The sequence below is a fragment of the Stenotrophomonas sp. PI_27 genome, assembly GCF_027854495.1.
Lineage (GTDB): Bacteria > Pseudomonadota > Gammaproteobacteria > Xanthomonadales > Xanthomonadaceae > Stenotrophomonas > Stenotrophomonas pavanii.
The window spans coordinates 108,451-165,423 of the sequence record NZ_JAJNOF010000006.1 but is presented as its reverse complement, the minus strand read 5'-3'; the positions used below and the strand labels follow the sequence as shown (position 1 = coordinate 165,423).

The 56,973-nt window shown below is 66.7% G+C and carries 46 protein-coding genes, 11 tRNA genes and 1 other RNA gene (2 of these 58 cut by a window edge); 15 read left to right on the top strand and 43 right to left on the bottom strand.

Features of this window, described 5'->3' with window-relative positions:
• The 4 genes from LRM18_RS10200 to LRM18_RS10185 form a co-directional block, all read right to left on the bottom strand.
• Positions 1–331: the 5' portion of a serine/threonine protein phosphatase gene (locus LRM18_RS10200; RefSeq protein ID WP_049471060.1), read on the bottom strand. Its footprint begins 452 nt before the window's first position; only the first 331 of its 783 coding nucleotides appear in the window; the start codon lies at positions 329–331; its stop codon lies off the left edge, out of view.
• Positions 332–408: 77 nt separating this feature from the next.
• On the bottom strand, positions 409–1,386 hold the full coding sequence (locus tag LRM18_RS10195; protein ID WP_053462315.1) for a beta-ketoacyl-ACP synthase III: 978 nt from the start codon (positions 1,384–1,386) through the stop codon (positions 409–411).
• 91 nt (positions 1,387–1,477) lie between these two features.
• Positions 1,478–1,672, bottom strand: coding sequence for a 50S ribosomal protein L32 (gene rpmF, locus LRM18_RS10190; protein WP_005408308.1), 195 nt, complete (start codon positions 1,670–1,672; stop codon positions 1,478–1,480).
• 107 nt (positions 1,673–1,779) lie between these two features.
• Entirely contained in the window at positions 1,780–2,289 is a 510-nt protein-coding gene (locus LRM18_RS10185) for a YceD family protein (RefSeq protein WP_049471056.1), read from the bottom strand.
• A 113-nt stretch (positions 2,290–2,402) separates the two neighbouring features.
• On the opposite strand from LRM18_RS10185, the gene LRM18_RS10180 reads away from it, so the two are divergent.
• Positions 2,403–2,972 carry a Maf family nucleotide pyrophosphatase gene (locus LRM18_RS10180; protein ID WP_270954153.1) on the top strand — a complete coding sequence of 190 codons (570 nt, stop codon included), beginning with the start codon at positions 2,403–2,405 and terminating at the stop codon, positions 2,970–2,972.
• Positions 2,973–3,059: 87 nt separating this feature from the next.
• On the opposite strand, the gene LRM18_RS10175 is transcribed toward LRM18_RS10180, so the two are convergent.
• Entirely contained in the window at positions 3,060–4,895 is a 1,836-nt protein-coding gene (locus LRM18_RS10175) for a glycosyltransferase family 39 protein (RefSeq protein WP_053504914.1), read from the bottom strand.
• 42 nt (positions 4,896–4,937) lie between these two features.
• Here LRM18_RS10175 and LRM18_RS10170 point away from each other — a divergent pair, with 42 nt between their 5' ends.
• Genes LRM18_RS10170 through LRM18_RS10155 form a run of 4 tightly spaced genes read left to right on the top strand, consistent with a single transcriptional unit; the run spans position 4,938 to position 9,304 of the window.
• A complete protein-coding gene (locus tag LRM18_RS10170) occupies positions 4,938–5,891 on the top strand; it encodes an AAA family ATPase (protein WP_074726385.1) in 954 nt (317 codons plus the stop codon).
• A gap of 23 nt (positions 5,892–5,914) precedes the next feature.
• Complete coding sequence (locus LRM18_RS10165; RefSeq protein WP_057495151.1) at positions 5,915–6,838, top strand: DUF58 domain-containing protein; 924 nt, start codon at positions 5,915–5,917, stop codon at positions 6,836–6,838.
• On the top strand, positions 6,831–8,780 hold the full coding sequence (locus tag LRM18_RS10160; RefSeq protein WP_270954150.1) for a DUF3488 and transglutaminase-like domain-containing protein: 1,950 nt from the start codon (positions 6,831–6,833) through the stop codon (positions 8,778–8,780). The genes LRM18_RS10165 and LRM18_RS10160 overlap by 8 nt, the downstream gene beginning before the upstream one ends.
• Positions 8,777–9,304: a Slp family lipoprotein gene (locus LRM18_RS10155; protein WP_014036182.1), complete on the top strand. Its 528-nt coding sequence runs from the start codon at positions 8,777–8,779 to the stop codon at positions 9,302–9,304. The genes LRM18_RS10160 and LRM18_RS10155 overlap by 4 nt, the downstream gene beginning before the upstream one ends.
• A 109-nt stretch (positions 9,305–9,413) precedes the next feature.
• Here the strand turns inward: LRM18_RS10155 and LRM18_RS10150 are convergent, their stop codons facing one another.
• From LRM18_RS10150 to dnaX, 4 genes are all read right to left on the bottom strand, one after another.
• Positions 9,414–9,773 carry a histidine triad nucleotide-binding protein gene (locus LRM18_RS10150; RefSeq protein WP_005408300.1) on the bottom strand — a complete coding sequence of 120 codons (360 nt, stop codon included), beginning with the start codon at positions 9,771–9,773 and terminating at the stop codon, positions 9,414–9,416.
• Between the two features lie 58 nt (positions 9,774–9,831).
• On the bottom strand, positions 9,832–10,431 hold the full coding sequence (gene recR / locus LRM18_RS10145; RefSeq protein WP_005415496.1) for a recombination mediator RecR: 600 nt from the start codon (positions 10,429–10,431) through the stop codon (positions 9,832–9,834).
• An 82-nt stretch (positions 10,432–10,513) separates the two neighbouring features.
• A complete protein-coding gene (locus tag LRM18_RS10140; RefSeq protein WP_019659509.1) occupies positions 10,514–10,834 on the bottom strand; it encodes a YbaB/EbfC family nucleoid-associated protein in 321 nt (106 codons plus the stop codon).
• Positions 10,835–10,840: 6 nt separating this feature from the next.
• A complete protein-coding gene (gene dnaX, locus LRM18_RS10135; RefSeq protein WP_064239614.1) occupies positions 10,841–12,850 on the bottom strand; it encodes a DNA polymerase III subunit gamma/tau in 2,010 nt (669 codons plus the stop codon).
• Positions 12,851–13,011: 161 nt separating this feature from the next.
• Here dnaX and LRM18_RS10130 point away from each other — a divergent pair.
• Positions 13,012–13,104: transfer RNA gene (locus LRM18_RS10130), tRNA-Ser, on the top strand.
• 140 nt (positions 13,105–13,244) lie between these two features.
• On the opposite strand, the gene LRM18_RS10125 is transcribed toward LRM18_RS10130, so the two are convergent.
• Complete coding sequence (locus LRM18_RS10125) at positions 13,245–13,619, bottom strand: DUF3592 domain-containing protein (protein WP_053462301.1); 375 nt, start codon at positions 13,617–13,619, stop codon at positions 13,245–13,247.
• 351 nt (positions 13,620–13,970) lie between these two features.
• Here LRM18_RS10125 and LRM18_RS10120 point away from each other — a divergent pair, with 351 nt between their 5' ends.
• Positions 13,971–14,414: a GNAT family N-acetyltransferase gene (locus LRM18_RS10120; protein ID WP_053505564.1), complete on the top strand. Its 444-nt coding sequence runs from the start codon at positions 13,971–13,973 to the stop codon at positions 14,412–14,414.
• Between the two features lie 55 nt (positions 14,415–14,469).
• On the opposite strand, the gene LRM18_RS10115 is transcribed toward LRM18_RS10120, so the two are convergent.
• Together LRM18_RS10115 and sugE are read right to left on the bottom strand one after the other, a co-directional pair.
• On the bottom strand, positions 14,470–25,362 hold the full coding sequence (locus LRM18_RS10115; RefSeq protein ID WP_270954131.1) for an autotransporter-associated beta strand repeat-containing protein: 10,893 nt from the start codon (positions 25,360–25,362) through the stop codon (positions 14,470–14,472).
• 359 nt (positions 25,363–25,721) lie between these two features.
• Positions 25,722–26,039: a quaternary ammonium compound efflux SMR transporter SugE gene (gene sugE / locus LRM18_RS10110; protein WP_049466375.1), complete on the bottom strand. Its 318-nt coding sequence runs from the start codon at positions 26,037–26,039 to the stop codon at positions 25,722–25,724.
• Between the two features lie 300 nt (positions 26,040–26,339).
• Here sugE and ffs point away from each other — a divergent pair.
• Positions 26,340–26,436: signal recognition particle sRNA small type (gene ffs, locus LRM18_RS10105), an RNA gene on the top strand.
• A gap of 281 nt (positions 26,437–26,717) precedes the next feature.
• Here ffs and LRM18_RS10100 read toward each other — a convergent pair.
• The gene (locus LRM18_RS10100) at positions 26,718–27,485 is read right to left on the bottom strand and encodes an MBL fold metallo-hydrolase (RefSeq protein WP_270954129.1); all 768 of its coding nucleotides are present in this window, start codon (positions 27,483–27,485) and stop codon (positions 26,718–26,720) included.
• On the bottom strand, positions 27,485–28,234 hold the full coding sequence (locus LRM18_RS10095; protein WP_032958195.1) for a 3-deoxy-D-manno-octulosonic acid kinase: 750 nt from the start codon (positions 28,232–28,234) through the stop codon (positions 27,485–27,487). Before LRM18_RS10095 ends, LRM18_RS10100 begins: the two co-directional genes overlap by 1 nt.
• Positions 28,235–28,254: 20 nt before the next feature.
• Between LRM18_RS10095 and LRM18_RS10090 the strand changes: the two genes are divergently transcribed.
• Positions 28,255–29,301 carry a glycosyltransferase family 9 protein gene (locus LRM18_RS10090; RefSeq protein WP_049466380.1) on the top strand — a complete coding sequence of 349 codons (1,047 nt, stop codon included), beginning with the start codon at positions 28,255–28,257 and terminating at the stop codon, positions 29,299–29,301.
• Positions 29,302–29,319: 18 nt separating this feature from the next.
• Here the strand turns inward: LRM18_RS10090 and LRM18_RS10085 are convergent, their stop codons facing one another.
• Together LRM18_RS10085 and LRM18_RS10080 are read right to left on the bottom strand one after the other, a co-directional pair.
• Positions 29,320–29,724 carry a DUF6165 family protein gene (locus tag LRM18_RS10085; protein WP_053462297.1) on the bottom strand — a complete coding sequence of 135 codons (405 nt, stop codon included), beginning with the start codon at positions 29,722–29,724 and terminating at the stop codon, positions 29,320–29,322.
• Between the two features lie 179 nt (positions 29,725–29,903).
• A tRNA-Ser gene (locus tag LRM18_RS10080) sits at positions 29,904–29,994 on the bottom strand.
• A 164-nt stretch (positions 29,995–30,158) separates the two neighbouring features.
• Between LRM18_RS10080 and LRM18_RS10075 the strand changes: the two genes are divergently transcribed.
• A complete protein-coding gene (locus LRM18_RS10075) occupies positions 30,159–30,863 on the top strand; it encodes a PP2C family serine/threonine-protein phosphatase (RefSeq protein WP_053506497.1) in 705 nt (234 codons plus the stop codon).
• A 114-nt stretch (positions 30,864–30,977) separates the two neighbouring features.
• On the opposite strand, the gene dnaQ is transcribed toward LRM18_RS10075, so the two are convergent.
• The 3 genes from dnaQ to LRM18_RS10060 are packed head-to-tail and all read right to left on the bottom strand — an operon-like array spanning position 30,978 to position 32,823.
• Positions 30,978–31,709: a DNA polymerase III subunit epsilon gene (dnaQ, locus tag LRM18_RS10070; RefSeq protein WP_049466387.1), complete on the bottom strand. Its 732-nt coding sequence runs from the start codon at positions 31,707–31,709 to the stop codon at positions 30,978–30,980.
• A 4-nt stretch (positions 31,710–31,713) separates the two neighbouring features.
• Positions 31,714–32,166 (bottom strand): ribonuclease HI, encoded by a 453-nt coding sequence (gene rnhA / locus LRM18_RS10065; RefSeq protein WP_005408275.1) that lies wholly within the window; start codon positions 32,164–32,166, stop codon positions 31,714–31,716.
• A 12-nt stretch (positions 32,167–32,178) separates the two neighbouring features.
• Positions 32,179–32,823, bottom strand: a complete 645-nt coding sequence (locus LRM18_RS10060; protein WP_053462283.1) for a methyltransferase domain-containing protein — start codon at positions 32,821–32,823, stop codon at positions 32,179–32,181.
• An 11-nt stretch (positions 32,824–32,834) separates the two neighbouring features.
• Here LRM18_RS10060 and gloB point away from each other — a divergent pair, with 11 nt between their 5' ends.
• Both gloB and LRM18_RS10050 read left to right on the top strand, forming a co-directional pair.
• Positions 32,835–33,599: a hydroxyacylglutathione hydrolase gene (gloB, locus tag LRM18_RS10055; protein ID WP_270954118.1), complete on the top strand. Its 765-nt coding sequence runs from the start codon at positions 32,835–32,837 to the stop codon at positions 33,597–33,599.
• Complete coding sequence (locus LRM18_RS10050) at positions 33,596–34,798, top strand: lytic transglycosylase domain-containing protein (protein WP_049466395.1); 1,203 nt, start codon at positions 33,596–33,598, stop codon at positions 34,796–34,798. The genes gloB and LRM18_RS10050 overlap by 4 nt, the downstream gene beginning before the upstream one ends.
• A 181-nt stretch (positions 34,799–34,979) precedes the next feature.
• On the opposite strand, the gene LRM18_RS10045 is transcribed toward LRM18_RS10050, so the two are convergent.
• The 17 genes from LRM18_RS10045 to LRM18_RS09965 form a co-directional block, all read right to left on the bottom strand.
• Positions 34,980–36,935 carry a peptidyl-prolyl cis-trans isomerase gene (locus LRM18_RS10045; RefSeq protein ID WP_103283131.1) on the bottom strand — a complete coding sequence of 652 codons (1,956 nt, stop codon included), beginning with the start codon at positions 36,933–36,935 and terminating at the stop codon, positions 34,980–34,982.
• Between the two features lie 182 nt (positions 36,936–37,117).
• A tRNA-Asp gene (locus LRM18_RS10040) sits at positions 37,118–37,194 on the bottom strand.
• A 106-nt stretch (positions 37,195–37,300) separates the two neighbouring features.
• Positions 37,301–37,377: transfer RNA gene (locus LRM18_RS10035), tRNA-Asp, on the bottom strand.
• 87 nt (positions 37,378–37,464) lie between these two features.
• Positions 37,465–37,541, bottom strand: a tRNA-Asp gene (locus LRM18_RS10030).
• An 83-nt stretch (positions 37,542–37,624) separates the two neighbouring features.
• Positions 37,625–37,701, bottom strand: a tRNA-Asp gene (locus tag LRM18_RS10025).
• Positions 37,702–37,727: 26 nt separating this feature from the next.
• A tRNA-Val gene (locus tag LRM18_RS10020) sits at positions 37,728–37,802 on the bottom strand.
• Positions 37,803–37,813: 11 nt separating this feature from the next.
• Positions 37,814–38,086 (bottom strand): HU family DNA-binding protein, encoded by a 273-nt coding sequence (locus LRM18_RS10015; protein WP_005408270.1) that lies wholly within the window; start codon positions 38,084–38,086, stop codon positions 37,814–37,816.
• A 218-nt stretch (positions 38,087–38,304) separates the two neighbouring features.
• Positions 38,305–40,752, bottom strand: coding sequence for an endopeptidase La (gene lon / locus LRM18_RS10010; protein WP_270954107.1), 2,448 nt, complete (start codon positions 40,750–40,752; stop codon positions 38,305–38,307).
• A gap of 142 nt (positions 40,753–40,894) precedes the next feature.
• Positions 40,895–42,184: an ATP-dependent Clp protease ATP-binding subunit ClpX gene (gene clpX, locus LRM18_RS10005; protein WP_270954105.1), complete on the bottom strand. Its 1,290-nt coding sequence runs from the start codon at positions 42,182–42,184 to the stop codon at positions 40,895–40,897.
• 126 nt (positions 42,185–42,310) lie between these two features.
• A complete protein-coding gene (gene clpP, locus LRM18_RS10000; RefSeq protein ID WP_019659528.1) occupies positions 42,311–42,937 on the bottom strand; it encodes an ATP-dependent Clp endopeptidase proteolytic subunit ClpP in 627 nt (208 codons plus the stop codon).
• Between the two features lie 74 nt (positions 42,938–43,011).
• Positions 43,012–44,307, bottom strand: a complete 1,296-nt coding sequence (gene tig / locus LRM18_RS09995) for a trigger factor (RefSeq protein ID WP_032961818.1) — start codon at positions 44,305–44,307, stop codon at positions 43,012–43,014.
• A gap of 189 nt (positions 44,308–44,496) precedes the next feature.
• Positions 44,497–44,581 (bottom strand) — tRNA-Leu (locus LRM18_RS09990).
• Between the two features lie 179 nt (positions 44,582–44,760).
• Positions 44,761–44,836, bottom strand: a tRNA-Lys gene (locus tag LRM18_RS09985).
• A 198-nt stretch (positions 44,837–45,034) separates the two neighbouring features.
• Positions 45,035–45,110 (bottom strand) — tRNA-Lys (locus LRM18_RS09980).
• Positions 45,111–45,189: 79 nt separating this feature from the next.
• Positions 45,190–45,266: transfer RNA gene (locus tag LRM18_RS09975), tRNA-His, on the bottom strand.
• Positions 45,267–45,459: 193 nt separating this feature from the next.
• Positions 45,460–46,197, bottom strand: a complete 738-nt coding sequence (locus tag LRM18_RS09970; protein WP_270954099.1) for a BPL-N domain-containing protein — start codon at positions 46,195–46,197, stop codon at positions 45,460–45,462.
• Between the two features lie 304 nt (positions 46,198–46,501).
• A complete protein-coding gene (locus LRM18_RS09965; protein WP_270954097.1) occupies positions 46,502–47,005 on the bottom strand; it encodes a hypothetical protein in 504 nt (167 codons plus the stop codon).
• Positions 47,006–47,274: 269 nt separating this feature from the next.
• On the opposite strand from LRM18_RS09965, the gene LRM18_RS09960 reads away from it, so the two are divergent.
• Positions 47,275–47,760: a hypothetical protein gene (locus LRM18_RS09960; protein ID WP_270954095.1), complete on the top strand. Its 486-nt coding sequence runs from the start codon at positions 47,275–47,277 to the stop codon at positions 47,758–47,760.
• 46 nt (positions 47,761–47,806) lie between these two features.
• Here LRM18_RS09960 and LRM18_RS09955 read toward each other — a convergent pair whose 3' ends face one another.
• Entirely contained in the window at positions 47,807–47,971 is a 165-nt protein-coding gene (locus LRM18_RS09955; protein ID WP_270954093.1) for a hypothetical protein, read from the bottom strand.
• A 412-nt stretch (positions 47,972–48,383) separates the two neighbouring features.
• Positions 48,384–48,998, bottom strand: coding sequence for a hypothetical protein (locus tag LRM18_RS09950; protein WP_270954091.1), 615 nt, complete (start codon positions 48,996–48,998; stop codon positions 48,384–48,386).
• A 62-nt stretch (positions 48,999–49,060) separates the two neighbouring features.
• Here LRM18_RS09950 and LRM18_RS09945 point away from each other — a divergent pair, with 62 nt between their 5' ends.
• Entirely contained in the window at positions 49,061–49,330 is a 270-nt protein-coding gene (locus LRM18_RS09945; protein WP_270954089.1) for a hypothetical protein, read from the top strand.
• Positions 49,331–49,505: 175 nt separating this feature from the next.
• Here LRM18_RS09945 and LRM18_RS09940 read toward each other — a convergent pair whose 3' ends face one another.
• Entirely contained in the window at positions 49,506–50,042 is a 537-nt protein-coding gene (locus tag LRM18_RS09940; protein WP_270954087.1) for a hypothetical protein, read from the bottom strand.
• Positions 50,043–50,120: 78 nt separating this feature from the next.
• On the opposite strand from LRM18_RS09940, the gene LRM18_RS09935 reads away from it, so the two are divergent.
• Positions 50,121–50,786 carry an SOS response-associated peptidase gene (locus LRM18_RS09935; RefSeq protein ID WP_270954085.1) on the top strand — a complete coding sequence of 222 codons (666 nt, stop codon included), beginning with the start codon at positions 50,121–50,123 and terminating at the stop codon, positions 50,784–50,786.
• Here LRM18_RS09935 and LRM18_RS09930 read toward each other — a convergent pair.
• The 4 genes from LRM18_RS09930 to LRM18_RS09915 form a co-directional block, all read right to left on the bottom strand.
• Positions 50,783–50,914 carry a hypothetical protein gene (locus LRM18_RS09930; RefSeq protein ID WP_270954083.1) on the bottom strand — a complete coding sequence of 44 codons (132 nt, stop codon included), beginning with the start codon at positions 50,912–50,914 and terminating at the stop codon, positions 50,783–50,785. The genes LRM18_RS09935 and LRM18_RS09930 overlap by 4 nt on opposite strands.
• 21 nt (positions 50,915–50,935) lie before the next feature.
• Positions 50,936–52,189: a hypothetical protein gene (locus LRM18_RS09925; RefSeq protein WP_270954082.1), complete on the bottom strand. Its 1,254-nt coding sequence runs from the start codon at positions 52,187–52,189 to the stop codon at positions 50,936–50,938.
• A gap of 69 nt (positions 52,190–52,258) precedes the next feature.
• Positions 52,259–55,072 (bottom strand): hypothetical protein, encoded by a 2,814-nt coding sequence (locus tag LRM18_RS09920; protein ID WP_270954080.1) that lies wholly within the window; start codon positions 55,070–55,072, stop codon positions 52,259–52,261.
• Between the two features lie 30 nt (positions 55,073–55,102).
• A protein-coding gene (locus tag LRM18_RS09915; protein WP_270954078.1) for a tape measure protein crosses the window boundary here: on the bottom strand, positions 55,103–56,973 show its end. 2,710 nt of this gene lie beyond the right edge of the window; the window shows 1,871 of its 4,581 coding nt (coding positions 2,711–4,581); its start codon lies off the right edge, out of view; its stop codon occupies positions 55,103–55,105.

The following is a 56,973-nucleotide window of genomic DNA, read 5'->3' as shown; positions in this document are numbered from 1 at the left end:
GCATCGCCGCCATCACCAGCCGATCGCGGCCGGCCTCATCGGCTTCACGCAGGCAGGTATTGAACGAGCTGCCGTTGTCGCCGATCACCAGCGCAGCGTGGCCGGTGCCCAGCACGTCGGGCACGTTCACGCCCTGTGCCTGCAGTTCCCCCAGGCGCCGGGCTTCGGTTTCGCGTGCCGCATCGCCGCCGCGATGCGGTGGCGGGCGCAGCGCATCCAGATGGAAACGGCGCGCAACAAAATTGAGCAGGCCCAGGGCCATTGCCCGGCTTCCCTTGCCGTACTGCTTCAGCCAGGCACGTTGCCCTTCGATGACGATGGGCTCAACCATGACAGGTCCTCCTTAAACGCGTTACGGCCCCGGAGGGGCCGTAACGACAAGACTTCACATTGTCGTAACTTGCACTATCAATAGCGCAGCAGGGCCGAACCCCACGTGAAGCCGCCGCCGAAGGCCTCCAGCAGCAGCAGCTGGCCACGCTCGACCTTGCCCGAACGCACCGCGGCGTCCAGCGCCAGCGGCACCGAGCCGGAGGAAGTGTTGCCGTGCTTGTCGACGGTCACCACGACCTGGTCCATCGACATCTCCAGCCGCTTGGCGGTGGCTTCGATGATGCGCAGGTTGGCCTGGTGCGGGATCAGCCAGTCCAGGTCGGACTTGTCCAGGCCGTTGGCAGCCAGGGTCTCGTCCACGACCGAGTCCAGCGCCTTGACGGCGTACTTGAACACGTCGTTGCCCTTCATGTTGATGGTGCCACCGCCGTTGGCGCCGTCCTTGAAGCCGGTCGAAACGCCGACCGGGTTCCACAGCAGTTCCTTCTTGCTGCCATCGGCATGCAGGTGGGTGCTGAGGATGCCGGTCTCTTCGTCGGCCTTCAGCACGACAGCGCCGGCGCCATCACCGAACAGCACGCAGGTGGTGCGATCGTTCCAGTCGACCATGCGGGTCAGCGTTTCGGTGCCGATCACCAGCACATGCTTGCAGTCGCCGGAGCGGATGAACTTGTCGGCCACGCCCAGCGCGAACACGAAGCCGGAACAGGCCGCATTGACGTCGAAGGCAGGGCACCCCGCCACACCGAGCTTGGCCTGGATCAGGCACGCGGTGGACGGAAAAATGAGGTCAGGCGTGGTCGTACCGACCACGATCATGTCGAGCTGCGAGGCATCGATGCCTGCGGCTTCCAGCGCGCGCAGGGCGGCGTTGTAGCCGAGGTCGCTGGTGGTTTCGCCTTCGGCCGCGATGTGCCGTTCACGAATGCCGGTGCGCGACTGGATCCACTCGTCCGAGGTTTCGACCATTTTTTCCAGGTCGGCGTTAGTCAGGACTTTTTCCGGCAAATAGCTGCCGGTGCCCGCGATCCTCGAGTAGATCCGCTTGCTCATCATGTTTCCTGTTGCGCGGGCCGCCGATCACCGGCACGCCCGGGAAAGAAGGCAAAGGCCGCTGCCCGGAGGCAGCGGCCTTCCCGGCACATCAATCTTCTTCGACGGCCGAGGTCTTGGTCTGGATGACCTTCTTGCCGCGGTAGAAACCATCGGCAGTGATGTGGTGACGCAGATGCACTTCGCCGGTGGTCGGGTCGGTCGACAGCTGCTTGGCGCTCAGGGCGTCATGCGAACGGCGCTGGCCGCGGCGGGACGGGGTAACACGGGATTTCTGCACAGCCATGGGATTGCTCCAAACTCGGTTCGTTTTGCTTCGTCGTATCGTCGCGCAGGACGCCAGCGCCCAGCACACTTTCGCTTTCGCCGCAGCCGCCGACGACAATCCGGCTGCTATTGTTTCTTCAGTGCCGCCAACGCCGCGAACGGGTTGGCCTTCTTCGTTTCTTCTTCGCTCGGTGCCCAGTCCTTGTCGACTGCTTCACCGTCGGGCGACAGCGGCACCACAGGCACCGCCAGCACCAGCTCGTCCTCGACCAGGTCCAGCGGACGCAGCTGGCCGTCTTCCGGCACCAGCAACGCCTCGTATTCCTCCGGCAGGGACGATTCCTCGTCCTCGTCGCGGATCAGGCCAAGCCTCTGGGTCACCTTCACCGGCAACAGGAATCGCTGCATGCTGCGCTGACAGGTCAGCGGCAACGCGGTGTCGATGGTCAGTTCCACATAGGATACCCGCAAGACGTCGTCGCGACCGAATTCAAGCGAGTAGACACACTCGCCGTCGGTATCTGCGACCAACCCTTGCAGGCGGGTCAATTCAGCCAGGGGCACCTGACCGTCGAAGCGCCTTCGCGCTACAACCATCCGCCAGGCATCCAGCGTTTCGGGCACGTTCGCGGACATAAGCCGCTGAATACTAAGGATCGCGGTGTCTGCTGTCAAATGCCTGCCCTGCAGGACTTGCCGCGGGCGGCGCAGGCGGGCCAGACTGCCGCGCCCTGCCCCGGTATTGTCACATGCCACTGGTCCTGGCCTCCACCTCCCGCTACCGCCGCGAACTGCTGCAACGGCTGGGCCTGCCCTTCGACTGCGCACGCCCGGACGTGGATGAAACCCCGTTGAACGGCGAAGCTCCGCTGGCGCTGGCCACGCGCCTGGCGGCCGCCAAGGCCGCCGATGTGGCCGCCCACCATCCGGGCGCCTGGGTGATCGGCTCGGACCAGGTGGCCGACCTGAACGGCCAGCCGCTGGGCAAGCCGGGCACGGCCGAGGCCGCCTGTGCGCAGCTGGCGGCGATGTCCGGGCAAACCGTGCGCTTTCACACGGCAATCAGTCTCAGGCGCGATGGAGAATCCTTCGCCGCAGTGGATCTGACCGAAGTACGCTTCCGCGCGCTGGACCCGCTGGAGATCGCCCGCTATGTCGCCGCCGAGCAACCACTGGACTGCGCCGGCAGCTTCAAGTGCGAGGGCCTGGGCATCAGCCTGTTCGAGGCGATCGACAACCGCGACCCGACCGCGCTGGTCGGCCTGCCGCTGATCGCGCTGTGCAGGCTGCTGCGCAGGGCCGGATTCGCGGTGCCGTGAACGGTAGAGCCGAGCCCAGGCTCGGCTGTTTTTTCGAGGCTACCTGCCATCTCGAGCATCGGCACGGCTCGACAGGACCAGAGGACCTCAGCGCACCTCGAACGGCTGCTCCTGCCACGCCTCCACGCTGCCATCGCGCCCGTACAGGCGCAGGCCGAGCCAATGCCGCCCCGGTGCCAGCGTGGCGGTATCCAGCGAGGCATCAAAGCCCACCGACGGATGCTGCGGGTCGGTACTGCCCGGCCAGGCGGGGCGGACGTCGAACACGCGCCCGTAGCGCGCATCACCGATCGGGCGGCCGTCAACCAGCACTTCGACGCGTGCCAGGCCGACGCCATCCTTGAAGGCCCAGCCCTTGATCGCCAGCGTTCCGGAAACCGTCTGACCATTGGACGGCGCATCCAGCCACGCCATCGCCGGCGTCACGCACGGCCCCGGTGCACGCTGCGCCGGCAGCCGGAACAACAGGAACCGCTGGAAGCCATGGTCGCTGCTGACCACGCGCGGCGCGGGCAACGGCCCGACCTGCTCGCAGATGGTGTGATAGCGCGCCAGCAGATCGCGGTAGCGCTGGTCGCTGGGTGACAGCACCAGCAACATCGGCGTATTGCGCGGGCCTTCGTGCAGCAGGTTCCACTGCGCCAGCTGCGCGGTTCGCCCATGCTTGTCATTGAGCGGATGCGGCAACACCTGGATATCACCGTCGCCCAGCTGGAAGCCCAGTTCGGCACCGACCTTGAAGTTGCCCGCCAGGACACGCGTGCCGGGCGGCATCTGGCGCAGCTCGTCGCGCACCGCCACGGCCAGCGGTTGCCAGCCGGCGAAGTTGCGCGGGTAGTACTTGCTGCCCGCCATCTGCTCGCGCAGCGCCGGCGTGGACGCCATCAGGTAGTAGCCGAAGGCCAGCACGGTACCCGCCGCCGCCAGCCACCAGCCGGTACGGCGCAGCCAGCGCGGCCAGCCATTGAGCACCACCGGCACCGCCACCAGCAGTGCCAGATAGCCCGGCAGCGGCCAGTGGAAACTGATGCGTTCGACATCGGTGAAGAAACCCAGCAGGAAAATGCCCGCCGTCGATACACCGCCCACCAGGCCGAAGTAGCGCCACTGCACCCGCGCGCCGCCGCCGCTGCGGGTGCCGGCCAGCGCGACCTTCCACATCGCGATGCACAGGATCGGCGTGACCAGCATCGGCTGGATCACCAGGAACCACAGTCCCTCCCACTCGAACGCCCACGGGTGGCGCTCCACCACCTGGAACTTCAGGCCGGCATCATGGTTGTCCGCGTTCCAGGCCAGCAGCGGCAGCCAGGCCAATACGCCCACCGCCAGCGCCACCCATACGCGCGGATCGGCCAGCATGCGACGCCCCTGCGGCAACGCCAGCAGCGCGATGAACCCGACGCCGATGACACCGATGAAGCGGTAGTGGCTGAGCGCACCGATCAGCAGGCCCAGCGCCAGCTTCATCGCCGATGATGCATCCACGCTGTGCAGCAGGCGTGCGCCGGCGTGCAGGCAGATCACTGCGGCCAGCGCCATTGGCACGTCCGGCACCGCCAGCAGGCCCAGCGTGGCCGACAGCGGCATCAGCAGGGTCAGGCTGCCCGCCTGCCACCCGGCAACGTTGCCGAACCAGCGTGTGGCGATGCGCACCACCAGCAACGGCAACAGCGCACCGATGGCCAGGAACGGCAATCGCAATGCGAGTACGTGATGACCGCCGATCTCCACACCCAGGCGTGCCAGCCAGGCGGTCAGCCCCGGCAGATCGGAATAGGCAGCGGCCAGATGCTGGCCTTCCTGCCAGTAGAACGCTTCGTCGACGAACAGCGGCAGGCGCGCAGCCACCACCAGCTTGGCCGCTGTGACCAGCGTCCACAACCAGAGAAATATCGTCCGCGCGCGCTGTTCGCCTTGCATTGCTCTATGGATAATCGAATGGATTCCAGACCTGAGACGATCATGCCAGCCTCGTCCCCCAATCCCAGCATGCTAACCGATCAACTGCGCCAGGCCCTGCGGGAGGCACAGGATCAGGTGAACGCACTGGTGCTGGGCAAGGTGCCGGAAGTCAGGCTGGCCTTTGTCGCCCTGCTTTCCGGCGGCCACCTGCTCATCGAGGATCTGCCTGGCCTGGGCAAGACCACGCTCGCGCATGCGCTGGCCAGCAGCCTCGGCCTCAGCTTCCAGCGCGTGCAGTTCACCTCCGACCTGTTGCCGGCCGATGTGCTTGGCGTATCGGTGTACGAGGCCGGCAGCCGCCAGTTCCAGTTCCACCCCGGCCCGGTGTTCACCCACGTGCTGCTGGCCGATGAGATCAACCGCGCACCGCCGCGCACGCAGAGCGCGTTGCTGGAGGCGATGGCCGAGCAGCAGGTCACCCTGGACGGACAGACGCATCCGCTGCCCGATCCGTTCTTCGTCATCGCCACGCAGAACCCGGTCGACCTGTCCGGCACCTTCCCGTTGCCGGATTCGCAGCTGGACCGTTTCCTGCTGCGCCTGGCAATGGGCTACCCGAGCGCGCAGGCCGAGCGCGAACTGCTGCGTGGCAGCGATCGCCGCGACCTGATCGCGCGCGCGGTGCCGAAGCTGGACGACACCCAGGTGCGTGCGTTGCGTGAAGCGGTTGGCCAGGTGCACGCCAGCGACGCGCTGGTCGACTACGTGCAGGCGCTGCTGACCCGCAGCCGCCAGCATGCCGGGGTCCGCGTGGGCCTGTCGCCGCGTGCCGGGCTGGCCCTGCTGCGCGCCGCCAGGGCGCACGCGCTGCTGCTCGGCCGCGGGCACGTGGTTCCCGAGGACGTGCAGACCCTGTTCGTGGCGGTGGCCGGCCATCGCCTGGTGGCCGAGGCCGAATCCAGTTCCGGGCCGGCACTGGCGCGCGCGATCCTGCAGACCGTCGCGGTGGACTGAAGGTGGCCACTCGCTGGGCACGCATGCAGCTGCTGGCACGCCCACGCAGGCCCGAAGCCCTGCCGCAGCGACTGGATCGCCATCGCATCTATGTACTGCCGACGCGCTTCGGCCTGTTCGTCGCCACCCTGCTGTCAGCGATGCTGCTGGGCGCACTGAACTACAACAACAACCCGGCCCTGCTGCTGGCGCTGCTGTTGGCCGCAGCGGCGATCGCCAGCGCCATCGCCGCGCACCTGCAGCTGTCCGGCCTGCAGATCGATGCAATCTCCGCCGAACCGGTACCGGCCGGGCAGCCGCTGCGCCTGCGCGTGGACCTTTCGCTGCGCGACCCGCGCGCGCGCCATGGGCTGCACCTGCAGCTGGGCGCGAGCGAGGCCTGGGTCGCACTGCCTGCACACGGTCGCGGCGAAGTGGAACTGGACGTTCCCAGTGAGCGCCGTGGCTGGCTGGAGCTGCCGCGCATCCGCCTGTCGAGCACGCAGCCGCTGGGGCTGGTGCGGGCATGGTCGTGGGTGTGGCCGGAACAGCCGCTGCTGGTCTACCCGCTGGCCGAGGCCCAGGCACCGCCCCTCCCGGAAAGTGGCAGCGATCCCCTGCACACCCGCGCCCACGCCACGGGCGAAGAGCTGCATCAGCTGCGCCCCTATCGTGCCGGCGACGCCCCGCGCAGCATTGCCTGGAAGCACTCGGCACGCCGTGACAGCCTGCTGGTGCGCGAGTACGAGAAGCCGATCGGCATCGAAGTGGTACTGGACTGGCGCACGCTGGCACCGCTGGCGCATGAGGCGCGCATCGCGCGGCTGGCACGCTGGGTCGACATGGCCGAGCGCGAGGGCCGGCGCTACACACTGCTGCTTCCGGCGCATCCGCCACTGGGTCCCGGCCAAGGCGCCAGCCACCACCACCTGTGCCTGCGCGCGCTGGCGCTGATGCCCCATGACTGAGCCTGCCGTCCTGCTTGATCGCAACGCCCGCAGCTGGACCCTGGCCAGCGCTGCGCTCGCGCTGTTGCCGCTGCTGCTGCAGCTGCCACCGGTGCTGGCCCTGGTGATCGCGATCGCCGCCGTACTGACCGCGGCACTCGCGTGGCGGCGGGTGCTGCCGATGCCGGTGCGCCTGCTGCTGGTACTGGCCATGCTGGCAACGATCGTCTGGCAGATGGGCATGGTGCGGCCGGGGCGTGACACCGGCTGTGCACTGCTGGCGGCGATGCTGGCGATCAAATCCAGCGAACTGCGCAACCTGCGCGATGCACGCAGCCTGCTGGGGTTCGCACTGTTCTCGCCGTTCGCGGCCTTCCTGCTCGACCAGGGGCCGCTGACCACGGGGCTGGCGGCGCTGGCCGCCGTTGTCGCGCTGTTGGCCCTGCAGCGCCTGGCCCAGGACGAAGGCCGCAGCCCACGCCAGCCACTGCGTGGACAACTGCGTGGTGTCGGCCGCTTGCTGGGCATCGGCCTGCCGCTGGCACTGGCCTGCTTCTGGCTGTTCCCGCGCTTGTCCACGCCGTTGTGGGGCGTGCCCGAACGGGCGGTGGGCACGCCGGGCCTGGCCGACAGCATGGCACCGGACCAGTGGCTGGACCTGATGGCCGACGACACCCCGGCGCTGCGCGTGCAGTTCTTCGGCGCGGTACCCGAGCCCGCGCAGCGCTATTGGCGCGGCCCGGTGCTGACCTCCTTCGATGGCCACCGCTGGAGCCGCGATCCCGCCGCGGCCCGGCGGTCCGCTCCCGTGGTCCAGGCGGCGGCACCGGGATGGGACTACCAGATCGACTACGAGCCTACCGACCGTCGCCTGCTGGTGGCACTGGACCTGCCCAGCCGCGCACCGGAGGGCAGCAGCTTCGATGCCGACATGAGCCTGCGCAGCGACCGCACGCTGTCCGCGCTCAGCCGCTGGCGGCTGCATTCGGCGCCACCGCAACGGTTCGAGACCGATCTTTCGCCCTATCTGCGCCGCGCCGCGTTGCAGCTTCCGCCGGGCTTCAATCCACGTACCGCCCAGCTCGCACGGCAATGGCGGCAGGAGGCTGGCACCGATGACGAGGCCATCGTCCGTCGCGCGCTGCAGTGGATCACCCGCGATTTCTCCTACACGCTCGATACCCCGGCGGCCGGGCGCGATCCGGTCGACGATTTCCTGTTCAACTACAAGGCCGGCTTCTGCCAGCACTTCAGCTCGGCCTTCGTGGTGCTGATGCGCAACGCCGGCATTCCGGCCCGGGTGGTGACGGGCTTCGCCGGCGGCACCCGCAACCGCATCGGCGACTACTGGGTGGTGAGGCGCATGGATGCCCACGCCTGGGCCGAAGTCTGGCTGCCACAACGCGGCTGGGTGCGGGTCGACCCGACCGCGGCCGTGGCGCCGGAGCGCATCCTGGACACGCTGGACGACCGCCTGCAGGCCGGTACCGATACCCCACTGCAGCAGCGCTGGCTGCAGCTGGGGCAGATGGGCGACTGGCTGCGCCGCGGCTGGAACGACCTGGTGCTGTCCTTCGACGCGCGCCGCCAGCAGCAGCTGCTCAAGCCATTCGGGCTGGATGACCTCGGCCCGGCGCAGCTGGTGGCTGGCCTGGTGGTGGCCGCGCTGCTGGCGCTGGCGTGGATGGCCTGGCTGCTGGCCCGCGGCGAGCGCGAACGCGACCCGCTGCTGCGCGCCTGGCACCGGCTGGGTCGGCGGTATGCGCGCCTCGGGCTGGCTCGCGAGCCCTGCGAGACCGCGCGGGACTGGGCACGGCGGGTGCACGCCCGGCGCCCCGATCCGGCCCTGCTCGCGCTCAGCCAGCGTTTCGCCGACGCGCGCTACGCTGGAACTTGCACCGACCTCGCTTCATTATTGCGGGACCTGCGCAGGCATCGCCCGACTTCCGGAGCCTCCCCATGAACACCAAGTTCCTCCTCACCGCTGTGGCCACGCTGGCCCTGTCGGCCTGCGCCACGGCCCCCAAGCCGCTGCAGGGACAGTTCAGCCTGGTTTCCCCGCGCGACTCGGTCGCCACCCAGCAGGTCGGCACGCCGGTCCGATGGGGCGGCCGCATCATCGAAACCAAGCCCGGCCAGGGCGAGACCTGCTTCCAGATGATCTCGCGCCCGCTCAACGCCAGTGGCCGCCCGAACACCACCTCGTCCGACGCCAGCGATGGCCGCTTCATTGCCTGCCGCGCCGGTTTCTACGACCCGGCCGTGTTTGAAGCGGGCCGCGACGTGACCTTCATCGGCAAGATCGACGGCTACCAGAACACCCGCATCGGCGAGTACGACTATCGCCTGCCCAAGCTGTCGGCCGATGTGATCTACCTGTGGCCGGAACAGCGCCAGGTCGACGTGGTGCCCTACCCTTACGGCCCGTGGGGCCCGGGCCCGTATGGCCCGTACTGGGGTGGTTACGGCCGCTGGGGCTGGTGGTGATCTGATCGCCACCCGCCACGCGTGATCGGAAAAGGCCGCCTTCGGGCGGCCTTTTTTCATCCGTGCATGGCGCGGCTCTGGTGTGGGGCAAGGGTGGAGGCCGGGCGCATCAGCGCCCCGGCGCGCCGAAATGGCCCAGCGGGGCACCCGCCAACAGGTGCATGTGGATGTGGAACACGGTCTGCCCGGCATGCTCGCGGCAGTTCATCACGATGCGGTAGCCGTCCTGCGCGAACCCTTCGCGGCGCGCATATTCGGCGGCAGCCAGGGCAAGCTTGCCGATCAGGTGCGCCTGCGATGGCTGCAGGTCGTCCAGGGTGGGGATGATCTCGTTCTTCGGAATGAACAGGACGTGCACCGGCGCCTGCGGTGCGATGTCCTTGAAACCCAGCACCTCGTCATCCTCATAGACGATGGTGGCCGGGATCTCGCGACGGATGATCTTGCTGAAGAGGGTTTCGTTGCTCATGGTCGGCCTCGGCGGGAGTGTCTTCCGCATTGTAGGCCGGTCGCTGCCCGGCGCCTGCTCAATCGCGGAATTCGCTGCGCGTTCCGAACGCGTGCGACAGCGTGCCGCGGTCAACGTATTCAAGCTCGCCGCCCAGCGGCAGGCCCTGTGCCAGCCGGCTGGGCTGCACCTTGCGCGCGCGCGCCAGCTGCGCAAGGTAGTGCGCGGTGGCTTCGCCTTCGACGGTGGCACTGGTGGCGATGATCAGCTCCTGCACCTCACCTTCGGCCAGCCGTTGTTCCAGCTGCTCCAGGCCCAGCTCGCGCGGGCCGACGCCGTCGAGCGGCGACAGCCGCCCCTGCAGCACGAAGTAGACACCGCGGAAGCCGGTGGCGTTTTCGATGGCCAGGCGGTCGGCCGGCGATTCGACCACGCACAGCTGGCTGCGCTCGCGGCTGCTGTTGGCGCAGGTCGGGCACAGCTCGGTTTCGCTGAAGTCGCGGCACTGCGCGCAGTGGCCGATGCGCTCCACCGCCAGGGCCAGCGTCTCGGCCAGGCGCTGGCCACCTTCGCGCTCGCGTTCGAGCAGGTGGTACGCCATGCGCTGTGCGGTCTTCTGGCCTACGCCAGGCAGCACCCGCAGCGCGTCGATCAATTGTTCAAGCAGGGGTGCGGACACGGCGGCGTGCTTTCATGGCGTCGAGCAAGCTCGACGGCTACAGATTCCGTGGCACCCGCTTGCACGGGTGCCACGCTGGCAATCAGAACGGCAGCTTCATGCCCGGCGGCAGCTGCATGCCGGCGGTGGCCGAACCCATCTTCGACTTCGACTCGGCGTCGATCTTGTTCGAGGCATCGTTGAAGGCGGCGGCGATCAGGTCTTCCAGCATCTCCGGGTCGCTGGTCAGCGACGGGTCGATGCGCACCTTGCGGCATTCCTTGGCACCGGTCAGGGTCACGCTGACCATGCCGCCGCCGGCGCTGCCGGTCACTTCGATCCGGGCGATTTCTTCCTGGGCCTTCTGCAGGTTTTCCTGCATCTTCTGGGCCTGCTGCATCAGTTGGGCGATGTTTCCGCGCATGGTGTCTTACTCGTCAAAAGAACGGATGGAATCGGAAACAACCCGCGCGCCGTGCTGTTGGATCAGCACCTGCACTTCCGGGTCGTCCATGAAAACGGCCTCTGCCACCTGCTGCCGCTCGCCACGCTGGCGGTCGGCCCGCTGATGCAGGGTCTCGGCCGGAACGTGTTCGGTTTCCACGGTCTCGACCACGATCTTCGGCGCCTGGCCGAGGGCCTTCTGCAGCATCTCGCCGAGGGCAGCCAGCGCGCGCTCCGAGCGCAGGTATTCAAATCCGGGCGAAAGGCCCAGTTTCAAGGTCCCGTGCTGGCAGCTGATGAACGCGGCGTTGGCAGCCAGCTGCCGCGAGGGGCCGCTGAGGCCACTGTTGGCCACCAGGTCCAGCCAGTCTTCGGCAGTGGCCAGCTCGCTGACACCGTCCGGCGGCGCGGCATCGCGCGCCGGGGCCGGTTCGACCGGCGCAATGGCAATGCCTTCGGCGCGGAACGGACGCTCCGGCCGCGCAGGCTCGCCAGCGACCGCGGCGGGAGCCGGAGGCTCATGCCAGGGCGCGACCATGGCGGCGTCCGGGCCCGCCATCTCCGCGGCCAGCGCCTCATCACGCGCCTCCGCGTCCTGGGTGGCCCACGGTGGCAGGTCGTCGCTTGCCGCCTCCGCCTTCACTGGCGGCGGCGACTCGGGTTCCTCCACCGGAACCGGCTCGGGCTCTGGCGTCGGATCCGGCTCCGGCTGCGGGGCCGGCTCCGGTTCGGGATCAGGTTCGCGCGGCACGGCCTGTACCGGAGCGGCCACCTGCGCTGCCACAGCCGGGCTGGCTGAAGCGGCGGCAGCGGCCGGCGTCGCTTCGTGGCTACCGGCACCGCCGCCGCCACCGGCAGCGTTGCCACCCGCCGTGCCGCCCACCGCACCGTCGATCGCCTTCGGCACCGGCGGTACCGCTGCGGCCGGACGGAACGCCAGCATGCGCAGCACCGCCATCTCGAAGCCCGCGCGCGGGCTCGGTGCCAGCGGCAGGTCGCGACGGCCGTTCAGGGCCATCTGGTACCAGAGCTGGACCACTTCCGGGCGCAGGCGCTCGGCGAATGCCGCCACATCCAGGCCTTCCGCAACAGCGGCGCCCGGCACCAGCTGCTGCACCTGGATGCGGTGCAGCCCTTCGGCCAGCGCTTCCAGCACGCCACTCCAGTCCGGCGAGAACTCGGCCAGCGCCGCGACCACCTGCAGCAGCCGCGGGCCATCGCCGGCGGCCAGCGCATCCAGCATCGCCGCCACCTGGGTGCGGTCAACGGTGCCCAGCATGGTGCGTACCACGTCCTCGCGCAGCGCGCCGCCGGCATAGGCGATCGCCTGGTCCAGCAGCGACAGGCCATCGCGCAGGCTGCCGTCAGCAGCCTTGGCCAGCTGCACGATGGCACTGCCGTCGGCCTCGATCGCTTCGGCCGCCAGGATGCGGGTCATCTGGCCCTGGATCTGGTCTTCATCCAGGCGCTTGAGGTTGAACTGCAGGCAGCGGCTGAGCACGGTGACCGGCAGCTTCTGCGGATCGGTGGTGGCCAGCAGGAACTTGACGTGCTCCGGTGGCTCTTCCAGCGTCTTCAGCAGCGCGTTGAACGCCGCCTTGGACAGCATGTGCACTTCGTCGATCAAATAGACCTTGTACTTGCCGCGCGAGGGCATGTACTGCGCGTTCTCGATCACCTCGCGCACGTCGTCCACGCCGGTGTTGGACGCGGCGTCGATTTCCAGCAGGTCGATGTAGCGGCCGGCGTCGATATCCAGGCAGGCTGCACACTGGCCGCAGGGGTCGGCGCTGGTGCCCTGCTCGCAGTTCAGCGACTTGGCGAAGATGCGCGCGATGGTGGTCTTGCCCACGCCGCGGGTGCCGGTGAACAGGAACGCGTGGTGGACCCGGCCGCTGTCCAGCGCATTGCTGAGCGCACGGACCACGTGTTCCTGGCCCACCAGCTCGGCAAAACGCTTCGGACGCCACTTGCGGGCAAGGACGAGATAGGACATCAGGCCACCGTTTTCCATCGGATGTTCCATTGTGCCATGCCTGTCCAGCCCCCTCGCCAACATCGCCCCCGGAGGTGTTGCCTGGCCAGGGTGCTTGTGTCCGGCCGCGCCGCCCGCTAGAATCTGCGCCCCTGCTGAGGCGTTTGCCGATGGCAGGATCCGGAGAGGTGTCCGAGTGGTTGAAGGAGCACGCCTGGAAAGTGTGTAAGCGTCTAAACCGCGCTTCGGGGGTTCGAATCCCCCTCTCTCCGCCAGATAAATGAAGAAGCCGCCCCCTGGGCGGCTTTTTTATTGGGCTGGCGGGAAGCGCCGCAGGTACTACCGGACTGAACAGGCCCTGCCGCCGCGGCCGGTCCAACGGCCCGCCCGCCGACGGCGCGCGATCCGCCGCGAGTCATCTGCGCCGGAGCAGTCCGCGCACGCAGGCGCCGACGAACGCCAGCCCCAGCAGCACCCACACGACCGTCATTCCCCACAGCGCACCGAACGTATCCAGGACCGGCTCCAGCCGCGGTTGCGCCGGGTCGTACAGCACGCGTACCGGCTGCCCGGGCTCATAGCCGAAGATCATGCCGCCCTGCGGGTACGAGACGCGTTGACCGGTCGCGGTGGTGAACGCGACCTGCGGATGCGATCCGCCGGCGTTCAGGCGCTCGACCTGGCCATCAACGGCCTGCGCGACCTGCAGGAACTCAAGGCGATGCGTCACCTCGAAGGCGGCCACGGCAAGGATCAACAGACCCACCGCGCCAAACAGCAGGCCGCGCATGATCGGGGCAGGCCGGAAAAAAAGAAGGGTCGGGCATCGCTGGGCAGCTCCGTTGCAGGCGGGAACACGAATGGGGCCGGCGGATCCTGCCGCGCGGTCAGTCCCACGTGTCGACAGCATAGCCCAGAAGCCATCGCGCCCCACTGCACGCCAACGCGACCGGATGCGCCTCGCCATTGTCCGCCACCGACGCACCCGCCTGGTACAGGCGCCTGCGTTCCGCACGGTCATTCGAGTGGGGAGACGTCAGCTGTAAAAGCATCGGCATCGCTCCATGTACCCTGGAACGCTTCGCCCCCTCCCAACGCCTGGACGGTTGAAATGCAGCCGGGCGACTCCATGGCATTTCCCATGAACCTCCGCCTCTACCGCCCCGCAGATGCCCGCGCCTGCCTGTCGATGTTCGACAGCAACGTGCCCACCTACTTCGCGCCCGAAGAGCGCAGCGACTTTGAACGCTTCCTGCGCGAACAGGCCGTGGACTGCGCATTCCAGGTCATCGAGCGCGACGGCAGCATCGTGGCCTGTGGCGGCCTGTCGCGACGCGGCGACGGCAGTGCCGGCTTCTGCTGGGGCATGGTGCAGCGCGCGCTGCACCGGCAGGGACTGGGCCGCGAACTGGCGCTGGCACGCCTGCGCCAGGCCGAAGCGGATCCCTCGATCAAGCGCATCACGCTCAGCACCAGCCAGCACACCCAGGGCTTCTATGCTGGCCTGGGCTTCCAGGTGACGCGGATCGTGTCCAATGGCCACGGCGCCGGGATCGACGCCGTGGAGATGGAGCGGAGGGTCTAGCCCTCCGCCCGCCCTGGATCCACGCGAGCCGGGATCCAACGTCGCCGCGCTTTCCTCAGAAGCCCACGCGCAGGTTGATCTGCCCGCCCACATCGCGGCGGCCGTCGCCATGCTGGCCCTGTACGAACATCGACAGCTGGCTGTTGCGGCCAAGGCCGACCGCCACGCCGAGCTGGCTGACCAGCGCATTGCGTGCCATCACCGCACTGTAGACATCGAAGGCATTGCCGCCGACCGCGAAGCGGTTGCGGCTGGCCACATCGGTGTCACCCGAGGCGTGCTGCCAGCCGAGGCCGACGGTCAGCTGCGCCGGGAAGCGCTCGCCGCTGCCCACGTCCCAACGACCGCGCACGCCCACCGTGCTGACATTGAGCGTGTCCTTGCCGCCTTCCAGCACCAGTGCGGCGCTGCCGCCCTGCTCCACCGCACGATCACTGTCGACCCAGTGCCGGGTGAACTGCACATACGGCTGCAGTTGGGTCCTGCCATGGGTCCAGGTCCAGCTGCCCTCCACCTGCGCAATGGTCACGTCCGAATCCTGCCTGCTGTACAGGGTCTGGGCCAGCAGCGGCACCTCACGCGTGGTACGGGTGCGGTAGTCACCGCGCGACACGCTGCCACCGACCGCGAAGCCGTTGTTCCATTGTCCCTGCGCGTACAGGCCGAACGTGTTGCCACGCAGGCGGGACCGCGCGCTGCGATCGTACAGGCGGGTATCCAGGCGCTCATTGCCGGCCGCCGCACCCAGCACCACATGCTCGCCCAGCTGCCAGTCCACGCCCGCCATCACCGCATTGCGGTTGGAGCGGATGTCGGCACCGTTGCCGTCAGCGTCCTGGCGGAACACCTTGCCGCTGCCGGCCAGCCAGGCCGAAGCGCGCTCGCCCCGCACGGTCGGCAGTTCGCTGCCCAGGCGCTGGCGGATGCCCTCCTCCAGGTAGTTGTCATACAGCAGCACCGCGCGGCTGGCCGCATGCACTTCGCCTGACAGCTGGTCGAAGGCGCTGCGCGCAGTGGCCGCGTCGTAGAGCAGCACCGTGTTGTACAGGCCCAGCGCCGGGCCACTCTGCGGCAGGCTGTCCAGCGCTGCGGCAGTGTTGTACTGGTTGCGCGTCGTCGCTGCGGTGGTGAATGCCGCAGTCTGCGCCACGTCGATCTGCAGGTTGGCGGTGTTGGCCGTATAGACCGGCGTGATCGTCAGGAAGGCCGACGGCGAGGTTGCCGCAGCGAACTGCCCGCTCACGCCACCCCCGGCATTGACCACCGTGTACTGCTGGCCCTGCTGGTAGCTGGTGCTCGGCGAGATGGTGTTCACCCGCACCGTACTGCCACCCACATTGGCACTGCCGCCCACCTTCACCGTGTCGCTGCCGGTGGCCCCCAGATCGATGCCCAGCGTGCTGCCCGGCGACAGCGTCAGGTTGCCGCCGACGGTGATCGTTCCGGTGCCATTGCCGGCACCGCCGCCATTGCCCGGGCCATTGCCCGGCGACAGCACGCCACCGCTGGATACGGTCACGCCACCGCCGGTACCGCCGATGGTGCCGGTGCCGGAGAGCGTGGTGCCACTGCCGATGGTCCACTGGCCGCCGATGTTGCCGGTGACGTTCAGGCCACCGCCGGTGACCTGGCCCGTGCCGCTGAATGCAGCACTGTTGCCGCCCAGATTCAGGCTGCCCGGGCCGGCCTGCACGATGCTGCCGCCACCACTGATGCTGCCGCCGAGCGTGGTGGTGCCGCCGGTGTTGATCACCAGGCCACCGTTGTTGGTGATGTTGCCGGTGATCGCACCGCTGGCCTCACCGTTGCCGACCTGCACGGTGCCGCCGGCATTGATGGTGGTACCGCCGGTGTAGGTGTTGTTGCCGGTCAGGACCACGGTGCCGGCACCTGCCTGGGTCAGGCCACCGCTGCCGCTGATCGTGCCGCCCACCGTGGTGTTGCCGCCGACGTTGAACACTAGGCTGCCGTTGTTGGCAACGTTGCCGGTGATCGCACCGCCCGCGCCACCGTTGCCGACCTGCAGCGTGCCGCCAGTGTTGATGGTGGTGCCGCCGGTATAGGTGTTGTTGCCGGTCAGGACCACGGTGCCGGTGCCGGCCTGGGTCAGGCCGCCGCTGCCGCTGATGGCGCCGCCGACGGTGGTGTTGCCACCCACGTTGAACACCAGGCTGCCGTTGTTGACGACACTGCCGCCGATCGCACCGGTCGCACCGCCATTGCCGACCTGCAGGGTGCCACCGGCATTGATGGTGGTCGGGCCGGTATAGGTGTTGTTGCCGGTCAGGGTCAGCGTGCCGCTGCCGGCCTGGGTCAGCCCGCCACTGCCGCTGATGGTGCCGCCCAGCGTGGTGTTGCCGGCCACGTTGGAGAGCAGCGTGCCGTTGTTGGTGACATCACCGATGATCGAACCGGTCGCACCGCCATTGCCCAGCTGCAGCGTACCGCCGGCGTTGATGGTGGTGCCGCCGGTATAGGTGTTGGTCCCGGTCAGCAGCAGCGTGCCGCTGCCGGCCTGGGTCAGGCCGCCGCTGCCACTGAGGGTGCCGCCCAGCGTGGTGTTGCCGGCCACGTTGGAAATCAACGCGCCATTGTTGGTGATATCGCCGGCGATGGCACCGGTCGCGCCGCCGTTGCCCACCTGCAGCGTGCCGCCGGCATTGATGGTGGTCCCGCCGGTGTAGGTGTTGTTGCCCACCAGGGTCAGCACACCGCTGCCGGCCTGGGTCAGGCCACCACTGCCGCTGATCGCGCCGCCGACCGTGGTGTTGCCGCCGACGTTGAACACCAGGCTGCCGTTGTTGGCAACGTTGCCGGTGATCGCGCCGGTCGCACCGCCATTGCCCACCTGCAGGGTGCCACCGGCATTGATGGTGGTGCCGCCGATATAGGTGTTGTTGCCGGTCAGGGTCAGCGTGCCGCTGCCGGCCTGGGTCAGGCCACCACTGCCACTGATGGTGCCACCGAGCGTGGTGTTACCGGCCACGTTGGACACCAGCGCACCGTTGTTGGTGATATCGCCAACGATCGCACCGGTCGCACCACCGTTGCCGATCTGCAGCGTGCCGCCGGCATTGATGGCGGTCCCTCCGGTGTAGGTGTTGTTGCCGGTCAGCACCAGCGTGCCGCTGCCGGCCTGGGTCAGGCTGCCGCTGCCACTCACCACTGCGCCCACGGTGGCCGTCGTGCCCAGGTTGTAGACCAGGCTGCCGTTGTTGGTGATGTCGCCCAGCACCGAACCGCTGCTGCCGCCGTTGCCGATCTGCAGCGTGCTGCCACCGTTGATGGTGGTGCCTCCGGTATAGGTGTTGTCGCCACTCAGGGTCAGCGTGCCGGTACCGCCCTGCACCAGGCCGCCGGTACCACTGAGCACGCCGGCAAAGGTCGTGCTGGCGTTGTTGCCGCCGGTGGTCAGGGTTGCACCGCCCAGCACCACGCTGGAACCGGTCACGCCGGCCAGGCCTCCGATGCTCTGGCTGCCACCGGCGCTGATATCCAGCGTGCCCGCACCGGCCAGGTTGACCGTGCTGGCACCGGACAGGCTGCCGCCGGCCGCAACTGCCAGCGTGCCGCTGTTGATGGTGGTGGTGCCGGTATAGCTGCTGGCACCGCCCAGGGTGACTGTCGCCGCGCCATCCTTCAGCAGGCCACCGGCGCCGCTGATCGGGCCGTTCAAGGTCAGTGCGTTGCTGCCAGCCAGGGTCAGCGTGCCGCTGGCCAGCTGCACGGTGTTGGCCAGGGTCAACGCGCTGGTGCCATCCAGGCTGGCGTCACCGCCTACGGTCAGCGCGCCGGTGCCCAGCGATCCGTCGTTGCCCAGCAGCAGGCCACCGGCGTTGAGGGTCACGCCGCCGGTGAAGACGTTGACGCCGGTCAAGCCCTGGATGCCTGCGCCGTTCTTTACCAGGCCACCGGCCCCTCCGATGGTGCCAGCGAACGTGGTATTGCCCACGCCATTGAGGGTCAGCGTGCTGCCGCCCAGCGCCACGGTCGAACCTGCCACGCCTGCCAGCGAACCGATCGCCTGCGCACCACCCGCGCTGATGTCGAAGGTGGTACCGGCGTTGGCCAGGGTGACCGCACCGGTCGCGGCCAGGCTGCCGCCGGCACCGATCGCCAGCGTGCCGGCGTTGATGGTGGTGCCACCGGTGAAGGTGTTGGTTCCGGTCAACGTCTGCGTCCCCGAACCTTCCTTGATCAGGCCACCGGAGCCGGCCACCGAACCACTGAACGTGCCGTTGGTGGCATCACCGATCGTCAGCGTGTTGGCGCCCAGGTTCACCGTACCGTTGCCGACCAGCGTGCCGAACTGCTGCGTGCCGCTGCCCGCTGACAGATCGAAGGTCGCACCCGAGGCCAGGTTGACGATGCCGCTGGCGTGCAGGCTCGCGCCCGCGCCCAGTGCCAGCGTACCGGCGTTGATGTTGGTGCCACCGGTATAGGTATTGGTGCCGTTCAAGGTCAGCGTTGCGGCGCCCTCCTTGGTCAGGCTGCCAGTGCCGCTCAGGTTGCCGTTGAGGGTGAGGTTGTTGCTGCCAAGGACGGTCAACGCGTTGTTGAGGGTGAAGTTGTTGGCGAGGGTGACCGCTGTGTTCGAATCGAGCGTGGCATTGCCACCCACCGTCACCGCACCGGTGCCCAACGCAGCATTGTTGCCCACCACCAGGCCGCCAGCGTTGAGCGTTACGCCGCCGCTGAAGGTACTGACGCCGTTGAGCGTCTGCACGCCTGCGCCGTTCTTGACCAGGCCGCCGTTGCCACTGATCGCACCGCTGAAGGTGCTGTCCACGGTGCCGCCCAGGGTCAGCGTGCTGCCGCCCAGCGCCACCGTACTGCCGGCGACGCCGGCCAGCGAGCCGATGGCCTGGTTGCCCGCCGAAATGTCGAACGTGCCGGCACCGGCCAGGTTCACCGCGCCGGTCGCGGCGAGGCTGCCACCGGCGCCGGTCGCCAGCGTGCCGCTGTTGATGGTGGTGCCACCGGTGTAGGTGTTGGCGCCGGTCAGGGTCACGGTGGCCGCACCGTCCTTGATCAGTCCGCCCGTGCCGGAGATCACGCCGCCCAGGGTCAGCGCCTGGCTGCCGAGCAGACCGAGGTTGGCGCCGCCGGCAAGCCCGATGTTGTTGGCCAGGCTGACGCCGGTCGATGCATCCAGCGTCGCGTTGCTTCCCACCGTCAGCGCACCGCTGCCGAGCGCAGCGTTGTTGCCGACCACCAATGCGCCGCCATTGAGCGCGACGCCACCGCTGAACAGGTTGGCGCCGCCCAGCGTGAGGCTGCCGGCGCCGTTCTTGACCAGGCCGCCGGTGCCGGAGATCGCGCCATCGAAGATGCTGTTGCCAACGCCGCCCAGGGTCAGCGTCTGCGCCCCCAGGCTCACCGTCGAACCCGCCACGCCGTTCAACGCCCCGATGGTCTGGTTGGCGCCGGCGGCGGAGATATCGAAGCCTGTGCCTGCCGCAGTGAGCGTCACCGCACCGGTCGCGGCCAGACTGCCGCCGGGGCCGATCGCCAGGGTACCGGCGTTGATGAAGGTGCCGCCGGTGTAGGTGTTGGCACCGGTCAGCGTCTCGATGCCGGCACCGACCTTGGTCAGGCCACCGGTGCCTGCGATCGAGCCACTGAAGGTGCCATCGGTGGCACCGCCGACCTCGATCGAGTTGGCGCCGAGATTCACCGTACCGTTGCCGACCAGCGTGCCGAACTGCTGCGTGCCGCTGCCGGCCGACAGGTCCAGCGTGGCGCCGGTGGCAAGATTGACGGTACCGCTCGCGGCCAGGCTGGCACCGGCGCCCAGCGCCAGCGTGCCTGCATTGATGGTGGTACCACCGGTATAGGTGTTGGCGCCGTTCAAGGTCAGCGTCGCGCTGCCATTCTTGGTCAGGCTGCCGGCCCCGGAAAGGACGCCGTTGAGTGTGAGTGCCTGGGTCCCGAGCACGGTCAGCCCGGCATTGAGCGCAATGTTGTTGGCCAGCGTTGCCAGGCCGGTGGTATCCAGCGTGGCAGCACCACCGACGGTCAATGCGCCCGTGCCCAGCGCTGCGTCATTGCCGAGCACCAGTCCGCCTGCATTGAGCGTCACGCCACCACCGAAGGTATTGGCGCCGGACAAGGTCTGTACGCCCGCGCCCACCTTGACCAGGCCACCACCGCCGCTGATCACGCCATCGAACGCGGCGTTGCCGGCCGTACCGAAGGTGAGCGAATTGCCGCCCAGCGTCAGCGTGCTTCCCCCCGCTCCGTTGAGTGCACCGATGGTCTGGTTGCTGCCGGCGCCGGAGATATCGAAGCCAGCGCCGGCGCCCAGCGTGACATCGCCCGCTGCAGCAAGGCTGCCTCCGGTTCCCAGTGCCAGCGTGCCAGCATTGATGGTGGTGCCGCCGGTGTAGGTGTTGGCACCGGACAGGGTCAGCGTGGTGGCACCATTCTTGACCAGGCTGCCGTTGCCGCCGATCACGCCCGAGAGCGTCAGTGCGTTGCTGCCAGGTACGGTCAGCGCGACACCCGAGCCCAGCGTGACCGCATTGCCGAGGGTGACTGCAGCGCCTGCATCCAGCGTGGTGCTGGTAGTCACTGCCAGCGTGCCGGTACCCAGCGCACCATCCGCACCGACGACCAGGCCACCACCGTTCAGGGTCAGGCCGCCACCGAAGGTGTTGGTGTTGTTGAGGGTCAGCAGGCCCGTACCGTTCTTGACCAGGCTGCCATTGCCGGCCACCACGCCACCGAGCGTGACATCGTTGCTGCCGCCCAGCGTCAGCTGCGTGCCCGCACCGAAGTTCACTGCATTGGCCAGGTTCAACGCCACCGTGCTGTCCAGCGTGGTGGTGCCACCGATGCCCAGCGCACCGGTGCCGAGCGCGCTGGCATTGCCGAGGATCAGGCCACCGGCGTTGAGTGCAACTCCGCCACTGAAGGTGTTGGCACCGGACAGCGTCTGCACGCCGGTACCCGTCTTGACCAGGCTGCCAGTGCCACCGATCACACCGGCAAAGCTGCCGTTGCCGGCGCCGCCAAAGGTCAGCGACTGCGCGCCCAGCGCCAGCTGGCTGCCGGCGACGCCGTCGAGTGCGCCGATGGTCTGCGCGGCACCGGCTGCCGAGATGTCCAGCGTCGCACCGGCGCCGGCAAGATCCACCGCACCGGCCGCGGCAAGGCTGCCACCGGCCCCCAGCGCCAGCGTGCCGGCGTTGACGGTGGTGCCACCCCCGAACGTGTTGGCGCCAGACAGCGTGAGGCGCGCCGCGCCATCCTTGATCAGCCCGCCGGCGCCGAACACCGGACCGGTCAGCGTCAGGTCATTGCTGCCCAGCACGGTGAGGTTGGCGCCCGCAGCGAGGCCGAGGGTGTTGCCCACCGAAAGCGCCGCAGTGGCATCCAGCGAAGCGTTGCCGCCCACGTCCAGCTGGCCGGTACCCAGCGCCTGTGCGTTGCCAAGCTGCAGTACGCCCGCGTTGAGCCCGACGCCCCCGCTGAACGTATTGGCGCCGTTCAACGCCAGTGTCGCCGCACCGTTCTTGACCAGCCCGCCGGTGCCGCTGATGACGCCTTCCAGCGACACGTTCTGGCTGCCCAGCAGATCCAGCACCGCACCGGCGCCGAGGTTGACGCTGTTGCCCAGGTCCAGCGCCACCGAACTGTCCAGCGTGGTATTGGCCCCCACCGACAATGCGCCGGTGCCCAGCGCGCCGGCATTGCCCAGCAGCAGGCCGCCGCCGTTGACGGTCAGCCCGCCACCGAAGCTGTTGGCGCCATTGAGGGTCAAGGTGGTGGCACCGTTCTTCACCAGCCTGCCCGCACCGGAGACCACCCCGCCCAGCGTGATCGCCTGCGAACCCGGCAGCGACAACGCGGCGCCTGCACCCAGTGCCACGTTGTTGCCCAGGTTCAGCGGCGCACTGCCGTCGAGCGAGACGTTGCCACCGATGCCCAGCGTCCCGCTGCCGAGTGCGCCGCTGTTGCCCAGCAGCAGGGCGCCAGCGTTCGCGCTCAGTCCACCACTGAAGGTGTTGGTACCGTTCAAGGTCAGTGTCGCCGCGCCGTTCTTGACCAGGCTGCCGGTGCCCGTGATGTTGCCGGCCAGGGCCAGGTTCTGGCTGCCCGGCAGGGTCAGGGCCGCGCCGAGGTTGATCGCATTGCCCAGGTTCAGCGCTGTCGTGGCATCCAGCGAGCCGTTGCCACTGACCGTCAGCGCGCCGCTTCCCAGCGCACCGGCATTGCCCAGCACCAGGCCACCGGCCGCAAGGTCCAGGCCACCACTGAAGGTATTGGCGCCGGTCAGCGTCTGCACGCCGGCGCCCTGCTTGATCAGGCCACCGGTGCCGCCGATCACGCCCGCGAACGTCTGGTTGGTGGCATCACCGAAGGTGAGCGTGCTGCTGCCCAGCGTCACCGTGCTGCCGGCAATACCGGACAGCGCGCCGATGGTCTGGTTGCCGCCGAGCGAGATGTCCAGGTCCGCGCCAACGCCGGTCAGGCTGACCGCACCGCCGGCGGCCAGGCTTCCGCCGCTGCCCACCGCAACCTTGCCGGCATTGATCGCCAGGCCGCCGGTGAAGGTATTCGCGCCACCCAGCGTAAGCGTGGCGGCACCGTTCTTGACCAGGCTGCCGCTGCCGCCAATGACACCGCCCAGCGTCAGTGCGTTCGAGCCCAGCACATTGAGCGAGCCACCCGCGCCCAGCGTGATGCCATTGCCGACCGCAAGCGCCGCGCTGGTGTCAAGCGACACCACGCCACCAACATTCAGCGCACCGGTTCCCAGTGCTCCACCGTTGCCCAGCACCAGGCTGCCGGCATTGAACGCCACGCCGCCGCCGAAGGTATTGGCGCCATTGAGCGTCAGCGACGACGCACCGCTCTTGACCAAGCCACCGGTGCCACCGATCACGCCGTTGAACGTCAACGCCTGGTTGCCAAGCAGATTGAGGCTGGCGCCCGAACCGAGGTTGACCGCGTTGGCCAGTGCAAGCGCTCCCGTGGTTCCATCGAGCGTCACGTTGCCACCGACACTGAGCGCACCGCTGCCCAGCGCAGCAGCATTGCCCAGCAGCAGGCCACCGGCGTTGAGTGCCACGCCGCCACTGAGGTTGTTCACGCCCGACAAGGTCTGCACGCCGGTGCCCAGCTTGACCAGGCCTCCCGTGCCTGCGGCGAACGTGCCGCTGTAGCTGGTATTGCCCAGCCCCGCGAGGGTGAGCGTGCGGCTGCCCAGGTTGACCGAACCGCCGAGGCCCGCCAGCGAACCGATGGTCTGGTTGGCGGCCGCCGACAGGTCCAGGGTGGTACCGACGCCGACCGTGACCGCACCGGTGGGCGACAGGCTGCCGCCCGCGCCCAGCGCCAACGCGCCTCCGGCCAGGTTGAAACTGCCGGTCAGCGCATTGGCGCCGTTCAAGGTGAGCGTGCCGGCGCCGTTCTTGGTCAGGTTGCCGGCACCGGAGATCGAACCATTCAATGACAACGCATTGCTGCCAAGCAGGTTCAGCGAGCCCCCGCCATTGATCACCAGATTGTTGCCCAGGGTGAAGCCCGCCGTCGTATCCAGTGAGGCGCTGCCACCCACGGTCAGGTTGCCGCTGCCCAGTGCACCGGCATTGCCCAGTACCAGGCCGCCGGCATTGAGGTTGACGCCGCCGGAGAACAGGTTTGCGCCGCCGAGAGTAACGATGCCGGTGTTGTTGACCGTCAGCCCGCCAGTACCGGACAGCACGCCCCCCAGGCTGAAGGCATTGGTCCCTGCCAGGGACAGATTGCCCCCAAGGCTGAAAGCGTTGGCCAGGTTAAGACCGGCCGTGGAGGAGGCGATGGCACCGCCGTTGGCGGTGAACAGCCCGGTGCCGAAGGAACCGGCATTGTTGAAATTGACCAGGCCATCATTGAGCGTGGTCGTACCCGCACCCGCCCACGCACCTTGCAGGTTCCAGGTACCGCTGTTGACGGTGAGCTTCTGGAAGTTGAGGTACTGGTTCCAGCCCAGCGTGGTCACCGCGCCGCCGGTGCCGGCCCCCGGGCCGCTGACGACGTTCTGCAGCACCAGCGTGTTGTTGGCCGCACCACTGCCGGTACCGGCGTCGACCGATCCCGCAGCCGCAACCTTTACCCCGGTGACACCGGTAATCACGCCGGCAAGAGCGGTGCCGCCGCCGCTCACAACGCTGGAACCCGACACTGCGGTGAAGGTGTTGCCGCCGGTTGAATCACCCAGGTGAACGCTGCCACTGACCGCCCCCGCATTGAGGAACGTGTTACCGCCAGAAGCCCCCAGGCCGACGCGTCCGTCGATGGTGCCGGTGTTGGTCACAGCGGCGGCTGCACCACCATAGGTCACCACCGTGGTCGCGTCGGAAACGCTGCCTGCACCGATCAACGACGTGCTGATCAGGCCGGCGTTGTTGATGGTGGTGGTGCCGTTGACATTCTGTGCCACCAGCGCCTGTCCACCGAAGCCCAGCAGCGTTGCGATGTTGACGACACCCTTGATCTGTCCGCTGGCGTTGTTGTTGACGACGATCGCGCTGTTGTTGGAAGAAGCATTGCCGACGACCAGGCCGGGCGAGGCGAGGATGATCGAGCTCGGATCGATCGTGCCATTGTTGTTGACCGTCACGTTGTCGCCGGTCAGCGTCGCTGCGTTGCCTCCACCTACGAGCGGCGGCGTACGCAGCAATGCACCTGCGGCGATGTTCAGCGTGAGGCCGTTGGTCGCGTTGGAGTAGTTGTTGATGTTGGTGGTGCTGTCGCAGTTCACGGTTGTGGTGCCCGTGCACGCTGCGAATGCCGATCCGCTGGCCAGTGTGGCGGCCAAAGCCGCCGCCAGCTGGTGTGCCCGCAATCGCGGCACCCGCCCTGCGCTGACCGCGCTTCCGCCGGGATTCTGGGCGACCTCCGAAGCAACCTGCATTACCCCAAGGGCACGATTGAAAACCAGACGGTAAATGCGGTTCATCGGTAAATCTCCATGAAAAGACCGGATGGCACAGCTGGCAGGTTTTTTGGAGACAATGCGGCCCACCCCGGCTCCCCGAACGGGAACAAGGCCTGAAGGCATTAACTCCTGAAAATCTTCACATCTTCACGCGATCGCACCCGGGGACAGGTGCGCCAGCGCGTCCGTCAAGGCGAAAACTCCCCGGTTTCGCCCGACGAATGGCGGCACTGTGCGACCGACGGTGCCAGCGGCATGTGAATCACGCGCGCTATTTTTATGACGTGCGTCAAATAATAGGGGCGGACAAAATGGTTTTGCCGAAAATGCATATTGCTGCATGTGGCGGGGAATCCATTCCCCGCCATGAGTAAATAAATTCAGCTACTGGAGAGTTTCATCAGCACCAGGCCGGAAACGATCAGCACCGCCGCACCGATCCGCATCGGGCTGACCTGCTCGCCCAGAAACACAATGCCCACCACGAACGCACCGACCGCGCCGATGCCGGTCCAGATCGTGTAGGCGGTGCCCAGCGGCAGGCTGCGCATGGCCACCGCCAGCAGCCAGAAGCTGGCGACCATGCCGATGATCGTGACCACGGTGGGGGTGAGCCGGGTGAAGCCTTCGGACTGCTTCATGGATACGGCCCAGACGATTTCCAGCAGGCCGGCAAACAACAGATAGATCCAGGCCATGACGGCCCTCCTCTTGGTAGGGCCAGGCCGTCCTGGTCATTGGTTCCCGATGTGGGGGAGGTCGTTCCTCCTGGCCGGCATTCTAGCAACGGGGGTCGGTGCCGGCCGCTGCCGGCGGCGACGGGTTACAGCCGATTCAGTGCGTGAAGCTGGCATCGACGCACCCGCCTGCGCTAGAATGAGCGCCTGCCATCGGCCAGCCGATGTGCAGTCCGGCTGTGGTCTCCGGCGCATCGCGCGCTGCTTCCCCTGTTCCGTGAACTGGCCGCCTACCGGGCGGCCAACGTCTCTATGGTGGCCCCGTCGGCCCCTCGCGACGCTAGGTCGAAAACCCCGCCAGGGCCGGAAGGCAGCAACGGTATCGATCGACGCGGGCGCCGAGGTCAGCCGGCGGGGCCATCGCCTTTTCTGCACTGGGGTCAGATCCCTTTGCATGGCAAGGGGCTCTGGCCCCGGCTTCGCATTCTTTGCCCGGCATGGCCCCGCGCCAATCTGGCTCGGGCGTGCCTGTTGGAACACCCGGCGCCACAGCGAACTGCGCAGCACGCCGTGCTGCAGCGGCGCATCGAAGTGACAGCAGCTGCGGTAGCGCACCTGGGCCAGCCCCTCGGCCAACAGTGCGCTCCAGCGCCTCCAGTCCAGCGGCCAGCACCGTATCGGCGGGCTGGCCGCTCCTGCTCAGGGCGGATCCTGCGCCAGTACGTGCGGCGCGGTCGGGCTCGCCAGCGGCACGCACTGCCCCGGCTGCGCGACGCGGTGCCCGCGCGCGGCCAGCGCCTGGCCATCGGCCGCGCTGGCGTAGTGGTACAGCATCATCCGCGCCTGCAGGTCGGCGCTGTACTCACGCTCCAGGTCGTCCACGCCGGTATGCGACGGATTGCCGTGCAGGCCGCAGTCGTGGGCGATCAGTTCGTTGTCGTTGGCGAAGCGGGCCAGCATCTCCGGAATCGGCCGGGTGTCGCCGCTCCAGGTCAGCGCGCCCTGCAGGCGCAGGCCGTAGGCGGTCTCCGGCCAGTGGTGGCGCACCGGGAACACCTCCAGGCGCACCCCCTCATGCCAGAACGCCTCACCCACCACGATCAGCTGGAACGCATCCCAGAAGTTCGCACCGCCTTCGGCCAGCACGTTCGGGTAGTCACCGATGCGCTTGTGCAGCAGCGGCACCACCGTGGCGGGCACGTACAGCCGCACCTTGCCGCGCCGGTGCGCATTGAAGAAGGTGTCCACGAACAGGCGCTCGAAACCGGCCACGTGGTCCAGGTGCACGTGGGTGACGAACAGCGCCTGCGGCATCTGCCCGTAGTGCGCCTTGAACGCGGTCAGTCCTTCGCCGCCGCAATCGATGGTCAGCCACGGGCGACCAGCGCGCTCGATCACCGACATCGGCGACCCCAGCTCGACCGCCGACGCATTGCCGACGCCGAGGAAACGCAACGACCAGTCCATCAGGTGCCCCGGTTCCAGGCCATGTCATAGGCGCGGCGCAGCCGCGCGTAGTCCTTCTGCACGTCTTCCACGCTGCGCTCGCCGCGCAGCTTGATCAGCGAGCGCAGCAGGCGCTTGAGGTTGCGCTCGCGCCAGGCGGTGGCCGGGATGCGGATCACCCCGCGATCGAAGTCGATCAGCCAGCCATGGCCACTGCCATCGAACAGGATGTTGTGCGCGTTGAGGTCGGCATGGTCCAGGCCGGCACGGTGGAAGCGGGCGATCAGCCGCCCGGTTTCCTCCCAGGGGGCGCCGCGGCCGGCGACCAGTGCGCGGTCGGCCAGCGAGCGCACGCCCTCGATCCGCTCCATCAGGATCGCCGCCCGGTAGCGCAGGCCCTCGCGCATGTAGAACGCGGCGATCGGCCGTGGCACCGGCAGCTTCTTCTCGCGCAGCGCGCGCATCAGGCGGAATTCGGCGAAGCTGCGGGTCCGGTCCGAGCCGCGCCAGAGATACTGGTCGTGGCTGATACGGGCGGCCATGCCGCCGCGCAGGTAGTGGCGCAGCACGCTGGCCCCGAACGGCGCATCGACGAACCAGGCGCTGCCGCGGCCGCCCTCGCCCACCGGCCGGGCCCTGCTGCCCCAGTGCTGGGGCGAGAACAGGCCGATCTCGGCTTGCCGCAGCCGCTCGCGGTCGAACAGAATGGCCCCGATGCCGCGACCCTCGCGGCATGGCGTCAGCGCTTCATTGGCGTCGAATGCGACCATTTCATTGAGTCTAACAACACATGGCATCAGCGTCCTCCTCCTTGTGCCTCCTGCGCCTGTCCGCACTGGGCGACGTCACCCACGTGGTGCCCCTGGTGCGCACCCTGCAGGCTGCGCGCCCGGACACGCCGATCCACTGGATCATCGACAAGGTCGGCCACAAGCTGCTCGACGGCCTGCCCGGCGTCACCTTCCATGCCTACGACAAGCAGAGCGGCATGGCCGGGGTCAAGGAACTGCGCAGGCAACTGCCGCCGGGGCGCTTCGAAGCGCTGCTGCAGATGCAGGTCGCGTTCCGCGCCAACCTGCTGTCGGCCTTCATTCCGGCCGAGCGCCGCATCGGCTACGACCGCAGCCGTTCGAAGGATCTGCACGGCCTCTTCATCAACGAGCGCATCCCCGACCGCCCCGGCATCCATGTGCTGGATGCCATCGGCAGCTTCTGCGAACCGCTGGGCCTGCGCCAGACCGAGGTCAGCTGGGACCTGGCCGTGCCGCCGTCCGCCTTCGAGTGGGCCGCCGCGCAGTGGCAGGACGATGGCCGCCCGGTACTGATGATCTCGCCCTGCTCCAGCCACGTGCGCCGCAACTGGTACGCCGACCGCTACGCCGCCGTGGCCAACCACGCCGTGCAACGCGGCTGGCAGGTGGTGCTGTGCGGTGGCCGCAGCGAGCTGGAACGCAGCATGGCCGACGCCATCCAGGCCCAGCTGCAGACGCCGGCACTGGATCTGGTCGGCAAGGACACGCTCAAGCAGCTGCCCGCGCTGCTGGCCCGCGCCAACCTGGTGATGACGCCCGACTCCGGCCCGATGCACATCGCCAATGCGATGGGCACCAAGGTGCTGGGCCTGCATGCGGCCAGCAACCCGAACCGTAGTGGCCCGTACTCGGACCGTCGCTACTGCGTGGACCGCTACGACGATGCGGCACGCAAGTACCTGGCCAAGCAGGCCGCCGATCTGAAATGGGGCACCAAGATCGAGTTCGACGATGTGATGGAACTGATCACCGTGGAAGACGGCATCGCCGCCTTCGAACGCTACGTCGCCGACCACCTGGGGTGAGCGGCGAGCGGCGCGGGATTACGCGCGCTGCGCGTAATCCTGGTAGGACTTCTCTTCCACGTACGCCGAACCCAGCGCCAGGTTGATCGCCTTCTTGATGCGCGCGCGTTCGTCGTTGCGCAGGTAGACGCTGCGCGCCAGGTCGACGAAGCCCTGGTCGAACGCCTGCGCCTTCTCCTTCAGGCGGATGTCGTCCTCGATGTCCCACAGCTGTTCGTTGACGGCCTTCAACTCGGCACGCAGCTTGGCGATGTCCTTCACCGCCGCCGGGTGTGCCATCCAGGTCTTCTCCAGCGCCGACAGCTCCCTGCGCACATTGGCCAGCTTGCCCTCGTCGCTGATGCGCTCGGACTTGATCTGCAGGATCGAGATCTTGTCCAGCAGCTCGCCGAAGGAAACGGGGACGAGGATTTCAGCGGTCATGGGGAAAGGCTCCAGCAGGTGATGCAGGTAGTTTAACCCGCAGCTCGCAATGAAACGGGTAGATCCATCGGGGCGGGGAGAGGCAGGCAAAGGGAGGGGCCACGCGTTGCGCAACGCGCGTCGCGTCCCGCGCCAGATAAAGAAAAAGGGCTGCCTTTCGGCAGCCCTTTTTCTTTATCTGGCGGAGAGGGGGGGATTCGAACCCCCGAGGCGCTATAAACGCCTGCCTGATTTCGAGTCAGGTACATTCAACCACTCTGCCACCTCTCCGGGTGGTCCCCGGCGGACCGGGGACGCGCATCATACGAGGAAGTGAGCCCGACGACAAGTCATTCCGGCCCACGAAGTGAAAAATACCTGAGTACATGCCTTGCCGGATGGCGGAAGCCCCCCGATGATGCCTGTCTCCCCCGGCAATACCCGCCCTGCACACCATGATCGAATTCGGACACCTCACCCATCCCGGCCTGCGCCGCGAGCTCAACGAGGACACCTACTACGGTGACAGCGAGCTGGCCCTGTGGCTGGTGGCCGACGGCATGGGCGGGCACGCCTGCGGCGAGGTGGCCAGCGCGCTCGCGCGCGAAACCATCGTGCGCGAGATCCGCCGTGGCGCGCCGTTGGCCCAGGCCATCCGTACCGCCGACGAAGAGATCATCCGTGCCTCGCGGCGGCGCAACGACACCCTGCCGATGGGCACCACGGTGGTCGCGGCGCGCGTGCAGGGCAATCGCTACGAAGTGGCCTGGGTCGGCGACAGCCGCGCCTATCTGTGGCGCGACGGCCAGCTGGCGCAGCTCAGCCAGGACCACAGCGTGGTGCAGGAACTGGTCGCGCAGGGCAACCTGACCGCCGAACAGGCGCGCGCGCATCCGCATCGCAACGTGGTCACCCAGGCACTGGGCGTGACCGACCCGGCACACCTGAACGTGGCGACCACCAGCGGTGAGCTGCGCCCGGGCATGCAGCTGCTGCTGTGCAGTGATGGCCTGACCGAGGAAGTGGACGACCGCAGCATCGCCCGCACCCTGGCGTTCGAGGACGCCAGCGCGCAGGAATGCGTGGACACGCTGGTCGCCGCCGCGCTCGACGGTGGTGGCCGCGACAACATCAGCGTGATCCTGGTGCGCTGCCATTAAGCGGTAGATCCACGCCATGCGTGGAGGCGGTAGTGCCGGCCGCTGGCCGGCTCACCGGGAAAACGTGTTTCACGCAGATGCCGGCCAGCGGCCGGCACTACCTCATTGCAGGCACTACGCGCTGACGGGTTCTTCCACCTTCGGGCCATCCCACAGTGCGTGACCGGCCTTCTTGCGCAGCCGCTCCAGGCGTGCGGCATGCGCTTCCAGCTCCGACGGCGTGGCCACCACGCGCGGGCGCGGCAGCAGCTTGCTGGTGTCGAACGCGTGCAGCGCCGCACCGGCGCTCCCGCCCTCCTCGTCGCCCAGACCAAAGCCGATCTCTTCCTGGCCGGAGGTCAGCGCGATGTAGACATCGCCGAGGATCTGCGCATCAAGCAGGCCGCCATGCAGGGCGCGGTGCGAGTTGTCCACGCCCAGCCGCTTGCACAGCGCGTCGAGCGAATTGCGCTGGCCCGGGAAGCGCTCGCGCGCCATCACCAGGGTATCGATCACCGTGCAGCGGTCGGTGATCTTTCCGTACTGTGGGCCCAGCAGCGACAGTTCGTTGTCGAGGAAGCCCAGGTCGAACGCCGCGTTGTGGATGATCAGCTCGGCGCCATCGATGAACGCCAGGAACTCATCGGCGATCTGCGCGAAGTCCGGCTTGTCCTCCAGGAACTCCAGCGTCAGCCCGGTGACTTCCTGCGCGCCCTGCTCGAACTCGCAGTCCGGCTTGATGTACTGGTGGTAGTTGTTGCCGGTCGGGCGGCGCTTGAACAGCTCCACGCAGCCGATTTCGACGATGCGGTTGCCCTTCTTCCATTCCAGGCCGGTGGTTTCGGTATCAAGGATGATCTGACGCATGGGCTCAGTTTACCGGGCTGGCGTCGCGGATCTGGATGGCCGCGTTGCGCGCCAGGGTGTCCACCCGCTCGTTGTCCGGGTCGCCGGAGTGCCCCTTCACCCAGCGCCAGTCGATCTGGTGCCGCAGCGTGGCCGCATGCAGGCGCTCCCACAGTTCGCGGTTCTTCACCGGGTCACCACCGGCGGTCTTCCAGTTCTTGCGGATCCAGCCGGGCATCCACTGGGTCAGGCCCTGCCGCACGTACTGCGAATCGGTGTAGAGCACGATGTTGCACGGCTCGGTCAGCGTCTCCAGCCCGGAAATGGCCGCCATCAGCTCCATCCGGTTGTTGGTGGTATGCGCTTCGCCGCCGCTCAGTTCGCGCTCATGGCCCTTGTAGCGCAGCAGGGCGGCCCAGCCGCCGGGGCCAGGATTGCCAAGGCAGGAACCGTCGGTGTGGATTTCGATGGTTTTCAATACAACTCCAGATCAGGTGACAACGGTGCCGTGCCAGCGCACCGGCAGCGGTTTCGGCCCGGGCAGGGCCAGCGTGCGTTTTTCGGCATGGAACAGGCAGGCCGCGCGCAGCGGCGCCCACCCGCCCGGCCGGCGGCTGCCGGCGCCGCGCCAGAGTGGGCCGAGGAAACGCATGTCGTCGCACTCCAGGCCGTGGCGGCCAAGCAGCAGGCGGATCCGCTGCGGCGTACGCACCACCAGCCCATGCTGGCGCCAGTGCGTGCGGTAGGGGCTGAACGGGTTGAGGCTGCTCAGCCACAGGTGGCCGCCCGGCATCAGCACGCGCTCGCACTCGTCCAGCAGCTGGTCGGCATCGCCGGTGGTGACATGCTGCAGCACGACCGCATTGACGCTTTCGTTGGCCAGCGGCAGCGGCAGTGCGCAGCGGGTATCGCCGGCATACCCCGGCCCCTGCCGGAACAGGCGCAGGCCACGCCCGCCCAGCTGTGCATCGTCCAGCCAGCCTGCGCTGGGCGCGATCCACAGCCACGGCTGCACCGGCAGCGCCGACAGCTGCGGCAGCAGCAGCTGCCGCTCCAGCACGCGCAGGGACGCCGCCGGTTCACTGTCGAACCACGGAGCCTGGCTCGCTTGACGGGTGCTCTGCAGCGCGGGCATGGTCCAATTCTATGCGACTGACTGCCCTGCCCGCATTTGCGGACAACTACATCTGGACGTTGATCGACGACGATGGCGCCGCCGTGGTCGTCGATCCCGGCGATGCCGCACCGGTACTCGCGCTGGCCGATCAGGGCCTGCGCGTGGACACGATCCTGCTTACCCACCACCACGACGACCACATCGGTGGCGTGCCCGCACTGCGGGCGCGTTTTCCCTGCGCACGGGTCATCGCACCGGCCGACGAGCGCATCCCGGCGGCGACCGAGCGGGTCGGCGAAGGTGAACGCGTTCAGGCAATGGGCCAAACATTCCACGTACTATCCGTGCCCGGGCATACCCGCAGCCACATCGCGTTTCACACCGCTGAACATCTTTTCAGCGGAGATTCGTTGTTCAGCCTGGGCTGTGGACGCCTGTTCGAAGGTACGCCGTCCCAGCTTCTGGCATCGATGCGCAAGCTGGGTACCTTGCCCGCGCAGCTGCTGTTGTGTTGCGCCCACGAGTACACCGTGTCAAATGCCGTCTTCGCGCGGCATGTCGACCCCGCCAACGCTGCCCTGTGGCAGCGCCAAGAGGAGGCTTTGGCCATGCGCCGCGATGACCGTTCCACCCTGCCGGTAACCCTGGCCAGCGAATTCGAATGCAATCCGTTCCTGCGTGTGCACACGGCGCCGATCCGCGCGTCGGTGTCGGCACACCTGGGCCGCGACGTCGTTGACGACGTCGACGTCATGGCCGGTCTCCGGCATTGGAAAGACGGCTTCCGCGCATGATGCGCCGAAGTCTGCCGCTGGCCCTGGGCCTGGTCCTGGGGCTGGCCGGAACCGCAGGCGCGCAGTCGCTGGGCGCCGGCATCAGCCAGAACCTGACCGCCGCTGCGGCCCTTCCGCTGGATCCGGCCGCGCTGCCGGCCGCGTCGGTGCGCAACGGCCAGGAGATCTTCTCCAGCTTCCGCGATGGCCTGGCCGAGCCTACCTGCGACGCCGAGGCCACCAGCCCGCGCTGGCAGAAGCAGTTTGCCCACGCGCCCTCGCGACTGGCCAACCAGGATGACGATGCGCTGGTGCTGTTCGGTTACGTGGTCGAGGAACTGCGCAAGGCCAACCTGCCCACCGAATTCGCACTGATCCCGTTCGTGGAAAGCGGCTACCGGCCCAACGCCCGCAACGGCAGCGGCCCCACCGGCCTGTGGCAGTTCATCGCCACCACTGCGCGCAACCACCGCGTACCGATGGCCAACGGCTACGACGGCCGCCTGTCGGCGGTCGATTCCACCCAGGCCGCAGTGCGTTACCTGAAGACCCTGCATGGCATGTTCGGCGGCGACTGGCGCCTGGCCACCATGGCCTACAACGCCGGCGAGTACCGCGTGCTGCAGTCGCTGCGCAAAGCCGGCATGAATGCGCAGAATGCCAAGCCGTCGGCCCTGCCCGGCCTGTCGCCGGTCACCTATGCCTACGTCGAGAAGCTGCACGCCCTGGCCTGCGTGCTGGAAGACGTGGAGGATCAGCCGGGCGTGATGGCCTCGCTGGACCGCACCGTGCCGGTGCTGAAGGACCACACCCTGCCCGCCGGCACCAGCATCCAGCAGTGGGCCGCACAGCGCGCCCTGGACCCGGCCAGGATCGCCCGCCTGAACCCTGCCCTGGCGGGCGGCGGCCGCGCCTCGTCGGGCACCACCCGCGTGCTGGCGCCGGTCTCGGCTGCCAATGTGGCCGTCGCAGACGCCGCCACCGTGCAGGTGGCCAGCGCCGCACCGGTGGCCACCACCACGCCAGCGCCGCAGGTCGCCAAGACCGTCGCCGCGATCGCCGATCGTCCGCGCAGCCGCCGCCACACCGTGCGTGACGGCGAATCGGCCTGGACCATCGCCCGCCGCTACGGCATGCCGGTCAAGGCCCTGCTGTCACTGAACGGCCTGAGCGGCAGCAGCGTGCTGAAGCCGGGCGCGGTGCTGCGCGTCGAGGATTGACGCGGCCGCCAAGCGCCTCCCGTGTAGAGCCGAGCCCATGCTCGGCTTTTTTCTTGCCTGCGGCTTGTCGCGGTTCATGGCCCGCCGGGCATGGGCTTGGCGCTACAGTTCAATTCCAGCAGCGCTCCAACAAAAAAAGGCCCGGCATTGCCGGGCCTTTTCATACCTGCAGCCGATGGGCTTACAGGTTCGCTTCGGTGGTCTGGACCACGAACTTCTTGCGCATCGCCTCGATGTAGGCCTTGGCCGCGGCCATGCCGTCGATCTGGCTCAGCTGTTCCTTCAGCTGCTTCTGCTGCTCTGCGGTCACTTCCTTGATGTCGCCCGGATTGACCTTGTTCACCGCAAACAGCAGCGCGTGGCCGTTCACGTCGACCTTGCCATAGCTCGGCTTGCCCTCGGCCGGCACCGGCGCGCTGAAGATCGCGCGGTTGATTTCCGGGGTCGGCACCGGCTGGCTGCGCGGCAGGCCCGGCATCGGGCTCAGCTGCAGCTTCTCGCTGGCGGCCAGCGACTGCAGGGTGGCACCGGCCTTCAGCTTGGCCAGGATGGCGTCGGCGGCCTTGTCGCTGGCCTGGCGCTGGCGATCGGCGCGGATCGCAGCAATCACCTGCTCACGGGCCTTGTCCAGCGGCAGGGCCTGTTCCGGCGTGTGCGCAGCCACACGGATGACCACGCTGTGGTTGGTCGCGCCGCCCAGGGCGATCGGGTCACTGGCGGTACCGTCCTGCACCAGCACGTCGGAGAAGGCGGCACGCAGCACGGCCGGATCGGCGGCGATGCCACTCGCGGTCGCGCGGGTGATCGGGCCCAGCGTCTGCAACGGCAGGTTCACTTCCTTGGCCGCCGCAGCCAGGTCGCTCGGGCTCTTGTTGATGGCATCGACCAGGCGACCGGCCAGCTCGTTGAAGCCGCGCTCACCGTCGGCCTTGAGCTGTTCGGCGGCCAGCGTGTCACGCACTTCCTCGAACGACTTGCCCTGGCCACCGCGCACAGCAGCCACCTTGATGATGTGGTAACCGAACTCGGTCTTGACCGGGCCGATCACGTCACCGGCCTTGGCCGCAAACAGCGCGTCCTCGAACGGCTTGACCATCGCACCACGCTCGACCCAGCCCAGGTCACCGCCCTGGTCCTTGGAGCCCGGATCTTCCGAATTGGCCTTGGCCAGCGCGCCGAAATCGGCACCGGCCGCCTTCGCTTCGGCAGCGATCTTGTTCGCCTTGGCCTCTGCACCGTCACCGGTGATCAGGATGTGCGAAGCCTGGCGCTGCTCCGGCGAGGTGAACTTGGCCTTTTCCTCTTCATAGCGCTTGCGCAGGGTGGCTTCATCGGCCGGGGTCGGTGCCGGCAGGTTCGCGCCGTTGATCTCGACGTACTCCAGCGACACGCTCTCGGCCTGGCGGAAGTCCTTGCCGTGGCTGTCGTACCACTGCTTGATCTGCGCGTCGGTGACCGGCGCGGTATCGGCCGGCACCGGCGGCAGCGCAGCCAGCTCGACGTCGCGGGTCTCGCCCAGCAGCTTCAGCAGGCGCTCGGTCTCGGCCTGGGTGACGAAACCGGAGCTCTGCAGGCCCGACGGGATCACCGACTGCTGCAGGCTCTCACGCACCAGTTCCTGGAACTGGGTCGGCGTACGCGGCGGGTTGCCGCCGGCCAGGGCCAGGCGATAGTTGTTCTCGTTGAACTTGCCGTTCGAATCGAGGAACGCCGGCATGGTCGCGATGTACTCGCGCACGGCGCCGTCGCCGATCACCACGCCCGCCTGTTCACCAACCAGGCGCACGACCTGCTCGTCGATCAGCTGATCGAGCACGGCCATCTTGTTTTCGGTGCTCTCGAACGCCCGCGGGTCGAAGTTGTCGCCCTGCTGCTGGCGCTCACGCATGCGCTCCTGCTCGAAACGCGTGCGGAAATCCTGCGAGCTGATCTCATGGTGCTGCCACAGCATGCGCACCGGCCACCACGACGGTGCCGAACGCCACCAGGTCGGCGGCGCGGATACCCTGGCCACGTTCTGTGCGCCGACGCCACCGAGGTAGCTGTTGTCGATCACGAACAGGAACGGAATCATCAGCAGCCCCAGGATCACGGTGACGATCCAGCCTGAGGTCTTGTCGCGGAGTTTCTGCAGCATGGTGAGGAATCACAAGGCCTGATTGGCGAGCCCGGCAGTGTAACCCGCTTCGCCGCAGGGACCAAAAGCAACCCCGGCGCGGCCCGCGCCCGCCTCCGCAGGCGCGCGTGACCCGCGCACTGGCAATGTCCGCTCATGACGCAAAGAAAAAGCCCCCGGCTTGCGCCGAGGGCTTTTGAAGTTGGCGGAGCGGACGGGACTCGAACCCGCGACCTCCGGCGTGACAGGCCAGCATTCTAACCAGCTGAACTACCGCTCCGCGCTGAAACTTTGCAGGCGCCCAGTATATCCGAAGATTCCCTGGAAACCCAGCCCGATGAACACTTTTTTCAAAGTTTTTTCACAGGGACTTAAGAAGTCTGCAATGGCGGAGCGGACGGGACTCGAACCCGCGACCTCCGGCGTGACAGGCCAGCATTCTAACCAGCTGAACTACCGCTCCGTTCTTGCAAAAACCTTTTTGTCTTCTTCCCGGACCTGCCGGTGAGAAGACAAGGCCCCCAGCTTTCGGCCGGGGGCCTCGATGTAATGGCGGAGCGGACGGGACTCGAACCCGCGACCTCCGGCGTGACAGGCCAGCATTCTAACCAGCTGAACTACCGCTCCGCGTTGTTACCTTTCTTGCTTTCAGCCGGCCTGGACCGGGGAGAAAACAAAGCCTCCAGCTTTTGGCCGGAGGCCTCGTTGAATGGCGGAGCGGACGGGACTCGAACCCGCGACCTCCGGCGTGACAGGCCAGCATTCTAACCAGCTGAACTACCGCTCCACACTCAAACTTTTACCGCGGTGCTGTGGTGGGTGCTGAGGGTTTCGAACCCCCGACCCTCTCCGTGTAAAGGAGACGCTCTACCGCTGAGCTAAGCACCCCAGCGAGCCGCTTAGTTTACAGCATCCTTCAGGGCCTTACCAGCCTTGAACGACGGATTCTTCGAAGCAGCGATCTTGATGGTGTCGCCGGTCTTCGGGTTGCGGCCGGTGCGGGCAGCACGGTCGCGGACCTGGAAGGTACCGAAGCCAACCAGGGTGACCGCATCGCCGTCCTTCAGCGCCTTGGTGATGGCAGCAACGACGGCATCGACAGCGCGGCTGGACTCTGCCTTGGTCAGGTCGGCAGCTTCAGCAACGGCATCGATCAATTCGGTCTTGTTCATTCTCTACAACTCCTTTGGCGGTGGGTTCCGCGGATTCGACAGGGAAGCAACCGCATGCCATCTGCATGCGGCCGCCATGTGGAAACGGTTCGCCGAATTCAGCGATCACCAGACTGCGATCACTCATTCGCGAGTGCTGCTTTTATACCAGTGGCCCTACCCCCACGCAAGCTGAAAGCCAGCAACGACGCGGGTTTCGGGCCATCGGACAGCGCGCGTCAATGCTTGACGCGCGCGTTTCCACTCGGTTTGGCCTTGCTGCGCACCGTGACGCGCTGCGCACTCTTGCGCGCCTTCTTCGGTGCCAACGGACGCTCCAGCGCCAGGTCCAGGACTTCTTCGATGTACTTCACCGGCACGATCTTCAGATCGCGGGTGACGTTGGCGGGGATGTCGGCCAGGTCCTTGCGGTTCTCCTCGGGAATGATGACCGTGCGGATTCCGCCACGCAGTGCAGCCAGCAGCTTCTCCTTCAGTCCACCGATGGCCGTGACGCGGCCACGCAGGGTGATCTCGCCGGTCATCGCCACGTCGGCACGCACCGGCACCTTGGTCAGCATCGATACCAGCGAGGTGACCATCGCCGCGCCGGCGCTCGGACCGTCCTTCGGCGTAGCGCCATCGGGCACGTGCAGGTGCACGTCGTGCTTCTGCAGGAAGTCGCTGTCGATGCCAAAGCCCACGGCGCGCGAACGCACCACCGACAGCGCGGCCGACGCCGATTCCTTCATCACGTTGCCGAGCTGGCCGGTCAGGATCAGCTGGCCCTTGCCCGGCACCAGCGTGGATTCGATCTGCAGCAGGTCGCCACCGACTTCGGTCCAGGCCAGGCCGGTGACCAGGCCGATCTCGTTCTCCTCCTCGGCACGGCCGAAGTCGAAGCGACGCACGCCCAGGTACTTGTCCAGGTTCTTGCTGGACACGCTCACCAGCGCCTTCTTCTTCGCGCCCTTCTTCGCCTTCGCCGGCTGCGGCCCGGCCAGCGCGATCTCCTTCACCACCTTGCGGCAGATCTTGGCGATCTCGCGTTCCAGGTTGCGCACGCCCGACTCTCGCGTGTAGTAGCGCACGATGTCCTGGATGGCGTCACTGCCGATCTCCAGCTCTTCCGGCTGCAGGCCGTTGGCCTTGACCTGCTTGGGCACCAGGTAACGGGTGGCGATGTTGAGCTTCTCATCCTCGGTGTAGCCGGGGATGCGGATCACTTCCATGCGGTCCAGCAGCGGGCCGGGAATGTTGAGCGAGTTCGAGGTGGCCACGAACATCACTTCGGACAGGTCCAGGTCCACTTCCAGGTAGTGGTCGTTGAACGCGCTGTTCTGCTCGGGGTCGAGCACTTCCAGCAGCGCCGAGGACGGATCGCCGCGGAAGTCCATCGACATCTTGTCGATCTCGTCGAGTACGAACAGCGGGTTCTTGCTGCCGACCTTGTTGAGGTTCTGCACGATGCGACCCGGCATCGAACCGACGTAGGTACGACGGTGGCCACGGATCTCGGCCTCGTCACGCACGCCGCCCAGCGACATGCGCACGAACTTGCGGTTGGTGGCCTTGGCGATGGACTGGCCCAGCGAGGTCTTGCCCACGCCCGGCGGCCCGACCAGGCACAGGATCGGGCCCTTCATCTGCTTCACGCGCGACTGCACCGCCAGGTATTCAAGGATGCGCTCCTTGACCTTCTCCAGGCCGTAGTGATCGGCATCGAGGGTGTCCTGCGCCACCTTCAGGTCCTTGCGCACCTTGCTGCGCTTCTTCCACGGCACGCCCAGCAGCCACTCCAGGTAGTTGCGCACGACCGCCGCTTCGGCCGACATCGGCGACATCTGCTTGAGCTTGTTCAGCTCGTTGCGCGCCTTGGCCTCAACGGCCTTCGGCATGCCGGCCTCGGCGATCTTGCGCGCCAGTTCTTCCAGCTCGCCAGGCGCATCGTCCAGGTCACCCAGTTCCTTCTGGATGGCCTTCATCTGTTCATTGAGGTAGTACTCGCGCTGGCTCTTCTCCATCTGCGACTTCACGCGGCCGCGGATGCGCTTCTCCATCTGCTGCACGTCGATCTCGCCGTCGACCAGGCCCACCAGCATCTCCAGGCGGTCACCCACGGCCAGCGTTTCCAGCAGGCGCTGCTTGTCGGCCAGGCGCACGCTGATGTGCGCGGCGATGGTGTCGGCCAGGCGCGCCGGCTCGTCGATGCCCGACAGCGTCTGCAGCAGTTCCGGCGGCAGCTTGCGGTTGGTCTTCACGTACTGCTCGAACAGCGACATCAGCGAGCGGGCGATCGCCTCGACCTCACGTGCTTCGCGCTCGTCGGTGGCGTCGATCTCCACCGCCTGCCCGTGCAGCGAGCCATTGCGCTCGTCGACATGGGTGACCTGCACGCGCGACAGGCCTTCGACCAGCACCTTGATGGTGCCGTCGGGCAGCTTCAGCAGCTGCAGCACCTGCGCCAGCGTACCGACCTGGTAGAGGTCGGCCGCATGCGGGTCGTCGGTTTCGGCAGACTTCTGCGCCAGCAGCAGGATGCGCTTGTCCGCTTCCATTGCCTGCTCAAGCGCGTGCATGGACTTGTCACGGCCGACGAACAGCGGGATGACCATGTGCGGGAACACCACTACGTCGCGCAGCGGCAGGACCGGCAGGTCGAGGGTTTCACTTGGGGAACGGGCCATGGGGGCTCCAGGGAAGGGGAAAACCGCCTCCGGGAGGGCATCTTCCGGAGACAAAAAAAGCCGATGGCCCCGTTATGGGGCCATCGGCTTTCAGATGCAAGGCATTCCTTGAAAATCCTTTCCAATCAACAACCTGGAAGGATCACTCGGCGCCTGCGGCCTTCTGTTCAGGGGCCGTCGGGGTCTGGTAGATCAGGTACGGCTCGGACTTGTGCTCGATCACCGATTCGTCCACCACCACCTTGCTGACGTTTTCCTGCGACGGCAGGTCGTACATGGTGTCCAGCAGGACCGATTCGACGATGGTGCGCAGGCCACGGGCACCGGTCTTGCGCTTGAGCGCCTTGCGGGCAATGGCCGACAGCGCGTCCGGGCGGAACTCCAGCTCGACGTTCTCCATCTCGAACAGCTTCTTGAACTGCTTGGTGATGGCGTTCTTCGGCTCGGTCAGGATCTTGATCAGGGCCGGCTCGTCCAGCTCCTCCAGGGTCGCCACCACCGGCAGGCGGCCGACGAACTCGGGGATCAGGCCGAACTTGATCAGGTCTTCCGGCTCGACTTCGGCCAGCACCTTGCCCACTTCCTGCTTGCGCTCGCTGCTCTTGACCTTGGCACCGAAGCCGATGCTGCCGATGTCGGTGGAACGGGCCTGGATCACCTTGTCCAGCCCGGCGAACGCGCCGCCGCAGATGAACAGGATGTTCTTGGTGTCCACCTGCAGGAATTCCTGCTGCGGGTGCTTGCGGCCACCCTGCGGCGGCACGCTGGCCACGGTGCCTTCGATCAGCTTCAGCAGGGCCTGCTGCACGCCTTCGCCGGATACATCGCGGGTGATCGACGGGTTCTCGCTCTTGCGCGAGATCTTGTCGATTTCATCGATGTAGACGATGCCCTGCTGCGCCTTCTCGACATCGTAGTCGCACTTCTGCAGCAGCTTCTGGATGATGTTCTCCACGTCCTCGCCCACGTAACCGGCTTCGGTCAGCGTGGTGGCGTCGGCCATGGTGAACGGCACGTTGAGCAGGCGGGCCAGGGTTTCGGCCAGCAGCGTCTTGCCCGAACCGGTCGGGCCGACCAGCAGGATGTTCGACTTCGCCAGTTCGACGTCGTCGTTCTTCTGCCGGCTCTCGATGCGCTTGTAGTGGTTGTAGACGGCCACGGCCAGGGTGCGCTTGGCACGGTTCTGGCCGATCACGTACTGGTCGAGGACCTCGAGGATCTCGCGCGGCTTGGGCAGCGAACTGCGCGCCGACTGCGCCTTTTCCTCAAGTTCCTCACGGATGATGTCGTTGCACAGCTCCACGCACTCATCGCAGATGAATACGCTCGGACCCGCAATCAGCTTGCGCACTTCATGCTGGCTCTTGCCGCAGAAAGAGCAGTAGAGGATCTTGCCGGTGTCCGTGGAACGACCTTGGCGGTCTTCGCTCATGCTTCGCTTACCCAGTTACCCCACCCGCTGAACGGGGGTTCGATTCGAGAATAGCACAGGGCCGAGGGGACACCAGTCCCGCCCGACCCTGCAGGAACGGAGCCTTCCTGGCCCCGTGAAGGCCGGTCAGCCGGCCTGGATCGACTCATCCGGACGACGCTCCAGGACCTGGTCGACCAGACCGTAGGCCTGCGCCTCGAAGGCGCTCTTGAAGTTGTCGCGCTCGGTGTCGCGGGCGATCGTCTCCAGCGACTGGCCGGTGTGCTTGGCCAGGATCTCGTTCAGGCGCGAACGCAGGGTCAGGATCTCACGCGCGTGGATGTCGATGTCGGTGGCCTGGCCCTGGTAGCCGCCCAGCGGCTGGTGGATCATCACGCGCGAGTTCGGCAGCGCATAGCGCTTGCCGGCTTCGCCCGCGGCCAGCAGCAGGGCGCCCATCGAGGCGGCCTGGCCGATGCAGGTGGTGCTCACATTCGGCTTGATGTACTGCATGGTGTCGTAGATCGCCATGCCGGCGGTGACCACGCCACCCGGCGAGTTGATGTAGATGTTGATGTCCTTTTCCGGGTTTTCCGATTCCAGGAACAGCAACTGCGCCACCACCACGTTGGCCATGTGATCGTCGATCGGGCCCACGAGGAAGATCAGGCGCTCCTTCAACAGGCGCGAATAGATGTCGTAGGCACGCTCGCCGCGGCTGGTCTGCTCGACCACCATCGGAACCAGGTTCAGGGCTTTGGTTCGGTTGTCCATTACGTGAGGTACCTATCTTGGGGGGCAACAACCCCGCGCCGGCAAAGGCGCGGGGCATCCGGTGATCCGCCGGCTTACTGGCGGATCGCGTCCTGGAACGACAGCTTCTCTTCGGTGTGCTGGGCACGCTCGGCGATCCAGTCGATCACCTGCTCTTCCATCACACGGTTCTGCAGGCCAGACATCAGCTGGGGGTCGTTGCGGTACATCTCAATGACCTGCTCCGGCTCTTCGTAGGTCGAGGCGATCAGACGCATCGTTTCGTTCAGGCGCTTGGCTTCCAGGCGCAGGTCGTTGATGCGGGCCACTTCACCGACCAGCAGGCCGACCAGCACGCGCTTGGCGGCAGCGTCCTTGAAGCCTTCGTGGGCATCGGCCGGGATCTCGCCGACGTTCTGGCCGTTGCGGCGCAGCTGCTCGACCTGCTGGGCCAGCATGGCGCGGGCTTCGTTCTCGACCAGGCGCGGCGGCATTTCCACCGACGAGTAGGCCGCGATCAGCTGCTCGCCCACTTCACGGCGCAGGCGGTTCATCAGCGCGCCCTTCAGCTCACGCTCCAGGTTGGCGCGGATGTCGCTGCGGAACTGCTCGACGTCGCCACCCTTCACGCCGAAGCTCTTGATGAAGGCTTCGTCGACCGCCGGCACGACCGGCTCGGACACTTCGGCAACCTTGACGGTGACCTGCACGGTCTTGCCGGCCAGCACCGGCACGCGCCAGTCAGCCGGGAACTCGACGTCCAGGGTCTTCTCTTCACCCTTGGCCAGGCCGACCAGGCCCTTTTCGATGGTGTCGAACATCATGCCCTGGCCCAGGACGATCGAGCCCTTCTCGGTGCCCTCGGCCGGCAGGCGCTCTTCGCCGGCCTGCGACCAGGTTTCCACCGCGACCAGGTCGCCGTCCTGTGCGCCACGGCTGACCGGGGCCCAGGTACGACGCTGGTTCTGCAGGTTCTCGATCATCTGGTCGATGTCGGCGTCGGTGATCTCGGCGGTGTGGCGCACGACGGTCAGCTTGCTGACGTCGATGTCGCCGAAGTCCGGCACCACTTCCACGGTGGCCACGAAGGAGAACTCACCCTCGTCGCCCTTGTCGATGCGCGGGCTGCCGACGACGCGCAGGTCGTGCTCGCGCACGGCCGCGTCGAAGGTCTCGCGCAGCAGGCCGTCCAGCGCCTCGCCACGGACCTGCGCGCCGAAGCGCTGCTCGATCACCTTGGCCGGCACCTTGCCCGGACGGAACCCCTTGATGCGGGTGGTACGGGCGATTTCGCCCAGGCGGCCGGCGATGTGGCTCTGCAGACGCTCTTCCGGCAGCGAGAAGCTCAGGCGGCGTTCCAGGTTGCCGGTGGATTCGATCGAAGCTTGCATGTTGACTCCTGCCACCGGTGGCCCAGGCCCCCGGCTCGATGATTGGGATGAAACGGTTGTAAGGACACGACGTCTGGGACGCGCCTGCTTGCCGCAGCCCTTTAGTTTCGCCCAATTCGGCCTGCACTGCCAGCGCGTGCCGGTCAAGGGGGCGCCGAGGGCCCGATCAGGGCGGGGACAGGCCGGCACTGGTGCGAAAGGGGGGACTCGAACCCCCACGCCTTGCGGCACTGGAACCTAAATCCAGGGCGTCTACCAATTCCGCCACTTTCGCGTGGCCGGCACAGGCCCTCATTGTCGCAGGCAGCGTCGGCCAGCGGAAGGCCTGCACAAAGATGAACACCTGCAACTGCCGGTTTCCGGGCACCGCGTCACTGATCCCGCGCACTGCGCGGCGCCGGCGTGACGCACAGGCAAGAAAAAAGCCACTTGGCGAACCAAGTGGCTTTCGTCTGGTGGGCTGTCAAGGATTCGAACCTTGGACCTATTGATTAAGAGTCAACTGCTCTACCAACTGAGCTAACAGCCCGAAATCGGGGCGCGAATTATGGCTTGATCACAGCGGTGGGTGCAAGCACTTTTTTCAACGATGTTGAACCAAGTACCGCTGTTCCAGCACCGCGGCAGATCCACGCCCTGCGCGGGTACCGCTACGTGTGATCCCGGAAATCGAAGGGGTCACACTTATAAGAAAAAAGCCACCTGGCGTACCAGGTGGCTTCTGTCTTGGTGGGCCGTCAAGGATTCGAACCTTGGACCTATTGATTAAGAGTCAACTGCTCTACCAACTGAGCTAACGGCCCGTGAAACTCAGACGCACATTGTAACGTGCATTCTGTTTATTGCAATACCGCTCCGGCTGCGCCGATACGGTTGAAACAGTGGGGTGGCTGAGGGGATTCGAACCCCCGACCACCGGAATCACAATCCGGTACTCTAACCAACTGAGCTACAGCCACCACTGAAACTTCTGCTCCCCTGCCGATGCTGCCAGCAGTGGAACCTGATGCGTTGCGACCGGGTGGGACCAGAAGGCCGCCCCCTGAAGCGAGTCCGGCATTTTCCGGGAGTCGCGAAGGAATTGCAAGCATTTCTTCACATTGATGTGCCGGTCGCCATTCCGGCCCGCGTCGCGCTGCGCACGCGCCCGCCTCAGCGCCGATCCTCATCCAGCAGTGACTTGAACAGATCGGCCGACGGCATCTGCGAAAGCGGGATGTCCGCCATCTTGAACCACTGCGCCGGCGCTTCCGGATGCGGTCCCGACAGCACCACCCTGCCCTTACCGTGGCGATACGACGCAGCCGCAATGTCGCCATTGGTGTAGCGGGAAATCACCTTGAACCCTTGGTCGCGTGGCGCCTTGGGCAGGTAGGGACCGTCCTGGAAGTACACCGTCTGGCGACGCCCGTCCCAGACGACGGGAATCACGGCATCGTCTTCATCCTGCACCGGGAATCCCGGCCTGCCGGCCTCGGCGTCCAGGTCCTGCGCCAGCAGGCCCAGATGCGATGCACCGGCCAGGTAGGCCCCCATGCACAGGCCGATGTAGGTTCCGCCTGCATCGACGAAACGACGGATGACTGCCGCCCCCTCTTCGCCCACCGCCGCCATCGCGGCGTCGATGTCCTGCCCGCCCCCTGGCTGCACATAGGCCCGGTAGCGCGACGTGGCCAGCGAATCGACATCGACGGCCTCGCCCGGGCCGACGAACACCACGTGATAGTCCGGACGCGAACGATGGATGGCCTGTTCGACGGCCTCCGAACACCCTGGGCAACCGGCGTCGCCGCGGTACACCGCAATCACGGGGGCATTGGCGGACGCGTGCACGGCAAGCCCCAGGCCCATCGCCAGCAGCAGACAGCGCGATCGCGCAACGGTGTTCATGAAGGGATGGCTCAGCGCAGTCACCCCGGCATGGGGGCAGGCTGACTATGCCTCGGCCACGACGGACCAGATTGAATGCGCGCCAACACAGCGCTGGACCAGGCAGAGGCCGGTAACGACAGGACCTGCAGGAGATGGGTGAAATGGCGCGCCCGACAGGAATCGAACCTGTAACCGCCGGCTTAGAAGTCTGCCTGACTATGGAACCGAATCAATGACTTGCACTGAACTGATTTCTGGAGCAGACATGCCGTAGCCGTTGTGCCGCAAGGAGCTATGGGGAAGTTTTCTGGAGGCTAAGCGATCAAACGCCGCGGCGCATCTGCTCCAGCCCTGCCCTCACCCACGCCTTGGTGCGGGCGTCCCTCGCTCGTGGTTTCGTCTCTACCGGCGGCTTGCGCGGTTCAAGCGCTGCCTTGATGCGCTCGATCTCCTTCGCCCCGGCCTCTGCTAGGCGCCGGGCCTGTTGCTGCTGCTCGCGGGTCGGCGGCAGGCCTGGCAGTGGCGGCGGCGGCTGGGTCGGGGTGCTGTCGGTCAGCCGGGCGACTGCCTGGCGCAGGGGCAGATCGGGATAGAGCCTGGCCGCACACCAGCGCTCGGCGTACCGCTTCGCCTGCCGGACGTTGGCCGCGCGCACTTCCTTCACCTGCCACATCTTCTGGCCTTCCATCCATAGTCGGACCCCAGGACCGCCGTCGGGCGTGACGCTGGCCGTCTCGCGGCCGTTGCACCAGAGCGCCCAGCGCTCGCCGGTCTGGACCCAGCCAGAGGGAATTGGGGCGGTGCGGAAGCCGTGGGAGTACTGCATGGCTGGAAGGATACGGCTGGCCGTCGCAGATCCTGCGAAGCGCCGGGCACATGTCTGAATCGGTCACATTCGGACGCGTGTCACATCCCCCGCCTCGGTCGGGCTTTACCTACACCGAGATGGCCGGTTTTCTGATTGCACCCCTGATGAGGGGTTGCGACCTTGCGCGGGCAGTGCAGCACTACCCTACTCATGGAGAGATGGAAGTGAACTCAATGCAAAGCGATTGCAGAACTGCCCGCGCAACCCCTCGCCGCCTCATGCTGGGCATGTCACTTGCTCTGTTGTCAGCCGGCTTTGCCCCGAGCGCCTTCGCCGGCCAATGGGTGCCGACAGGCCGCGTACTATGGGTGGATTCGGAAACTATCCAGCCTTACCCAGTGGCCTATACCAACTTCTGCCAGGGCGGCGTGGATGGGCCGAGCGGCGTCTACCTGTACGGCGACTGGGGTTCGGAAGGGTTCGGCTCGTGCCCGACCGACCCATACACCGGCTTTCAGGAGATGAAGGGCTCCGGCGGCACATGCAGGCCGGATCCCCAAGGTGTTGGTGGCGGCTACTCCTGCGAAGAGAACCACCACACCTTCGGCGGTCAGACGTACCAAGGCCCAATGCCGGCGACCTGTAGCTCGCCTGGGATCTATGGCGTAAGCCACCTCTACCGCAGAGAACTCGTCTACTTCGGCTCCGGTCACATGCCCGACGACTTCTACGACAGGTTCTACGAAAGTTCCCAAGAATACGTCTGCCAGTAGCTCGTACCTGTGCTTCACACGTCCCCGCGCGAGCGGGGACACTGCTTTACAGCGACCCAAGATCCTTCACGACGGCTGGCTGTTTTTGCAGGAACGCGGCCAGCAGGCGGACGCAGATCCTGCGAAGCCGCAGGCACATGTCTGAATCGTTCGGGATGGCCACTGGCGTGGCGCAGTTGATCCGCTCCGGGTTGAGCTGCTTGCCGGCCAAGCGTCCGTCGAAGAGAATTTGCCCAGCACGAAGTTTTTAACGATTCATGCTGTATGGTCAACGCATCTGGCTCCTCTCAGGCGCGAAATCCTTCGCCCCCGTGTCTAGCCCCCTACAGGCACGACACATGACACCCCTAACAGCTTTCCGGATCCTTCGGATCCGCCCGTTGCTGCGCCTCAACGGAACGATCGAGCAAGTCGAAACTCTGCACGCCAAGTGCGGTTCATGCGGCGACGAGTCACGTATGTCCCGTGGGCACGGGCTTGCCGAGGTGGATGGAGGAGTAGAGCTCACGTGTGCGGCATGCCGGATAGCAGGAATTTTGACCATCGACCAAGCGTGGATTCTCTGGGCCGAGCAGATGAGGCAGGACAGGATCCTCGCCTTGGCCGGGCTAACGCCCGAAGATCTAAAGCTCACCTAGATCTTTGATCACGGCCTGCCCCGCCTGCAGGAAGCCGGCTAACAGCCGGCCTCCCGCCACCTGCCGGCCCATCTGCTCATTGAGGTAACTGGCCTGCAGGCGCGCGTGGGCCATTAGATCGGCTTGGCGCATGCTCGGCGTCAATGCCCGGAGCGGCTCCCCGGGTGACGCCAGCTGGCCCTCCACGGCCTGGACCACGCAAGGGCGCTGGCTGTCGCTCTTGGCATATCCAGTGGCCATCATCCGGCCGCTCTTCGGCGACCAGCCACCCAACACCAGCTCGGTCCCGAGCTGCTCACGCGGCAGGCCAGCCTCGGCTGCTGCCTTCTCATAGTTCGGCCATAGCTGGTCCACCACCAACCCCAGCTCGGCAGACAGCTGCTCCATCGTGAAATCTGCGCGGAAGCTGGCCTGCAGCGCCAGCTCGTAGATGCGAAGGAAGAACTGGGTGGAGCCGCGAGTGGCCAGTACCAGGTTGTGCTGAGGGATCAGCAGCAGCTTCGCCCCCGCCGAGTGTGCCCCCGTCCGGACATCCTCTGCCAGAGTGTCTACCGCGACGACCAGGTGGTCGCGAGTGAGCAGAACGTTGAGGATGCTCATAGCGGACTCGTCCAGAGGTCCGCAGACTATCGCCTTCCCCGCCCCAGCCTGTCGAGACCGCCATGACCACCGAAATCACGGAAATACTTGAGCGCCTCCAAGCCTGCGAGGCCGGACTCGAGATGCACCGCGGCTACCTCAAGGCGATGGAGTACGCATTGCGGGTCTGCGTATTGACCCACCCAGCACCCAACGACCTCTCCAAGGCGTGGCGTCAGCTTCTGCCGAACATTGCGGCCAAACACAGGCCCGACAGCAGCGATCTCTTCGCTGCCGCCTTCGAGCAGTCACTGAGACTTCTCACCGAGCAAATCGGCGACGCTCACCCCTAATCGTCACTTGGCTAGTGCCGGCGCGGCGCAGCTCACGCGCGTCCGGGTTGAGCTGCCTGCGGCCCCGGATCCGGCAAGGTCAGGATGCGCGCCTTGGCCGGCCGACACCATCTGGCAACCTCGCCCTGTCGGGTCGAGCTGTGCCTACAAGCCACGCGCACCACTGGCGACGCAACTACTCTCTGATCACCTCAAACCCTCCTGTTGAGTGCAATTGGTGGTCGGCGGGATCGAGGCTGTAGAGCCCCGACAAATGCCTCATGAGATCGCGAAAGCTGCCTCGAGCCCCCGCCAGCCAAGGCCCAGAAATCTTCCTGAACCAAGGCGGATCCAGCATGTCGCCACTCAATTTTTCCTCTGCCTCCATCTGCGAAACACAAATGGGACCGCGCACAAACTCCGGCTTGCCGTGCGCCAGGCGATCACGAAGTGAAAACAGTTCGGCCGCGTACTGCAGCTGCTTTCCACCCCAATCCGCGCGTTGGCCAGCGTGAACATGGAGGATCTCCACCTTGTTCCTCCAGGAAATTCGCTCAATCTGGTCCCAAAACTCAATATGCCGCGCACCCAGGGAATTCACATAGGCTTCGACAGTGAAAGCCATGAAAACCACAACCGGAAGCAGCTCTGCCTTCGCATGAGGCCTCTGCTCCAGCTGTGAGATCATCAGCATAAGGGCCTGATACGCCTGCCCTTGGGCAGTGAACTCCATGTACGGCCTGTATTTTTCCATAGACCATCTCTCCGCCGATTGTCGTCGGCGTCACGGGCGGTAGCGTACAGATTCCATATGTGCGGCCGATTCGTCCAGCTCCCCGTGATCGACTTCGGCCAGCCGGGGCTGGCTGACCTTGCCCCCGGCCTGGCCGAGATCCAGCCCAGCTACAACCTCGCGCCGACACAGCGGGCCTCGGTAATCCTGGACCGGGGCGAAGGCCGGCAGGTCACTCGGCTGGCGTGGGGCCTGCTGCCCTTCTGGGCCAAGGCCAAGGGCCTGCAGGGCTCGACCATCAACGCCCGGATCGAGACGGTGGCCACCAAGCCGGCGTTCCGGTCGGCCTTCAAGAAGCGCCGCTGCGTCATCCCCATGGCGGGCTACTACGAGTGGTCGGTGAGCCCGATCGACGAGAAGAAGGATCCCTGGTTCATCCACGCCACCGGGCCGCTGCTGGCCGCGGGCCTGTGGGAGGACACCAGCCCGCTGCTGCCCGACGGCAACCTAGGCACCTTCACCATCATCACCGGCGACAGCAGCGGCGTCTCGGCCGACATTCACGACCGCATGCCCGTCTGGCTGCATGCCAGCCAGTTCGATGACGGGATGGCAGCCAATCCGGACGATGCGATGGCGATGCTGCTGGCCAGCGAGCCGCCCGTGATGGAGGCGTATCGGGTCAGCCGGGCGGTCAACACGCCGAGGAACAACCAAGAGGATCTGCTGCAGCAGGTCGCTTAGAACACAACGGTAGGGCTTCCCGTCTCCAGCGGCAGCTCCGCCTTCTCCGGCCAGGCGAACGTCTCCGGCTGCGGCAACAGCGCGCGCACCTGCTCCCAAGTCTCGATGCCTTCCGGCGGCGCCAGCACCAGCTAGTCCACCGAAAGGCATTACTCCGGCTGATTCGCAGGTGTGGCGTTAGCCATAGCAGTCTCCAGTGCAGCGAGCCGACTCTCAAGGGCGCTGAGCCGCTCAGCCGTGGCGACCTCGCGCGCTTGCCGTTCTTGGTGTGCAGCCACCAGATACGCGATCAGCTGATCGGTAGCCCAAGCTGCGTACTGTCCATCAATAGCATTTTCAAGGATCACTTCCGGCGTGTTCTGGCGCATGGCATCGTCAGCCATTACGAACGCACGATCAGCAAGCCCGCCATCGCCGAAACCTTCAAGGTATCGACCGATGCGCGTGTTTAATCCCAACAACGCATCAGTAGCGTTTTCAATCGTTCGCAACGATGCGGTGTCTTTGATGCGCGGATCGGAACCGCCACCACTGACACCGCCGCTAGCAGTCAGCACGCCGGTGCTGCTGAAGCGCACGTTGCCGCCCGTACCTGTGCCGCACTGGAAATAGATGTCACCGTTGGGCTGGTATTCCATGAACTGCTGTACGGTTGCGTCAACTTGACGGAACAACCGCCAAGTGAAGTCTGACCATGATGTGCCAGTGGAACCGTTGGATCGATAGTAATGCGTAGAAAACTTGTCAGCATTGGCACCCGGCCTGCCTTCAAGGCTTTGCAAAAGGTAACCTTGATACTGCCCAGCAGGGATAGCGGGGCCGACGACATAAAGTTGCGTCGTGTCCAATCGCACGGTCGTGCCAGAAATGAACGCGTTGGTGCCAGTTATCGTCACGCTGGTGCCACGCAGTTCCAACGGAGCAAACGATGCTTCATCGCTGCTGACAGATTGCAACGCGGTGGTGCCTGCACCGCTGTTGAAGAAGCGCAGCATGTTCTGATTCGCAACAGTCTGCACCTTGAAACTGGCGTTTACGCGAGTCGGACCAGTGAAAGTGTCACCCGAACGCACAGCGGCGCGACTCGCACCTAGGTTGGCGGCGTCGGCGGTGGCCTGTGCGTTTGCCGCAGCCGTACCAGCGTCAGTCGCTTTTCCGTCAGCCGCGTTCACGGCAGAATGGAGCGCTTGATCACCCTGCGAACGAGCCTGCATCTCCTGCTGCAGGCCGGCTTTGAGGTCGGCCACGTCCTGGCCGATGTTTGATGAGCCGCCTTCTAGATCCGACAGTCGCTGCTCGGCATCCTGGAAGTTGTCGTTGCATTTCCCGAACGCGGTGAACGCGTCGTCGCCTGGGCGGCCGTCCGGCTGGATCGTGGTTTGATCGATGAGTTTCTGCGGCATGTGTGTTCTCTGCTGTTGATCGCTAACGGCAAAGCGGGCCGGACATGCCGGCCCGCGCCTTGTGCGGTTTCAGTTCTCGACCGAGATGATCGACAGGCTCTGCGTGATGGACTGCTGCTGGAAGGAGCCGGAGGTGTGCGACACGGCCTGCTCGGTGAAGCTGGTGATCACTGCGCGGTAGGTCATCGTCTGCGCGCTGGTGCTGGTGTCGTTCACCGTGAACGAGCCGCCCCAGTCGGAAATCGCGTTGTCGGGGCCATCCGTCTCGTTGAGGATGTTTACCCCGCCGCTAGCATTGAGGACCTGCCACAACGATTCAGCGCCCTCCCCCACCCGCCGATAGATCTCCACGCGTGCCGTGTTCTGGCCGGCGCCCGCGACAAAGCCGTCGCTGCCGTAGGTGGTCTTGGTCCGGATATGCCGGCGGGAGAAGCTGACAGTGACGCTCCGCACGCGGCCGTTGGTAGCGAACGGGCCGTTGACCAGCTCCACGCCGACTGTCTGCGTGGTCGTCGTCTGGACCGCGTTGCGCAGGATGCCCGCCGACAGCTGGCCACCAAAGTAGGCACTGCCGCTGGCGTCCATCCACATCACCGCGTTGGCCTTCGACGCGGCGCCGGCGCCGACGTTCGGCCCGAAGTAGTCGACCAGGTTGTCGCCGGCGGCGCCGAAGCTGGCGCCGATGATGCGCTGCGCCGCTCCCTTCCATACACGCAGGTAGCCGTTGCGCCACTCCATGCCCTCGCTGGCACCGTTGGGCGCGAGGATCTCCATGCTGTTGGTCAGGAACCGCAGGCTGACCACGTTGCCGTCGTTGCCCAGCTCCATGCCGCCGATCAGCGGCCCATTTCCGGAGTCGGCAATCAGGTGCAGGAATGCCTTAGCCATGACCTGCGCCAAACCGCCTTCGGTCTGAGTGACCCGGGCCTCCATGCCCTGAACAACCTGCGCACTCGCCTTGCCGGCTACTTCAGCCTTCACCGATGCGAGCTGGCCAGTAACCGCTTCGATGCCGTGCTCGGTCACGTTGACCCGGGCGCTGATCTCCTCGACGTAGTCCGCTGCTGCTTTCCCGTCCAGCTCGACGCCCAGGTGCTGAATCTGCACCGCCTGGGCGCTCTGCTCCGTTGCGATGACCTCGATGGAACGCGTGGCCGTGGCCTCGAAATCCCCCAGCTCGGCCCGGACCGATTCCACCTGCTTGGCGACGGCGCGGTCGCCTTGGGCGATCACGGACTGCCAGGTTTTCACCCCCGCGCGCACGTCGCGCTCACCGGCGTTCCAATCCCGGTCGCCGGCGTGCTTGTACGTCACCTGCGCTTCCAGCGACGACGTTCTGTCGCCGACCGCCCGGATCCCCTCCTCCGTTTCTTCCACACGGGTCGTCACGGCATCCAGCGCTTCCGCAGAGGCCACCTTGCCGTCGCCGGCGGGCATCCTCGCAGACACCCGCCCGATCGCCTCAGCGTTGGCGCTGTCGCCGTCTGCGCGCGCCTGGCGCTCCTCCGTGACGCTGGCCTCCGTGGCGACCGTGCCATCGCCAGTGGGCATCCGCGCTTGGATCACCTCGATGGCGCTGGCGTTGGCCTCATCGGCCGTGGCCCGCGCATCGCGCTCCGCGGCAAACAGGCCGCTCGGAACCTTGGACAGGTCGCTGCCTTCGTAGTCGCCCCGCAGCTGCACGGCCAGCGTCTCACGCTTGCTGGCCTCGGCCACGTCCGCCGCTACGCGGGCGCGGGCTTCCTCCTGGACCAGCGCCACACCGGCACCGGGCGTCGGACGCCCGATGGCCACCCAGTCGGTCATGAAGTAGCTGGAGACGGTCTGGGTCGCGCCGAACTGCAGCCGGATGGCGTCGATCTCACCCGGCCACCAGGGGATATCGGCCACGTCGACCGTGCCGACGCCATTGTCGTCCCACCGCGGCTCCGGGATCGCTGCCCGCTTGTCCACGTCCCATGCCTGGTCGGCCAGCGTGATCCACTGCAGGAAGCCGTCCCACGCGGCATCGCCAACGCGCTTCACCCTCAGCTTGACGAAGCGGTAGGCGCTTCCGTCGACGGCCAGCGCAGCCGGCGATTGAACATACGGGTTCTCGGTGCCATTGGCCGGCCGCAGCCAGCCATCGACCACCGTCGGTGGCGCACCGTTGCCGGTCCACTCCTCCACGGTGGTGTCGAAGTACCAGATGCGCAGGCTGTCGAACTGGGTCCCACTGCCGGCGGCCACCTCGGACAGCGCGCGTGACAGCGATTCCACGTCGCTCTGCCGGGTTTGGGTCTCCAGCGTGATGGCAGCCTCGCGCTCGAGGCGCTCATTCAGCAGGCCGTCGACCCGGGCCTGCGCCTCCTGCGCGATCGTCTCCATAGCGTCGGACACGCCGCGCTGCCGCAGCTCGGCCTCGGCCAGGAGATCCCGGGCAGCGGCAGCCAGGCCGTCGGCCCGCGCGGCCGCTTCTGCGGCATCTGCCTCGATCCGGTCGGCGATTTCCTTGGTGATCCGCTCGGTCTGCTTGATCAGTTCGGCGGTGGTCGGCGGCGGCGTAGCCTCCACCACTGAGCCCGAGCCCGGCCGGCCGCGCACGGTCGGCGTGATCTTGAACCACCACTTGGTGCCGGTGTTGTCGCTGTAGAAGTAGCGCGTGTCGGTGGTCCGATAGATCTCGGTCCACGGCCCCTCCGGAGAGGGGCCACGCTCAACCACGTACACGACGCCGGCCAGGTCGACAGCCGGCCATTCCAGCAGCACGCCGTCGGCCACCGGGTTGGGGGTCACCCCATCCACCGGTGGCACCTCGGGTGCCCGGTGCACGACCGGGAACCAGTTCGAGTAGCGCGGCGCCGCCGGAGACGGCGACGGCAGCGCGCCCACGCCGATCTCCACCAGCGTGAGTTTCCTTGCTTGCATTGCGGATTACCTCGCGTTGAGTGCCTGACGCAGCGCGTTGCTGCTGGAGGCGCGGACGCCCTGGGTGGTGGTTGAAAGCAGGTCCTGCAGCAGCCCCTTCACGTCCGTCAGCAGCGCGTTGCTCTGCTGCACAGCCGCCGTGGTTTGAGACTGCGACTCGTTGTTCACCACCAGGTCGAACACCGCACGGCTGAAGTTGTCCGGCAGTGCCTCGATCGCGTCCGCCAGCTGTCCCATGCTGGTGCCGTCCTCGGTGTTCAGGTCGCCGACCTTCATGCCGTCGATGAGCCCAGTCACCTGGTCGTACAGCCCGTTGTAGTCCTTGCCGCTGGCGTACAGGTCCCGGCCAAAGCCAAGGGCGGCCTGTGCCGCCGCTTGGGCTGCGCTGGTGTCGCCACCGGCCACGGCCCGCTCCAGCTCCTTCATGGCCTCGCCGAGCTTCTGCTGGTCCGTCAGCGGGGACAGGTCGCTGATCGACAGGCCGTACTGCATGGCCTTCTTGTCCTTGTCGATCTGCGCCTGCAGCTTGCCCATGTTCATCGCGCGCAGCGCTTCGATCCTGGCCAGATCCTCGGCACGTGCGCCGGACAGGCCCAGGGCCTTGGCGTAGTCGTTGGCCGACTTCACCTGCTGCCGGTAGGTCCGCTCGATGCTCAGGGCCTGCTGCTGGTAGCTGGACAGGTCGCCGGTCATAAGCTGCGTGGAAACGTCCGCCATCAGCGAGGCGAAGTTCCCAAGCAATCCGGTCACCTTCTCGACCTGGGTGGCCAGGTCCGTGCCGGCGACACTGGCCAGGTCCTGGAAGTAGTCCACCGCCTTGTTGACCTTGTCGACCTCCATCCCGTTGAGGGCGCGGCCCAGCTCGTCGGCATTGCCCACCGCCAGTGCGATCGACGCACTCAGCGCGTTGAACACATCCGACGCCTCGAAGTAGCCGTCCAACTGGCCTCCGAAGCCGGCAGCCTTCACCGCCTCGGTGAACAGCCGGTTGGTCATGTCACCGAGGTACGCCTCCAGCTGCGACTTGGCCTCGGCGGAGTCCGCCGACAGCTGCAGCTTGCCCAAGCTCACCCGCACACCGCTCAGCTGCTGGGTCAGGTCGACGCCCAACTGCTTGGCCAGGCCGGTTGCCGCACCGCGGACCTGACGCGCGGCCATGTCGAACGTGCGATCGATACCGGGATCCACCGCCCCGTACTGCGTCCACTTCTTGTCGGACCGGAAGAAGCCGCCCTTCTGCTTGATATCGGCGTAGGTCTGGCCGTCGAAGCCACCGAACCCATACGAGCCGGTCAGGCCCTGTCCGGTGATCTTCGGCGCGCCGCGACCGAACAGCTTGGCGTGGATGCTCGACCCGGACAGGATCGATGCGACCTTGTCGTTGAATCCCAGCCCGCGGAACGTCTTGTCGGCAAGGCCCACCGCGCCGGCGGTGGCAATCTTGCCGGCCCAGCTCTCCCCGTTGGCGATGTTCCAGCCCTGATCGAACAGCTCGGCGTTCTTCATCATGCCGGCCACGATCCAACCGATGATCGGGACCGCCGCCGCGGCCGATGAACCGGCTGCAGCAGCACCCGTACCCGCGCTGGCCCCGCTACCAGCAAAGCCAGCCACGTTGCTGCCGAACCCCATCATGGAGCCAGCGGAAGATCCAATGCCGAAGAACGCATTGCCTGCACTCGCTGCACCGGATCCCGCGCTGAACAGGCCCTGCCCCTTGGACAGCAGCCCCGCAATGGTCCCCACGTTCTGACCGCCGCCGGCGGCGCCATTGCCACCGAACAGCCCCATGATGCTCTGCAGGCTCAGGCCACCGCCCTGACCGTTCATCCCGTTGAGGATCTGCGTCTGGATCGGGATCACGATCTTCTGCTGCA

Coding starts and splice junctions, on each gene's coding strand:
- LRM18_RS10050 (WP_049466395.1), top strand. CDS start 33,596: ATGATGCGCCGAAGTCTGCCGCTGGCCCTGGGCCTGGTCCTGGGGCTG.
- LRM18_RS10170 (WP_074726385.1), top strand. CDS start 4,938: ATGCCAGCCTCGTCCCCCAATCCCAGCATGCTAACCGATCAACTGCGC.
- tig (WP_032961818.1), bottom strand. CDS start 44,307: ATGCAAGCTTCGATCGAATCCACCGGCAACCTGGAACGCCGCCTGAGC.
- LRM18_RS10090 (WP_049466380.1), top strand. CDS start 28,255: ATGGCATCAGCGTCCTCCTCCTTGTGCCTCCTGCGCCTGTCCGCACTG.
- LRM18_RS10165 (WP_057495151.1), top strand. CDS start 5,915: ATGCAGCTGCTGGCACGCCCACGCAGGCCCGAAGCCCTGCCGCAGCGA.
- sugE (WP_049466375.1), bottom strand. CDS start 26,039: ATGGCCTGGATCTATCTGTTGTTTGCCGGCCTGCTGGAAATCGTCTGG.
- dnaX (WP_064239614.1), bottom strand. CDS start 12,850: ATGTCCTATCTCGTCCTTGCCCGCAAGTGGCGTCCGAAGCGTTTTGCC.
- LRM18_RS09935 (WP_270954085.1), top strand. CDS start 50,121: ATGTGCGGCCGATTCGTCCAGCTCCCCGTGATCGACTTCGGCCAGCCG.
- LRM18_RS10085 (WP_053462297.1), bottom strand. CDS start 29,724: ATGACCGCTGAAATCCTCGTCCCCGTTTCCTTCGGCGAGCTGCTGGAC.
- LRM18_RS10115 (WP_270954131.1), bottom strand. CDS start 25,362: ATGAACCGCATTTACCGTCTGGTTTTCAATCGTGCCCTTGGGGTAATG.
- LRM18_RS10155 (WP_014036182.1), top strand. CDS start 8,777: ATGAACACCAAGTTCCTCCTCACCGCTGTGGCCACGCTGGCCCTGTCG.
- LRM18_RS09970 (WP_270954099.1), bottom strand. CDS start 46,197: ATGAACACCGTTGCGCGATCGCGCTGTCTGCTGCTGGCGATGGGCCTG.
- dnaQ (WP_049466387.1), bottom strand. CDS start 31,709: ATGCGTCAGATCATCCTTGATACCGAAACCACCGGCCTGGAATGGAAG.
- LRM18_RS10100 (WP_270954129.1), bottom strand. CDS start 27,485: ATGGACTGGTCGTTGCGTTTCCTCGGCGTCGGCAATGCGTCGGCGGTC.
- LRM18_RS09950 (WP_270954091.1), bottom strand. CDS start 48,998: ATGAGCATCCTCAACGTTCTGCTCACTCGCGACCACCTGGTCGTCGCG.
- clpP (WP_019659528.1), bottom strand. CDS start 42,937: ATGGACAACCGAACCAAAGCCCTGAACCTGGTTCCGATGGTGGTCGAG.
- LRM18_RS09965 (WP_270954097.1), bottom strand. CDS start 47,005: ATGCAGTACTCCCACGGCTTCCGCACCGCCCCAATTCCCTCTGGCTGG.
- gloB (WP_270954118.1), top strand. CDS start 32,835: ATGCGACTGACTGCCCTGCCCGCATTTGCGGACAACTACATCTGGACG.
- LRM18_RS10015 (WP_005408270.1), bottom strand. CDS start 38,086: ATGAACAAGACCGAATTGATCGATGCCGTTGCTGAAGCTGCCGACCTG.
- LRM18_RS10125 (WP_053462301.1), bottom strand. CDS start 13,619: ATGCGCGGCCTGCTGTTTGGCGCGGTGGGTCTGTTGATCCTTGCCGTG.
- LRM18_RS10185 (WP_049471056.1), bottom strand. CDS start 2,289: ATGTCCGCGAACGTGCCCGAAACGCTGGATGCCTGGCGGATGGTTGTA.
- LRM18_RS10095 (WP_032958195.1), bottom strand. CDS start 28,234: ATGGTCGCATTCGACGCCAATGAAGCGCTGACGCCATGCCGCGAGGGT.
- LRM18_RS09945 (WP_270954089.1), top strand. CDS start 49,061: ATGACCACCGAAATCACGGAAATACTTGAGCGCCTCCAAGCCTGCGAG.
- LRM18_RS10195 (WP_053462315.1), bottom strand. CDS start 1,386: ATGAGCAAGCGGATCTACTCGAGGATCGCGGGCACCGGCAGCTATTTG.
- clpX (WP_270954105.1), bottom strand. CDS start 42,184: ATGAGCGAAGACCGCCAAGGTCGTTCCACGGACACCGGCAAGATCCTC.
- LRM18_RS10045 (WP_103283131.1), bottom strand. CDS start 36,935: ATGCTGCAGAAACTCCGCGACAAGACCTCAGGCTGGATCGTCACCGTG.
- LRM18_RS10175 (WP_053504914.1), bottom strand. CDS start 4,895: ATGCAAGGCGAACAGCGCGCGCGGACGATATTTCTCTGGTTGTGGACG.
- LRM18_RS10060 (WP_053462283.1), bottom strand. CDS start 32,823: ATGCCCGCGCTGCAGAGCACCCGTCAAGCGAGCCAGGCTCCGTGGTTC.
- LRM18_RS10180 (WP_270954153.1), top strand. CDS start 2,403: ATGCCACTGGTCCTGGCCTCCACCTCCCGCTACCGCCGCGAACTGCTG.
- lon (WP_270954107.1), bottom strand. CDS start 40,752: ATGGCCCGTTCCCCAAGTGAAACCCTCGACCTGCCGGTCCTGCCGCTG.
- rpmF (WP_005408308.1), bottom strand. CDS start 1,672: ATGGCTGTGCAGAAATCCCGTGTTACCCCGTCCCGCCGCGGCCAGCGC.
- LRM18_RS10140 (WP_019659509.1), bottom strand. CDS start 10,834: ATGCGCGGAAACATCGCCCAACTGATGCAGCAGGCCCAGAAGATGCAG.
- LRM18_RS09960 (WP_270954095.1), top strand. CDS start 47,275: ATGTCACTTGCTCTGTTGTCAGCCGGCTTTGCCCCGAGCGCCTTCGCC.
- LRM18_RS10160 (WP_270954150.1), top strand. CDS start 6,831: ATGACTGAGCCTGCCGTCCTGCTTGATCGCAACGCCCGCAGCTGGACC.
- LRM18_RS10075 (WP_053506497.1), top strand. CDS start 30,159: ATGATCGAATTCGGACACCTCACCCATCCCGGCCTGCGCCGCGAGCTC.
- LRM18_RS10120 (WP_053505564.1), top strand. CDS start 13,971: ATGAACCTCCGCCTCTACCGCCCCGCAGATGCCCGCGCCTGCCTGTCG.
- LRM18_RS09940 (WP_270954087.1), bottom strand. CDS start 50,042: ATGGAGTTCACTGCCCAAGGGCAGGCGTATCAGGCCCTTATGCTGATG.
- LRM18_RS09925 (WP_270954082.1), bottom strand. CDS start 52,189: ATGCCGCAGAAACTCATCGATCAAACCACGATCCAGCCGGACGGCCGC.
- LRM18_RS10150 (WP_005408300.1), bottom strand. CDS start 9,773: ATGAGCAACGAAACCCTCTTCAGCAAGATCATCCGTCGCGAGATCCCG.